We start from the raw sequence: 55,094 nt of genomic DNA, 5'->3' as shown, positions 1-55,094 counted from the left end.
TGGCGGGGGCTCCTGAGGCAGACTGGGCCCATGGCCATCCACGAGAACCTCCTGGGGGGACCGGCCCCCACCCACCTGCCCGACGACCCGGGGCCGCGCGAGCTGCTCGCGAACGGCACGGCGCCGGCGGACGTCGCCGCGAAGTACCCGACCTCCTCGCTCGCCTGGGCCCGGCTCGCCGACGACGCCTACGAGCGCGGCTCGGTCGTCGAGTCGTACGCCTACGCCCGCACCGGCTACCACCGCGGCCTCGACGCGCTGCGCCGCAACGGCTGGAAGGGCCACGGCCCGGTGCCGTGGGAGCACGAGCCGAACCGCGGCTTCCTGCGCGCCCTGCACGCCCTGGCCCGGGCGGCCGGCGACATCGGCGAGAAGGACGAGTACGAGCGCTGCACGACCTTCCTGCGGGACTCCTCGGAGACCGCGGCGGAGACGCTCGGCTGACGTCCTCGGAGCACGACCGGACGCCCTTCCCTCCCGCCGCGGAGGGAAGGGCGTCCCTGTTGATCGAACTCCGATTCGTGTCATGATGCGCTTGGGACGCGCGCGCCGAAGCGGGCCTCCCGAGGGGACCGGAGCTCCCGTGGCGCACCGTGCGCACGGTGGAGCGGACCGCTACCCGGTAGCACGTATCGAGGAGACAGAAATGTCAGCCTTCCCCTCTCCCGATGCCTCCGGAGCCGGATCGGTCGTCGACGCACCGAACCTCGACTTCGCGGGCACGACGCCGTACGAGGACTACGTCCAGGCGGACGTCCTCACCCACCTCCAGCACCTCCGCTCGGACGACCCCGGCGAGATGGTCTTCCTGGTCACGACCCAGGTCATGGAGCTGTGGTTCACGGTGATCGTCCACGAGTGGGAGACCGCGAGCCGCGCCCTGCGCGAGGACCGCGTCCCCGTCGCGATGGACGCGCTCAAGCGCTCCGTGCGCGAGCTGGAGGCGCTCAACCACTCCTGGCGTCCGCTCGCCCAGCTCACCCCCGGCCAGTTCAACGCCTACCGGGCGGCGCTCGGCGAGGGCTCCGGCTTCCAGTCGGCGATGTACCGGCGGATGGAGTTCCTGCTCGGCGAGAAGTCCGCGTCCATGCTCGTCCCGCACCGGGGCGCGCCCCGCGTCCACGCCGAGCTGGAGAAGGCGCTCCACGAGCCGAGCCTGTACGACGAGGTCCTCGCGCTCCTCGCCCGCCGCGGCCTGCCCGTACCGGCTTCGGTGCTCGGCCGTGACCTGGCGCAGCGGTACGAGCCCTCGCCCGAGGTCGAGAAGGTCTGGGCCGGGATATACGCGGACGCCGACCAGAACGGCGAGCTCGTCCGGCTCGGCGAGGCCCTCAGCGACGTCGCCGAACTGGTCTGGCGCTGGCGCAACGACCACCTGGTCGCGACCCGCCGCGCGATGGGCTCGAAGACCGGCACCGGCGGCTCCGCCGGCGTGGCCTGGCTGGAGAAGCGGGCCCAGAAGAACGTCTTCCCCGAGCTCTGGACGGCCCGCAGCCATGTCTGAGTCGTACGAGGAGAAGGCCGCGCGTCTCGACGCGGCCGACCCACTGGCCGGGCACCGCGCGAAGTTCGCCCTGGACGAGGAGACCGTCTACCTCGACGGCAACTCGCTCGGCGCCCTGCCCGCGCACGTCCCCGCCCGCATGGCCGACGTCATCACCCGCGAGTGGGGCGAGCTGCGCATCCGCTCCTGGGACGAGTCCGGCTGGTGGACCGCGCCCGAGCGGATCGGCGACCGGATCGCCCCGATCGTGGGCGCCGCCCCGGGGCGGATCGTGGTCGGCGACTCGACGAGCGTGAACGTCTTCAAGGCGGTCGTCGCCGCCGCCCGGCTGAGCGGTGAGGACCGGAACGAGATCCTCGTCGACGCGACGACCTTTCCCACGGACGGGTACATCGCGCGGTCCGCGGCGCGGATGACGGGCCACGAGATCGTGCCCTGCGACCCGGCCGACATGGCGGCCGCCGCGAGCGGGCGCACGGCCCTCGCGCTCGTCAACCACGTCGACTACCGCACGGGCCGGCTCCAGGACCTGCCGGGCATCACCGCCGCGCTCCACGCGGCGGGCGCGCTCGCCGTCTGGGACCTGTGCCACAGCGCGGGCGCGCTGCCCGTCGGCCTGGACGCGCACGGGGTCGACCTGGCCGTCGGCTGCACCTACAAGTACCTGAACGGCGGCCCCGGTTCGCCCGCGTACCTGTACGTCGCCGAGCGCCACCAGGCCGCCTTCGACTCGCCGCTGCCCGGCTGGAACTCGCACGCCGACCCCTTCGGCATGACCCCCGGCTACGAGGCGGCGGCCGGCGCGCTCCGGGGCCGGGTCGGCACGCCCGACATCCTCTCCATGCTGGCCCTCGAAGCGGCGCTCGACGTCTGGGACGGGGTCGCGATCGAGGACGTGCGGTCCAAGTCCCTCGCCCTGACGGACTTCTTCCTGGAGTGCGTCGAGGCGTACGCCCCCGAGGGCCGCGTCACCTCCGTGACCCCCGGGACGCATGCCGAGCGCGGCAGCCAGGTGGCGCTGCGCTGCGCGGAGGCGCCCGCCGTCATGACCGAGCTGATCAAGCGCGGGATCGTCGGGGACCTGCGCCGGCCCGACATCCTGCGGTTCGGCTTCACCCCGCTGTACGTCGGCTTCGCGGACGCGGAGCGGGCGGCCCGGGTCCTCGCGGAGGTCCTGAGGGACGTCCCCGGGGCGTAGGTCCGATCATCGGCCGATCTGCGGGGGTTCCGGTGCTGGTACCGTCCCCGCAGGTCAGGCCAATTCGGCCCCGCACCCGAGAGGTTGGAACACATGCCGGACCCCGCCGCGCGCGATGCCGCCGAAGAGGCGTCGGCCTTCTCGCACCCGGCCGTCGCACCGGACGCCACCGCCGCGTACGGCGACCACCCGGACCAGGTGGTCGACTTCTACGCCCCGCGTGACGGGCGCACCCTGGCCCCGCTCGTCGTCGCCCTGCACGGCGGCGCCTGGCGGGCACCCTACGACCGGTGGCACCTGACTCCCTTCGTGGACTTCCTGGCCCGCCGGGGCTTCGCCGTGGCGAGCGTCGAGTACCGGCGCGGACCCGGCCTTCCCCACCAGGGCGCCACGGCCCCGGTCGCCGGGCGCTGGCCGGAGACCTTCGACGACGTGGCGGCGGCGCTGGACGCCCTGCCGGAGCTGGCCGCCGCGCACCTTCCGCAGGCCGACCCGCGGCGGACCGTCCTCACCGGCCACTCGGCGGGCGGCCACCTCGCGCTGTGGGCGGCCGCCCGGCACGTCCTGCCCGCCGGCTCCCCGTGGCGCCTGCCCGCCCCGCCGGAGCTGCGCGGGGTCGTCGCCCTCGCCCCGATCGCCCACTTCGGGCGGGCGGTGGAGCTGGGCGTGTGCGGCGGCGCGGTCACCGAACTCCTGGGCGGCGAGGCGGAGTACGCGGCGCGCGCGGCGGCCGCGGACCCCTCCGTCCTCCTCCCGACGGGCATCGCGACGACCCTCGTCCAGGGCCGCGAGGACATCGTCGTCCCGTACGCGGTGGCCGAGGCGTACGCGGAGGCGGCGGCGAAGGCGGGCGAGGAGGTCGGCCTGACGCTCCTGGAGGGCATCGGCCACTTCCCGCTGATCGACCCGGCGGCGGACGCGTGCGCGGTGGTGGCGGAGGAGATCGCCCAACTCGCCTGGTGAACCGGAATTCCCCTGTCCACTCGTACAACCATGCGAGCAGGTCGCGGGTCTCATCGGGCACGGCACTCCCGTGTCCGATCTTCTCGTGGGGGTTCACCTTGCAGTTCCGCACCACCGGCATCCGTCTCGCCTCCGCCGTCACGGCCGTCCTCGCCGTCACGGCCGTGGGCGCCGGCACGCTCGCCACCGCGCCGACCGCCTTCGCGGCGACCTCGGCGTCGGCCGAACAGGCTGACGCCCTCGCCGTCTTCCCCGAGGGCTCCCAGCTCGGAGGTGTCGGCACCTCCGGCTTCCTCAGCTACTCCTTCGCCGCCGACACCACCCGGAACCTGCTGTGGACGCCGTACGACGGCGGCGCCGCGGTCTCTCTCCAGTCGCCCAAGGGCTGGGCCCTGGGCGCCGGCGACGTGGTCGTCCTCGGTGACGCCAGCTGGGGCGCCGAGTTCCGTTCGATCACCCTGCGGAACATGGCCACCCCCTCCGCCCCGGGCGTCGACATCGACCTCGGCGCGCTGAACGGCAACTTCGTGGTCGTGCTGAGCCCGACGAGCGTGCTCGCGCAGATCACGAACGCGGATGGCACGAAGGAACTGCACGTCGTCACCAAGGACGGCGCCACGACGACCCACCGCAAGGTCTCCGGGCTGCCCGCGGACGCCACCGACTTCTTCGGCTCGCCGGCCAAGGGCGGCTCCGTCCTCGTCGGCTACGAGACGGGACCGGCGGACAAGCGCACCGGCGGCCGGGCCCTGGTCGACGTGGCCGCCGGGACGGTGACCGCGACCTACGCCGCCCCCGAGTCGGGATACGGCTACGGCGGCCTGAACGTCTCCGCCTCCCACGTGACCTGGTTCGGCTACAAGTCCGGCACCGGTGACTACATCACCTCCGTCGACCGCAAGACGGGCGAGCGGAAGGAGACCGTCCTCGGCTCCCACCTCGACGAGTGGTACAGCACGCTCGTGGGCGAGTGGCTGGTCTACGGCAACCCCGAGACGCCCGCCAAGGCCGTCTCCCTGACCACCGGCGAGATCCGCGAGCTCGGCGTCTCGGCCTCGGGCGTGGCCTCCTCGACCGACGGCAGCGCGGTGCTGCGCGGCAGCAGTGCCGCCGGGGGCGACGGGCTGTTCCGCGTCACGGCCGCGGAGGACGGCTCCCCGACGGTCGCCAAGGTGGCGGCCACGGGCAAGCCGCCGGTCATCCCCCTCACGTTCCAGCAGGTCGACATCCCCCGCGCGGTGGACTTCGACAAGTCGGGCGGCCAGACGACCCTGAGCTGGACGCTGTCGCGCCCCGACGCGGACATCCTGGTCACCGTCAAGCACATCGCCACGGGCGGAGCGTTCGTCGCCGAACTGAAGACCCCGGTCGCCGGCAACCGCTTCTCCGTCACCTGGGACGGCATGTGGCACGACCTCTTCGACGACACGAAGGCGGAGGACCTGCCCAACGGCGAGTACACGGTGGAGGCCGTGGCGGTCCTCGACGATCACACGGGCGATGCGGTGGCCTCCGTGGGCCAGCAGATCTCCGTGTCCCGCACGGCCAACCCGCACGACTACAACGACAACGGTTCCACCGACCTCCTCGCCCGGGACGCCGCCGGCGTGCTGTGGCGCGACGACCTGCGGGACCGTCCGGTGAACGGCCAGGTGAACCCGGCGAAGCGGACGAAGATCGGCCCGGGGTGGCAGATCTACAAGCAGGTCGAGTCCGTCGGCAACGTGGGTGGCGCCGCCACCGGCGACCTGATAGCGGTCGACGGCTCCGGTGTGCAGTGGCTGTACCTCGGCAAGGGCGACGGCACGTTCGCCACCCGGGTGAAGGTCGGCACGGGCTGGCAGATCTACAACAAGCTCGCCGGAGGCTCGGACCTCGACGGCGACGGCAAGGCCGACCTGGTGGCCACGGACGGCGCCGGCGTCCTGTGGTTCTACAAGGGCACGGGCAGCTACGCGAAGCCGTACGCGGCCCGGGTGAAGGTCGGCGGCGGCTGGCAGGTCTACAACCAGCTGACCGCCGTCGGGAACATCGCCGGCACCGCCGCCGGGGACCTGGTCGCCCGCGACACCGCAGGTGTCCTCTGGCTGTACCAGGGCAACGGCCGCGGCGGCTTTGCCACCCGCGTGAGGATCGGCGCCGGCTGGAACGCGTTCTCCCAGCTCGTCGGCGCCGGTGACCTCGACAACGACGGCCGCCCGGACCTGATCGCGTACGGGGCGGGCGGCACGTCCGTCTACCGTTCGACGGGCTCCGTCACCGCGCCCTTCAGCCGTCAGGGGACGCTGGTGTACGAGGGCGACGGCTCCAGGTTCAACCAGGTCCTGTAAGCGGCCCTAGTCCTCAAGGGGGACCCGGAAGGATCCGCATCCAGCGGGACGACCGGGTCCCCCGCCGCCCGTACGGTGGTTCGCGTGACCCAGACGCAGACCACCGAGACGAGCCGCAGCCCCGAGCTCCGCCTGGCGCAGGACGCGCTCGGCGGGCTGCGCGCGGACCTCTTCCACGACGCCTTCGCCTACCGGCCCCTGCCGCGCATGGACGTGGAACGGGGGCCGACCCGCTTCCTGCCGGAGCGGATACGGATCTACGCGGGCCTCCTCCCGCACGCCTTCGTCGCGTTCTGCGCGGTGATCGTCTTCGGCATGGGGTACGAGCGGATCTACTACGCCTTCGGCCTGCTGGCGTTCGTGACCACCGCCGCACCGGCCGCGATCGTGCTGCTCACCCTGGTCCGGCCGGTCTTCGCCTTCTGGGCCTCGCTCGCGTCGGCCCCCTTCGTGGGATACATCGCCGGATACGAGGCCGGCTGGCCCTGGGCGGTGAACTCGCTCGCCGCGCACCTGGTGGTCCTCGCCGTCGTCGCCGCCCGCACCCGGCCCCGTACGGCCGCGTGGATGTGGGTGGTGACGGCCGCCTACTGCCTGTTCGCCGGGGTGTTCCTCGGGGTCGGGCGCGGCTCCGACTCGGTGCCGATGCTGTTCGTCGCGGCCCTCGTCCTCCTCACCGTCACGGTCTTCCAGGTGCGTCGTCAGGCCGACCGCGAGGTCACCGCCCAGCAGACCGTCACCCTCCAGGAGATCTCCAAGCGGACGGTCCTGGAGGAGCGGACGACCATCGCCCGGGAGCTGCACGACGTCGTCGCCCATCACATGTCGGTGGTCGCCATCCAGGCGGAGGCCGCGCCCTACCGGGTGGAGAACCCGCCGCCGGAGCTGGAGCAGGCCTTCCTCACCATCCGGGAGAACGCCGTCGCCGCGCTGACCGAACTGCGCCGCATCCTCGGGGTCGTCCGGGCCGAGGACTACGAGGCCCCCGACGCCCCGCAGCCGACCCTCGCCGACCTCGACGCGCTCGTCGCCAACGTCCGCGAGGCCGGGCTCGACGTCGAGAAGACGGTGACCGGCGCCGTGCGCGAGCTGCCGCAGGGCGTGGAGCTCTCCGCGTACCGGATCGTCCAGGAGGCCCTGTCGAACGTCCTGCGGCACGCCCCGGGCGCCGCCGCGAAGGTCGAGGTCAGTTATGTCCTCGGCGGCCTCGGGCTGCGCATCGCCAACGGTGCGGCGCGCGGCCTCGTGAAGCCCTCCCCGGGCGCCGGGCACGGCATCACCGGCATGCGGGAGCGTGTGACGATGCTGGGCGGGGAGATGACGGCCGAGGCGACCGAGGACGGTGGCTACGAGGTGGCGGCCTTCGTGCCCGTGAGCCGTGAGGAGCAGCAGACGTGATCCGTGTCCTGATCGTCGACGACCAGATGATGGTCCGCGAGGGCTTCTCGGTGCTGCTGGGCGCCATGCCGGACATCGAGGTCGTCGGCGAGGCGGTCAACGGGCGGGAGGCGATCGCACAGGTCGCCGCCCTCCGCCCCGACGTGGTCCTCATGGACATCCGGATGCCCGAGCTGAACGGCATCGAGGCCACCCGGGAGATCGTCGCCGCCGACGCGGAGGCGAAGGTGCTCGTCCTGACGACCTTCGACCTCGACGAGTACGTGTACCAGGCGCTGCGCGCCGGGGCCTCCGGCTTCCTCCTCAAGGACGCCTCGGCCCGGCAGCTCGCGGAGGGCGTGCGGGTGGTCGCCTCCGGCGAGGCGCTGCTCGCGCCGACCGTCACGAAGCGGCTGATCACCGAGTTCGCGAAGGCCCCGGGGACGTCTCCGCGGCCGCCGGCGATGGCGCAGATCGGGGAGCTGACCGAGCGGGAGACGGAGGTCCTCGTCCTCATCGCCCAGGGCCTGTCGAACGCCGAGATCGCCGACCACCTCGTCGTCGCCGAGTCGACCATCAAGACGCACGTCAGCCGCATCCTGGTGAAGCTGGGCCTGCGCGACCGCACCCAGGCGGCGGTCTTCGCGTACGAGGCGGGCCTGGTCCGCGTCGGCGGCTGAGGCGGCCCAAGCGGCTGAGGGGCCTTTGCGGCGCGCCGTGGGGGTAACGTCCGGTCATGGACGCTGTTGACGCTGTGTACGACCCCTGGTCGGCGGAGTTCGTCGCCGATCCCTATCCCGCCTACGCCCGGTTGCGCGCCAGCGGGCGCGCCCACTGGCACGGTCCCACCCGCCAGTGGCTGATCCCGCACCACGAGGACGTGTCCGCGCTCCTTCGGGACCGGCGCCTCGGCCGGACGTACACCCATCGGTTCACGCACGAGGAGTTCGGGCGGACGCCTCCGGACGCCGCGTACGAGCCCTTCCACACGCTCAACGACCACGGGCTGCTGGATCTGGAGGCGGCCGACCACACCCGGATCCGGCGGCTGGTCTCGAAGGCGTTCACGCCGAGGACCGTGGAGAACCTGGCGCCGACCGTACGGCGCCTGGCCGCCGGGCTCGTCGGCGACCTGGTGGCGGCGGGCGGCGGCGATCTGCTGTCCGCCGTCGCCGAGCCGCTGCCGGTGGCGGTGATCGCCGAGATGCTCGGCGTCCCGGCGGAGGACGAGGAGCGGGGGATGCTGCGGCCCTGGTCGGCGGCGATCTGCGGGATGTTCGAGCTGAATCCGTCGGAGGAGACGGCCCGGCGTGCGGTCCGCGCCTCGATCGAGTTCTCGGAGTACCTGCGGGAGCTGATCGCGCGGCGGCGGAAGAGCCCGGGGGACGACCTGATCTCGTCCCTGATCGCGGTGGAGGAGCTGACGGAACAGGAGATGGTCTCCACCTGCGTCCTGCTCCTCAACGCGGGCCACGAGGCCACCGTCAACACCACGGTCAACGGCTGGTGGACCCTGCTCAGACACGACGTCCGGCCGGATCCGGAGAACTTGTCCACAGCTGTGGAGGAGCTGCTGCGCTACGACACCCCGCTCCAGATGTTCGAGCGCTGGGTCCTCGACGACATCGAGCTCGGCGACGTCACCCTCCCGCGCGGCTCCGAGGTCGCCCTCCTCTTTGGCTCCGCCAACCGCGACCCCGCCCGCTTCGGCCCCACCGCCGACGTCCTCGACCTCGAACGGGCCGACAACCCGCACATCACCTTCGGCGCCGGCATCCACTACTGCCTCGGCGCCCCGCTCGCCCGCCTCGAACTGACCGCCGTCTTCGGCGAGCTGCTCCGGCAGGCGCCGGGTCTGAAGCTCGCCGCCGACCCGGTGTGGAAGCCGGGGTACGTCATCCGGGGCTTCGAGGAGCTGCTCGTGGAGGTGTGAGGTCATGAGGCCTCCGCCAGGACCTGGCGGAGGCGGCTCGCGTACGCCTCCGGGTGGCTGGTGTTCCCGTTGTGCCCGCCGGGGAACTCCACCGGCTCCTCGCCGACGAGCTCCGCCAGGGAGACCGCGCACCGGTGGTCGAAGACGGTGTGCGGGGTGGTCCGGCCGACGGCGGGGACGATGCGCGTGGCGGTGTGCGCCAGCGCGGCGGGGTCCAGCGTGTCGTGGACGACCGCGGTGAAGTCGTGGCGGATGAAGTGGTCGAAGTTGGCGACGCGCAGGGCGTTCATCGGCTGGGGCGTCAGGCCCGGCTCGGCGTCGGCGTGGCTCGGGTCTATGCCCAGGGTCCGGGCGATCTCCGGCAGTGCGACGGAGAGGCCTTCCCGGTCGTACAGCTCCTGGAGGGCGGTGAGCTCCCGCTCGTGGTGGGCGCGCTCCCGGTCCGGCAGCAGACGCGGGGCGACGGGCTCGTGGGCGACGAGCGTCCGGATCAGGCCGGGGTGGCGCACGGCCGCGTGCAGCCCGATGACGGCCCCCAGGCTGCAGCCGAGCATCAGGACGGGCGCGTCGGTGAGGGCGGCGAGGAGGCGCTGGACGTCGTCGGCGTGCTCGACCAGCGTCGCCCCCCGCTCCGGGGCGTCGAGCCTGCTGCGGGAGAGGCCGCGGCGGTCGTAGGTGATCACGCGGTACGAGTCGGTGAGCCGGGCCACGAGGTCAGTGCTGCGGTCGGCGTCGCCCTCCCCGCTCTGCGAGATCAGCAGCGTCGGCCCGGTGCCCCGCACCTGGTAGTGCAGGACCGCCCCCGGAACGTCGAGCGTGCCGGTGGTCGCGGTCGTCGTGGCCGGCGTCGTGGTCATGGTTCTCCCCCTTCGTGTGCGGCGGGCTTCGCGCCCTCCGTCCTCCTCGCCAACGTTATTCCATCCAACTCGATACATCAATCTCGATGCATCAGGATGGATGAATCGAGTTGGATGTATGTTGACGGGGTGAATGGAGCCGAACTGTTCCTCCTGGGCCGCGTCCTGATGAAGCTCGGCGAGGAGTCGCTGCCCGAGCCGCCCGGCGGCGAGGCCCGGTACGCCGGCAGTGCCCGGCTGGTGCTGATCGTCGCCGGGGACATCGCCGCCCACCCCGACAGCGCCGTCGGCGAGATCGCCGCGCGGACCGGGCTGCCGCAGAGTCAGGTGTCCACGGCCGTGGCCCGCTTGAAGGAGGCCGGTTCGGTGCTGGCCGTGCCGGACCCCGCCGACCGGCGCCGGGTGCTCGTGCGCCCGGCCGCGGAGGCGTCCGCGCGCGTGGCGGAGGTGCGGGCCACCAGGATCGAAGGCGCGCTCGCCGCCGCGCTGGGGTCCGACGACCCGCAGCGCCTCCGCGAGGTCACGGAGGCGCTGGAGGTACTGGCCCGCACCCTCATGCCCGCGTCGCGACCCTGAGGCGCCCGCCCGGGCCTCGGCACCGCCGGGCCTCGGTACGTCCGGGCCTCGGCACGTCCGGGCCTCGGTACCGCCGGGCCTCGGCACGGCCAGGCCTCGACACTGCCGCGCCTCGGTACGTTCGCGCCTCGGCACCGCCGCGCCTCAGTACGCCCGGGCCCCAGTACGGGGCCGACCCTCAGTACCGCCGCTCCTCAGTACGGGACCGCTCCTCAGTACGGGACCGCTCCTCAGTACGGGACCGCTCCTCAGCACGGGACCGACCCTCAGTACGGCACCGACCCTCAGTACGAGGCCGTCCCTCAGTACCGCAGACCTCAGCCCGCCACGTCCCTCCGCCGCAGCCCCGCCAGCCCCGCCCCCGTCAGGGCCGCCGCCAGGGCGGTGAGGGTCAGGACCGGGGCCCAGGCCATCTCCGGGCCCGGCAGCTTCGGCAGGTGGCCGAAGGGTGAGAGGTTCAGGACGGTCTGGGGGAGGCCGAGGGCCGGGCCGATCCAGCCGAGGGCCAGGGAGAGCCCGGCCGCGGCCCATGCGGCGGTCGCGGCCTTCGGGGTGGCGCCCCAGAGCAGGACGGCGAGCCCGGCGAGCGTCCAGACGGCGGGGAGCTGGACGAGCGCGGCGCCCAGGATCGGGCCGGGGTCGTGTCCGTACGAGAGGGACAGGCCGAGTCCGGCGAGGAGCAGGATCAGGGCCGCGCCGCCGAAGGCGATCACCAGGTGCCCGGCGGCCCAGCGGAGCCGGCCGAGGGCGCTCGCGAGGAGCGGTTCGGCGCGGCCCGAGGTCTCCTCGCCGTGGGGCCGCAGCACGGACCCGACCGCGTACAGCGCCGCGAGCATCCCGAAGAGGGAGACCATCGTGGCGAGGAACGCGTCCGTCAGCGCGCTCTGGCCGCCCATCCGCTCGAAGATCTCGCGGGCCCGTTCGTTGTCGCCGACGATGTCGGCCGCGCCCTCGACCATCCCGCCGAAGACCAGCCCGCCGAGCAGGAAGCCGAGCGACCAGCCGAGGAGCGTGCCGCGCTGGAGCCGCCACGCGAGCGCCCCGGCCGAAGCGAGGCGGCCCTCCGCCGGGCCGGGCCGGGTCGCGAGGAAGCTCGCTCCGACGTCCCGGCGGGCGGTCAGCGCGTACGCCGCCGCCGTCTGCACCAGGACGGCCGCGAGGATCAGGAGCAGCACCCACCAGCGCTCGCCCGCGTACGCGCGGACGTGTTCGGCCCAGCCGATCGGCGAGAGCCAGGTCAGGAGGGACGAGCCGTCGGACGTGCCCGCGTCACCGGCCGCCCGCAGGGCGAACGCCAGGCCCAGGACGCCCGCCGTCAGGCCCTTGGCGAGCCGCGCGCTCTCCGTGACCTGGGCGGCGAGCGCGGCCGTCGTCGCGAAGACCATGCCGGTGCCGCCGATCGCCAGGCCCAGCGCGAGCGCCCCGGCCGCGCCCTGCCCGGCGAGACCGGCGGTGACGAGGAGGGCGACGGCCGCGTTGAGGACGAGCGCGGCGAGGAGAGCCGCCGTCAGCGGGGCCCTGCGGCCCACCGCCCCGGCGGACAGCATCTCCTGACGTCCCGTCTCCTCCTCCTCGCGGGTGTGCCGGACCACCACGATCAGGCTCGCGACGGCGGCGAGGACCGCGCCGAAGGTGCCGAAGCGCCAGGCGACGAGCCCGCCGAGGGAGTCGCCGAAGACCGGTCCGTACATCGCGCGCATCGAGCTGTTGGCGGTCATCGAGGCGGCGAGCCGCACCCGCTCTGCAGCCGTGCCGTACAGCCCCCCCAGGGAGCCCGCGCCGCTCGCGACCAGGCCGCCGGTGACGAGCGCCCAGACGGGGAGCGTCAGCCGGTCGCGGCGCAGCGCGAGCCGGGTGAGGACGCCGGTGCCGGTCGTCATCGGGAGGCCGCCTCGTCCGTGTAGTGCCGGAGGAAGAGCTCCTCCAGGGTGGGCGGGGTGGAGGTCAGGCTCCGTACGCCGGACTCGGTGAGGGAGCGGAGGACGGCGTCGAGCTTGTCGGTGTCGACCTGGAACCTCACCCGGCTGCCCTGGGCGTCGAAGCCGTGCACGCCGGGCAGGTGGGCCAGGCCGTCGGGCGGTCCGGCGAGTTCGGCGGTGACGCTGGTGCGGGTCAGGTGCCGCAGCTCCGCGAGCGAACCCGACTCCACCGTCCGGCCCTTGCGGACGATGCTGACCCGGTCGCAGAGCGCCTCGACCTCGCTGAGGATGTGCGAGGACAGCAGCACCGTCCGCCCCTGCCGACGGGCCTCCTCCACGCAGTCCTGGAAGACCTCCTCCATCAGCGGGTCGAGGCCGCTGGTCGGCTCGTCGAGGACGAGCAGGTCGACGTCGGCGGCGAAGGCGGCGACCAGGGCGACCTTCTGCCGGTTGCCCTTGGAGTAGGTGCGGCCCTTCTTGGTGGGGTCGAGCTCGAAGCGCTCGATCAGCTCCGCCCGCCGGGCCCGGTCGAGCCCGCCGCCGCGCAGCCGTCCGTACAGGTCGATGACCTCGCCGCCGGAGAGGTTGCGCCAGAGGGTCACGTCGCCGGGGACGTACGCGATGCGGCGGTGCAGCTCGACGGCGTCCTTCCAGGGGTCGCGGCCGAGGAGCTGCGTGGCGCCGGAGTCGGCGCGGAGGAGGCCCAGGAGGACTCGGATGGTGGTGGACTTCCCGGCGCCGTTGGGGCCGAGGAAGCCGTGGACCTCGCCGGTCTCGACGGTGAGGTCGAGGCCGTCGAGGGCGTGGGTGCGCCCGAAGGACTTGTGGAGTCCGACGACGCTGATGGCCTTCGTCATGCTTCAGAACGTACGCTCATTTCACAAACTTGTGAAGTTAAGGAAGTGCGTGAATTCGCGCTTAGAGTGGGGACATGACGACGACGCCCAAGGAAACGACCGGGGACGAGGCGGTCTCCCGCTTCGTCGAGCGCTTCGCCGCCGAGATGACCACCGCCGGCATGCAGCGCATGGCGAGCCGCGTCTTCGCCGCGCTCCTCGCCTCCGAGACGGCCTCCATGACCTCGGCCGAGCTCGCCGAGCAGCTGCGGATCAGCCCGGCCGCCGTCTCCGGCGCGATCCGCTACCTCTCCCAGGTCAGCATGGTCAGCCGCGAGCGCGACCCCGGCACCCGCCGCGAGCGGTACGTCCTCCACAACGAGCTCTGGTACGAGACCTTCACCCGCCGCGACCAGACCCTCACCCGGTGGGAGAAGGTCCTCGACGAGGGCGCCGCGACCCTCGGGACGGACAGCGCGGCGGGCCGCCGCATCGCGGAGACGGCCGAGTTCTTCGCCTTCCTGCACGGCGAGATGGCCGGGATCATGGACCGCTGGCGCGCCCACAAGGACGCGGCGGCGACCGGGGCTCAGGAGTCCTGAGTCCCCGCCCGGGTCTCCAGCGGCGGGGCGAGCTGCTCCAGGAGCGCGGTGAACTCCGGCCGCCCGTCGTCCTCCCAGTACAGTCCGGCCGGCCACAGGGGGCGCCCCCCGATCCAGGGCACGACGAACGCCTTGCGGCCGTCCGGGGTGAAGTCCGGCCAGTGCCAGCCGTGCAGGCGGATCGTGCCGACGGGCAGGGCCGGAAGCCCGCGACGCGGATCCTTCCGGGGGCCGGGCGGAATCAGCGGGATCACCCCGTCGGGCCGGGCGTGCAGGCCGCCGGCCGCCGGGAACGTCACCAGGACGGGCGCGCCGCCCTGGGGGTCGTACAGCAGGACGTACCGGCGGAGGCGGGGCGGGTAGGCGGTCGCGGCCCGGGCCATCGTCCGTACGGTGGGGCGGCCGACGGTCAGCAGCTGGTGGCAGGAGTACACGAGGGCGCCCAGGGCCAGCACGCCCGCGACGCCCAGCTTCAGCAGGTCCTCCTTCGGCGGCCCGGTCAGCGCGGCCGCGCCCAGCGCCGCGCAGAACGCGAGCGAGACCAGGACCCGGGGCACCCCGGCGATCCGCCGCAGACTCCGCACCCGCCACCACGGCACCTCGCTCACGTCCGCCTCCGGGCGGAGCGCCTTGCCCTGGGGGCCGGCCTGCCGCCCGGCGTGCGCGGCGAGCACGGCGTAGGTCGGCACGGAGGCGGGGGGCGGCGAGTCGAGGGGCACGGGAGGGCGGTCCATGAGGACGCCGTCCACGATGACGGGAGGCCGGTCCATGGCGGCGTAGGGGGTGTCGTCGGGGGCGGCGTCGGGGTTGTCGTGGTCGGGGAGGTCGTAGGGGGCGGCGTAGATGCGGTCGTAGGGGTCGTGGAGGTCGGGGATGTCAGGGATGCCGTAGGGGGTGTCCACCGTGACGGGCGCGGACAGCGGCCCCTGCGGCTGCCGGGGCGCCGCCCGGCGCATCAGCCCCTCGGCCTCCGCGCGCGCGACGATCCGGCGTCGCACGCGCCCGCCGCGCATCGGCTTCGCCCGGACCAGGGCTCCGCCGCCGCCGGGCGGCGCGAGGACTCCGCCCACGCGCGGGTCGCCGCACCACCACAGCGTGCCGTCCGGGCCCGGCCGCAGCAGTTCGTACCGCTGCCGGGTCGCGATCACGGTCAGCGGCCAGGCCTCGGCGCCGTCGGGGGAGCGCAGGACGACGCTCGTCGCGTACGGGCTGCTGCCGATCGCCACGGCGGGGTGCGCCGACCACGTGCCCGCGCCGAGGGTCCGCCGCATCCGCCGCGCGTTGCCCCGTGAGCCGATCCCGAAGCACAGCGCCAGGAACCCGGGCGCGAAGAACCAGTAGGTCGCGTCGGAGGCCCACGTGTCCGCGACCAGCAGCTCGACGACGACGGCCAGTACGAGGGCCACGGCTCCCGCGACGACCAGCAGGGCGCCTCTCCGCCGGTACCGCTCCAGCGTCCACGCCGTCTGCTCGACGTCCAGCGCGGACGTCACCGCACGCGTCATCGCACGTTCCCCCACCCCTGAGCGATCATCCCCGCCCGTGACGTTATGCGACCTCCACGGGAAGTGTCAGCCCCCAGGCCCCCGCCCGCACCGTCCACGTCCGCCGCCGCACCGGCCCCGTCAGCCGCCCGTCCGCGCGGTAGCGGAAGTCGGGGCCCGAGACCGTCACCGTGCGGGCGGTGGCGTGCCGGGCGGGGGAGGCGAGCGGGTGGACGGTGATCTCGGCGGCGCCGCCGGCGGGCCGGACCGTGAGGCCCTCCACCGGGGCGTCGACGTCGGCGAGCAGCACCCCGTCCGCCTCCACCCGCAGCCGGGCCGTGGCCGTGGCCACGGGGGTCGGGCGGACCAGCGTGCGGACGAGGGAGCGGCAGGTGCCCCAGACGGAGGGCGCGGCGGGGACGGCCAGGGGCGCGCCCGGGACCAGGAGGTCGCCGAGGACGACGCCGTCGCTGTCGTCGACGAGCAGGTCCAGGCGGCGTACGGTCCCGTGCAGGACGGCCCGGGCCGCCGCCGGCGTGGAGCGGGGCACGCCGAGCGCGCGGGCCACTTCCAGGGCGTCCGGCGCGCCGATGGGGACGAGCGAGAGGGCCCCGCCGGCGAGCTCCCGCTCGCGGTGCAGCAGGGCCACCGCGCGCAGCAGCGCGCGGTCGTCGCCGAGCACGACGGGACGCCGGGAGCCGCGCCGGGCCAGGGCCCGGGAGAATTCCTCGGGGCCGTCCGGCAGGCAGATCTTCGCCTCCGCGCCGGCGGACAGCACATCCTTCGCGATCCGTACGGACTCGCCGTCCATTCGGCGGGCGACCGGGTCGACGATGACCAGCAGCTGGTCGTGATCCGACACCTCGGTCCTTCCTCGGGTAGCATCTTTGTGCAAGAGCCCCTTGCGCTATTGCGCCAGGGGCTTCGTCTATTCCGGGGCACACCGGTGAGGCGGCGTACGCCCCCTGACCTTGGACATGCCCCACCCGGAAGGGGTGTACGCCTGTGCCCGCACTTGTGCTGCTCGGTGCTCAGTGGGGTGACGAGGGCAAGGGAAAGGCCACCGACCTGCTCGGTGGATCCGTGGACTACGTGGTGCGTTACCAGGGCGGCAACAACGCCGGCCACACGGTCGTCGTAGGCGACCAGAAGTACGCGCTGCACCTCCTCCCTTCCGGAATCCTCTCCCCGGGGTGCACCCCGGTGATCGGAAACGGTGTCGTCGTCGACCCGGCGGTCCTGCTCTCCGAGCTGAGCGGACTGAACGAGCGCGGCGTCGACACGTCGAAGCTCCTGATCAGCGGTAACGCCCACCTGATCACCCCGTACAACGTCACCCTCGACAAGGTGACGGAACGGTTCCTCGGCAAGCGCAAGATCGGCACCACGGGCCGCGGCATCGGCCCGACCTATGCCGACAAGATCAACCGCGTCGGCATCCGGGTCCAGGACCTGTACGACGAGTCGATCCTCACCCAGAAGGTCGAGGCGGCGCTGGAGGGCAAGAACCAGCTGCTCGCCAAGCTGTACAACCGCCGCGCCATCGACGCCGCGCAGATCGTCGAGGAGATGCTCCAGTACGCGGAGCAGATCAAGCCGTACGTCGCGGACACCACCCTGATCCTCAACAACGCGCTCGACGAGGACAAGGTCGTGCTCTTCGAGGGCGGCCAGGGCACCCTGCTCGACGTCGACCACGGCACGTACCCCTTCGTCACCTCCTCGAACCCGACCGCCGGCGGTGCCTGCACGGGTGCGGGCGTCGGCCCGACGAAGATCTCCCGCGTCATCGGCATCCTCAAGGCGTACACGACCCGCGTCGGCGCCGGCCCGTTCCCGACGGAGCTCTTCGACGCGGACGGCGAGGCCCTGCGCCGCATCGGCGGCGAGCGCGGCGTCACCACCGGCCGTGACCGCCGCTGCGGCTGGTTCGACGCGGTCATCGCCCGCTACGCGACCCGCGTCAACGGCCTGACGGACTTCTTCCTCACCAAGCTCGACGTGCTGACGGGCTGGGAGCAGATCCCGGTCTGCGTCGCGTACGAGATCGACGGCAAGCGCGTCGAGGAGCTGCCCTACTCGCAGACCGACTTCCACCACGCGAAGCCGATCTACGAGATGCTCCCGGGCTGGTCCGAGGACATCACCAAGGCCAAGACCTTCTCCGACCTGCCGAAGAACGCGCAGGCGTATGTGAAGGCCCTGGAGGAGATGTCGGGCGCCCCGATCTCCGCGATCGGCGTCGGCCCCGGCCGCACCGAGACGATCGAGATCAACTCCTTCCTGTAGGGGCGTGCAGAAGGGCCCGCACCCCGGTTCGCCGGGGTGCGGGCCCTTCGCCGTGCCCGGTTACGCGTCGAACTTCGTGTCCCGCCCGACCTTGTCCCACGCGTTCAGGTCCGCCCGGACCTGGTCGAGGTGGGCGTGGATCGTGTCGATGGAGTCGTCGCCGAGGGCCAGCCGCAGCGGCGTCTCGTCGGCGTTCAGGGCGGCGAGGACGGCCGCCGCGGCCTTGGCGGGGTCGCCGGCTTGGCCGCCGTCGCCGCCCTCGACGAAGGCGCGGGTGGCGCCGACCGTGTCGGCGTAGTCGGCGATGGTGTCGCCGCTGAGGCTGCCGTTGCCGAAGAGGCTGGTGCGGAAGGCGCCGGGTTCGACGACGAGGACCTTGATGCCGAGGGGGCCGACCTCGGCGGCGAGGGCCTCGGACATGCCCTCCAGGGCGAACTTCGTCGCGCTGTACGCGCCGAAGCCGGCCATCGACATCTGCCCGCCGACGCTGCTGAGCTGCACGATCGCGCCGGAGCGGCGGGCCCGCATGTGCGGCAGGACGGCGCGGGTGAGGGCGGCGGGTCCGAAGACGTGGACGTCGAAGAGGGAGCGCAGCTCGGCGTCGGAGGTCTCCTCGACCGAACCGACGTGGGTGCGGCCCGCGTTGTTGACGAGGACGTCGATGCGGCCGTGCCGCTCGGCGACCTCGGCCACCACGCGGTCGACGGCGGCCGGGTCGGTGACGTCCAGGGTGACGGCGTGGACCTGGTCGGGGTGGGCGGCGACCAGGTCGTCCAGGGTGCCCGCGCGGCGCGCGGCGGCGACCACGACGTCCCCGGCGGCGACCGCCGCCTCGGTGAAGGCGCGCCCGAAGCCGCTGTTGGCGCCGGTGATCAGCCAGACCTTGCTCATGTTCCTGATTCCCCTCGTTCGTTGTGCAACCAGCCTGCACCCGAAGGGAGTTGTCCGTCCAAGATCCGCCGTGATAGCCAGAAGGCATGGATGTGCACGGGCGGGAACTGCGGTACTTCCTCGCGGTCGCCGAGGAGCTCCACTTCACGCGGGCCGCCGAGCGGCTGTACGTCTCGCAGCCCGCGCTCAGCAAGCAGATCCGGTCCCTGGAGCGGCAGCTCGGCGCCCCGCTCTTCGACCGCGACCGGCAGGGCGTCCGCCTCACCGAGGTCGGTACGGCGCTGCTGCCGCACGCGCGCGCGGTGCTGGCCGCGTGGGCGGAGGGGGAGGACGCGGTGCGCGCCGCGCGGGCCGCGCGGGAGTCCACCCTCGTCATCGGCATGTCGACCAGCCCCGGCCGGAGCGGCCTGCTGCCCGCGATCCGCTCCCGCTTCACCGGGAAGCACCCGGCGGCCCGGCTCCGGCTGCGCCAGATCGGCTGGGACGACCCGACCGCCGGGCTCGCCGACCGCACCAGCGACCTTGCGTTCGTCTGGCTCCCGCTGGTCGGCGCCGAGCGCTACCGCTGGATCGTCGCCGCCACCGAACCCCGCCTGATCGCCCTGTCCGAGCGGCACCCGCTGGCCGGCCGCGAGCGGATCGACTTCGCCGAGCTCCTCGACGAGCCCTTCCTCGCCCTGCCCGGCGACGTCGCCCCCGGACTCCGCGACCACTGGCTGGCCCTGGACGCGCGGGACGGCCGCCCGGCCCGGATCGGCGCCGAGATCGGCTCCACCGACGAGACGTACGAGGCCCTCGTCGACGGCCTCGGCATCTGCCTGGTCGCCGAGGGCAACGCCCCGCTGCTCACCCGCGGCGGCGTCGTCGTCCGCCCCGTCGACGGCGTCTCCCCGACCCGCTTCGCCCTCGCCTGGCGCGCCGACGACACCCGCCCCCTGGTCCACGACTACGCGCGCGCGGCGGCCGAAGTCGTACAGCGGGCCCCGGACAGCTAGTCCCGGACAGCTAGTCCCGGACGGCTAGTCCCGGACAGCTAGTCCCGGACGAACTCGGCCGGTTCCCCGTCCGCGCTCATCCCGTAGACCTGGAGCCGTTCCTGGCCCTTGTACCGGACGATGCGGAGGTTGCCGGAGCCGTTCTCGGCGCAGTCCGGGTCCCAGGTGTCCGGGTCGCGGGTCTCCGGGCCGATGACGAGGAGGGTGCCCGCGCCGCCGACGACGGCGGTGGAGGCACAGTCGACGTCGTCGGAGAGGTAGTTGCCCTCGGCGTCCGCGCGCGGGTACGACTGCTCGTAGCGGACGAGCGGGGCGCCGACCGGGCCCTGGGTGATGGTGACCCGGTAGGACCAGCGGTCGGGTTCGGGCTGGGTGATCGTGTCCGGCGCCTGCTTCCAGGTGCCGACGTACGCGGCGGGGACGACGTTCGCCCCCGCCTTGACCCGCTGGAAGGTGGCCCTGGCGACGCCGGAGCCCCATTCGACGACGTCGGTCGAGCGCAGCGTGAGCGTCTGCCGGGCGGCCGGGGTGCAGCGCCGGGCGGGGACGCTCGCGGTGATCTCGGCCTCGCCGAGGACGAGTTCGCCGTCGGTGGCGGAGATCAGCGAGGCCCGGCCGATGCAGAGCTCTTCCCCGGTGACGTGGGTGTAGACGGCGGCCTTGGCGCCTGCCGGGCCCTGGGTGATCTCGATCCGGCTGGTCTCGTACGGGGCGTTCGCCGAGCCCTTGAGGACGCCTTCCCAGGCCCCGAGGAAGGCGGCCGGCACGATCCCGGCGGTGCGGGCGCCCCCGCCCTTGCCACCGCCCGCGGTGTCGCCGCCCCGGGGCCAGTACGTGTACGCGACGCCGGCCGCCGCCGCGACGACGAGGGCCGTGACGGCGGCGAGCAGCGCGGTACGGCCCCGGCGGCGGGGTGCGGGCGCGGCGGAAGCGGGAACCGTGCTCCCCGGCCCCGAGGGCGGCGGGGGCGTCTCGGACACCCTCGTGCCACTGCCGCTCCCACTCCCGCTGCCCTCCGCCTCCAGGAGCTGCGCCGCGTGCCGTCCGAGTCGCGCCAGGACGTCCGCCGGGAGCCAGGGGTCGGCCACCGGGAGGGTCTCGACGATCTCGGTGGCCGTGGGCCGGGCCGCCGGGTCCTTGGCGAGGCAGGCCCGGATGAGTCCGGAGAGCTCGGGCGGGAGGCCGGTCAGGTCGGGCTCGTCGTGGGCGATGCGGAACATCGTGGCGTGGACGCCGCTGTCCGCCGTGCCGAAGGGGGCGCGGCCGGTCGCCGCGTACGCGAGGACGGAGCCGAGGCAGAAGACGTCCGAGGCGGGCGAGACCTGGTCGCCGCGGACCTGCTCGGGCGACATGTAGCCGGGGGAGCCGACGACGGCTCCGGTGGTGGTCAGGTCGCCGCCGTCGGCGACGTGGTCGACGGCGCGGGCGATGCCGAAGTCGATGATCCGCGGCCCGTCGACGGTCAGCAGCACGTTCGACGGCTTGAGGTCGCGGTGGACGAGTCCGGCGGCGTGGATGTGGTCGAGGGCGCGGGCGAGACCGGAGGCCAGGGCCCGTACGGTCGCGGGCGGCAGCGGCCCGAACTCGTCGCCGACGACGGTCCGCAGCGAGGGGCCCGGTACGTATCCGATGGCGACCCACGGGGAGTCGGCGGTGGTGTCCGAGCCGAGGACGGGCGCGGTGCCGGCGCCGCCGACCCGCTCCAGGGCGGCGACCTCGCGGGCGAACCGGCGCCGGAACTCCTCCTGGGCGGCCAGCTCCGCGTGCACGACCTTGACCGCGACGGTCCGGCCGCCGGCCGAACGCGCCAGGAAGACCCGGCCCATCCCGCCGACTCCGAGCCGCCCGATCAGGCGGAACGGGCCGACGCTGACCGGATCTTCCGCGTTCAATGACTCCACGTCGCCAGAGCATGCCAGACCCGCGATTCCCCCCGTCAGCCCTCCCCGCAGGCCTTCAGCCCCTTCGGGGTGGCGCAGGGCAGGTGGCCGTGGGCGCTGATGACGTCCTGGCCGCGCCCCGACCGGAGGTAGGTGAGGAAGCTGGAGGTCAGGGAGTCGGTCCGGGGCAGGCCCCGGGTGTAGGCGTACTCGATCTCCCGGTACGGATAGCCGGACTCGCCCAGTTCCTCCACGACGGGCCGCCGCCCGTCCACGGCCACCCGGTGCAGCCCCTTCCGCCTGTCGGTGGCGCGGAGTTCGGAGTAGCCGACGGCGCCGGGGAGTTTGGCGACGGTGTCCAGGACCTGGTCGGTGGAGTCGAGTTCGCAGCGGATCACCCTGGAGGCGGGGTCGTCGAGCGTCAGGCAGTCCTGGGAGGAGTTGGCGGGCTCGTTGAAGTCGAGGACCCGGCGCTGGAAGACCTGCCGGGTGCCGGAGTTGGCGTCCCGGCTGACCAGGAGCACCGGCCGGTCGAGGCTCGGGACGATCTGCTTCCAGTCGGTGATCTCGCCCCGGTAGATCCGGCGGACCTGGTCCAGGGTGAGGTCGTCGACGGGGACGCCGTCGTTGAGGACGAGGGTGAAGAGGGAGACGGCGACCCTGTTCTCCCGCAGCTCGGGGAAGCCGTTCGGCTTGCGCCCGTCGGAGAAGGCGATGATCGAGCCCCTCTCCTTCCCGGCCTGGGCCAGCTCCCGGATCCCGGCGGTCGAGCCGTGCACGTCGACGGTCACGGTGGAGCCCTCGCAGTCCTCCTCGTACTGCTTCGCGACCTCCCGCAGCGCGGGCGCGAAGGCCGTGGAGCCGGTGAGGGTCAGGGCGCCCCGGGCGCAGCCGATGGGCGGCGGGGTCTGCTCGCGGACGATGATCGCGGCGAGGGTCATGACGCAGACGGTGAGGATGATGACGACGTTCCGGGCGGTCGGGCTGAACCTGGCCGGCTTCTCGTCGGGGGTGGTGCTCCTGTTGCGCCGGATGGAGCCGCCCTGGAGGCTTCCGGCGATCTTGACGTCGCGGTCGGCGACGCCGCCGGAGAGCTGGACGAGCAGTTTGAAGTACTGGCCGCGCTCCAGGGCCACCTTGGGGACGAGGACCGCGTTGCCGTCGCGGCCGAGGGCGGGGGCGCGCTCCAGGTCGTCCCGGACCGAGACCCAGCCGGCGGGGACGGTGGCGACGACGCCCTGGACGGTCCGCTCGCCGAAGGTGATCCTCAGCCCGTGGGGCTCGGCGGAGGCGCCGTAGTCCTCGGAGCCGATGTCGAGCTCGCGGTCGTTCTCGATGCGGAGGAGGACGAGCGTGGAGCCGTCGGCGGGCGCGGCCATCCCCACGACCTGGCCCTCCCGCACGGTCATGACCTCGCTGTCCTGGTTGTCCTCGCGGTGGAGCGGGGTGTTGAGCTGCACGCGGTAGCCGAGCCGCTTGCGCTGCGGCGAGAACCGGTCGATCCAGACGACGGCGAACGTGACCAGGACACCGATGAGGGCCGTCCCCACGGCGATGAGGTTCTCCGGTGTTATCCACTCCATGGCCGGGACGGTACGGACGTCTGTACGAGGCCGGGAGGGGTGTAGCGGGCGGCCACCTGGACTTCGCCGTTCGTTCAGGGACGACGTTCGGAGACGGCGCTCGGGGACGGCCACTCGGGTGGGTGGGCAGAGGTTGCTGGCGGCTCCGGAGCGTGGGTGTAATGGCCACGAGGGGGCCTTCCGTGTGAGGAGTACCCCATGCGCTCCATGCGTGTCGTCGAAGTGACCGCCTACGGAGGACCCGAGGTCCTCAGGATGGCCCGCCGGCCCGAGCCGGAGGCCGGGGCCGTGCCGGGCAAGGTCCGGGTGCGGCTGAAGGCGGCAGGCGTGAACCAGGCGGACCTGCGGATCCGCGCGGGCCGGTACGCCGACGCGGTCGGCGACCTCAGGCCCCCGTTCGTCCTGGGGACGGACTTCGCGGGCAAGCTGCTCGATCCCGTGCCCGGGGACCCGGTGCTGACGACCGGCGCCCGTGTGGCCGGTTTCGTGCCCTGGTTCGAGATGCTGACGGGCGACGGCACGTACGCCGAGATCATCTGGGCCGACCCCGCGTGGCTGGCCCCGATCCCGGACGACGTCGACTTCACGGTGGCCGCCTCCCTGCCGCTGGCCTCGGCCACCGCCCAGCAGGGCCTGGAACGGCTCGACCTCCCGGCGGGATCGGCACTCCTCGTGACCGGCGCGAGCGCCGTGGTGGGCCGCCTGGCGGTCCAGTACGCCCATGCCGCCGGGCTGCGCGTGGTGGCCGTCGCCCACGAGGGCGACGAACCCGAACTGCGCGTCCTCGGCGCGGACCACGTCGTCACGCGCGGCCTCCCGGAGGACGTCGTCGCGAAGGTCCTCGCGGGCGACCCGGACGGGGTCGACGCGGTCTTCGACGGGGCGCTCGTCGGCCAGGCGCTCCTCCCGGTCGTCAAGGCCGGCGGCGCGTTCGCCGCGCTGGCCCCCGACCGGGTCCCGGTCGCCGAGCGGGACATCCGCGTCGAGACCGTACGGGCCGTGCCGGACGCCCCCCGGCTCGCGGAGAGCCTGCGGAAGGTGGCGGACCGGCAGCTCATCACCCGGGTGGCGGACGTGATGCCCCTGGAGGAGGTCGCGGAGGCGCACCGCAGGGCGGAGGCGGGGCACCGGCCGGGCCGCATGATCCTGATGATCTGAACGACCCTGGGGTGATCCGGGTCACAGGGGCTGGACCTCAAGTTTGGTTGAGGAAGAAAGATCCTTCTCACCAGCCCCTGTGAGACCCAGGAGACGATCCCCATGGCCACGCTGCTCCACATCGACACGTCCTTCGCCGGCGAGAACTCCCACTCCCGCGCCGTCACCGCCGCCTTCCGCGCGTCCTGGGAGGCGGAGAACCCCGGAGGGAGGGTGATCTACCGGGACCTCGCGACGGACCCGGTCCCCCACCTGGAGGCCGCCGCCTACTACGCGGGCAACACCGACCCCGCCGACCACTCCCCGGAGCAGCGGGCCGCGTTCGCCCTCCGGGGGAGGCTGATCGAGGAGGCCGAGCGGGCGGACGTGATCCTCCTCGGCGCCCCGATGTACAACTACGCGATCCCCTCCACCCTGAAGGCCTGGATCGACCACGTCATCGCCGGCGGCCGCACGTCGAGGACCGCGCACCGCTCCCTCGCGGGCAAGCGCACCGTCGTCGTGACCAGCCGGGGCGGCTCCTACCGCGAGGGCACCCCGATGCACGGCCACGACTACGTGGAGGGCTACCTGCGGTACGTCCTCGGCAGCGACCTCGGCCTGGACGTCACCTTCATCACCCCCGAGCTGACCCTCGCCCCGGTCGTCCCCGCGATGGCCGACCTCGTCCCGCTCTTCGAGGCCTCCCGCGCGGAGTCCCTCGCGACGGCCGAGTCCCTGGCGAAGGAACTGACGGTGCAACTGGCCGCGTAAGACCGTAGGACCCGTAGGACCCGTAGGACCCGTAGGACCCGTAGGACCGGAGAGCGACCCCACCGACCCCACGACGCGTGGGGTCGTTTTCTGGTCTAGACCTTGACGGGTACAGACCAATCGCGCTTCGCTGTGGCTTCCCACCCGGACCCCACCCGGAAGGAAGTACGCACCATGCTGCGTAAGTTGGTCACCCTGCTGGCCGCGCTCTGTACGGCCCTCGGCCTCGCCGTCCTCCTCCCCACAGCCCCGGCGGGCGCCGCCCCCGCCTGCGTCGCCGCCTGGAACTCGGGCAGCGTCTACACAGGCGGCATGACCGCCTCGTACAACGGCCACAACTGGTACGCCAAGTGGTGGACCCAGAACGAGCGCCCCGGCTCCTCCGACGTCTGGCGCGACGAGGGCGTCTGCGGCACCAGCGGGGGCGGCACGGACCCGAACCCCTCCGGATTCGTCGTCTCCGAGGCCCAGTTCAACCAGATGTTCCCGAACAGGAACCCCTTCTACACGTACGCGGGCCTCGTGGCCGCCCTGAAGGCCTACCCCGGCTTCGCCACCACCGGCACCGACACCGTGAAGAAGCAGGAGGCCGCCGCCTTCCTCGCCAACGTCTCCCACGAGACCGGCGGGCTCTACTACATCGTCGAGCAGAACACCGCCAACTACCCCCACTACTGCGACACGACCCAGCCCTACGGCTGCCCCGCCGGCCAGTCCGCGTACTACGGCCGCGGCCCCATCCAGCTCTCCTGGAACTTCAACTACAAGGCCGCCGGTGACGCCCTCGGCATCGACCTCCTGAACAACCCCTGGCGCGTCGAGCAGGACCCGTCCGTCGCCATGCAGACCGGCCTCTGGTACTGGAACACCCAGAAGGGCCCCGGCACCATGACCGCCCACAACGCCATGGTCAACGGCGCCGGCTTCGGCCAGACCATCTGGGCCATCAACGGCAGCCTGGAGTGCAACGGCGGCAACCCGGCCCAGGTCCAGAGCCGGGTCACCAAGTACCAGCAGTTCACCCAGATCCTGGGCGTCCCCGCAGGGGCGAACCTGTACTGCTAGCGGTCAGCCCATCCCAGGAACGCGGTCCACGCGGCGGGCTCCACGGCGAACGTGGGCCCGTCGTTGACCTTGGAGTCACGGAGATGGACGGCATGGGGGCAGGTGGCGACTTCTACGCAGTTGCCACCGCTGTCGCTGCTGTACGAGGACTTGCGCCACGCGAAGGCGACCTCGACGCAGTCCCCGCCACCGCTGTCGCTGTAGCTGGACTTGAACCAGTGCAGGGTGTCGTTCATCTCCGTGCTCCCGCCAACTCCTCGATGAGGCCCAGCGACCTGCGCGGATCCAGGGCCTGTGCCCGGATCTTCGCATACCGCTGCCGGTGGATACTGACCTTCGTCCGGTCGGTGATCAGCAGGCTCTCCCCCTGGATCTCCAGGAAGGTCACGTGGTCGTGCTCCGGGGTCTCGACGAGGTTCATCATGCCTCGGTCGCCCGCGTACTCCCCTCCCAGCCCCGCGTCCAGCGGGAGTACCTGAAGGTTCACGTTCTTCCTCCGGGCGCACTCGGCCAAGTACAGCAACTGCTCCCGCAGGACCTCCTCACCGCCGATCGGCCGCCGCAGCACGGACTCGTCGAGGATCAGCTCGATCTGGCACACCGGCTTCCGGTCGAACAGCTTCTTCCGGTCCATGCGGGCGACGACCAGCTCATCGGTCCGCTCCGGCGTCGGCTCCGGATGCCCGCCCGCGATCAACGCGTGCGCGTACCCCTCCGTCTGGAACAGCCCATGCACGACGTGATTGGCGTACAGCCACAACGCCACCGCCTTCTGCTCGATCGACGCGTACTCCCGGAACTGCTCCGGCAGCTTCTCCAGTCGTACGAGCTCCCGCATCTCGTCGAAGATGCCCGTGCCGCCGCCGAGGACGCGTTCGAGCTGGACGAGCATGTCGTCGCTCACCGGGTGGATGAGGCGCTCCATGGCGCTGATGGCCGCGCCGGTGAAGCCCATTTGCGCTCCCAGATACTCCTGGGTCCACCCCCTCTTAAGGCGCAATCGCTTGGCCACGGAGGCCGCCATACGGGCCGCAGGGCCGACCGTTTCCTTGTTTTCGGCTCGTGCCATTCATGCTCCCCATTCGAACTCAACCGGTCTCAACCGGTCTCAACTGCTCCCCGCCGAATTCGACTGCACAGGTGGCGTGTTGACGCAGGTCAAGGGGGTGTCGACGCGCCCGCCGCAGTCGTGGAAAACGCTAGCGCCGACGCGGGAACATAGTGTCGTGATTGAAGAGAATCGGGAAGTGAAGGTGGATTGGATTCCAGTTTCCGGATTCCAACTCCGTAAGGCGGGCGTACAATTCGACGCCGTTCGCGTGGACGGTGACGAAGGGCGTCGGCTGGCCGACTGGATGGAGGCGCTGACGGGGGGAGACCCGGGGCCCGTCGTCATGGAGGCGAACGGTCGGCGCGGGGTGTATTTCCTCGTGCCGCCGGGTTCGACGGCGCGCCGGGCGTGGCCGCGCGGGGTGACGCGCTTCAACGCGGGACCGGCGCACGTGAGCTACGTACCGGTGCCGGCGCTCACCGGGAGGACCTGGCCGCTGTCGTGGCGCTTCCCGCCGACGTGCGCGGACCGGTTCGTGCACCCGCTGCTGCTGCGGAGCGTCATGTCGGAGCTCCTGGCCGGGGCGTGTCGGGCGGACGCCGTGAGCGCGGATTCCGGCCGGTTCAGCCCCGCTTGACCAGCCACGTGAAGGCCAGGGCCGGGGTCGGGACGGCGAGGAGGGCGGGGAGGTGGGCGTGGCCCGCCGCCTCGAACTCCAGGGCCACCGGCAGCAGCAGAGCCAGGCCGGTGAGGAGGATGCCGAGGGCGGGGAGGTGGACTGCCGGTTCGAAGCGGCGCAGCCCGTGCACCTCGTCGTCGTCCATGCAGCCGGAGAGGATCCCGCCCGCGACCAGGGTCCAGGGGGCGCCCCAGAAGGCGAACACGAGGAGGTGGGTCCAGGTCGTCTCGCGTCGGCCGTCCTCGACGACGGGCCCCTCGGGGTCGCGGGGCGCGAAGTACACGTCCACCTTCGTGCGGCCGGCCACGGGCGGCTCGAAGCGGGTGTACATGCCGGGGACGGTGACCTCGCGCGGACCCGACTCGTACGGGATCCGCAGGACGAGGTCGGTGGTGTAGTACGGGTCCTGGTCCTGGTCGCCCTCGTGGAAGACGGGATCGCCCGCGAGCCGGACCACGGGGACCCGGTACTCGTCGTACCCGGCGGCCTCCAGGCGCTCGGTCTCGCGGCCGTAGGCGCTGTCGATGGTGAAGACCGTCATGAGCGCGGCGGCGGTGGCGAGGGCGACGCCGAAGCCGAACACGTACCGCAGGGCGGGGTTCGGCCGGCGGGTCTCCCGGTACGGCTTGGACAGCGGGTCCCGGGTGCGGGTGGAGGACCGGTACGAGGCGACCACCCAGGCGGTGGCGAAGAGGGCCGAGAGGCCGGCGAGGGCCGGCGCGGGTATGAGCGGCGCGTGCGGGGAGACCCCCGCGAGGGAGACGAGCACGGCCGCCCCGGCGCTGAGGACCATGCCCCAGCCGGTGAGCGTCGTGGCGGCACTCCTGCCGGGCGTGTACATGCCGTGCAGCATAGGTAAGCCGGAGGCGTACGGGACGGCCCAGCAAGGTGTCGGGTCCGCCCCGGTCTCGATGGACAAGATGGTCATGGCCCGTCCCACCTGCGGTTCCTTACCCTCGGACCCATGACCCCTCATGTCGAACCCGATCCTCAGGCGGGCGCGGCCGTCAAGGCCGCCGACCGCGCGCACGTCTTCCACTCCTGGTCCGCACAGGGACTGATCGACCCGCTCGCCGTCGCCGGCGCGGAGGGTTCGTACTTCTGGGACTACGACGGCAACCGCTACCTGGACTTCACCAGCGGTCTCGTCTACACGAACATCGGCTACCAGCACCCCAAGGTCGTCGCCGCGATCCAGGAACAGGCCGGGAAGCTCGCGACCTTCGCGCCCGCCTTCGCCGTGGACGTCCGCTCCGAGGCCGCACGCCTCATCGCCGAGCGGACCCCGGGCGACCTGGACAAGATCTTCTTCACCAACGGCGGCGCCGAGGCCGTCGAGAACGCCGTCCGCATGGCCCGCCTGCACACGGGCCGCCACAAGGTGCTCTCCGCCTTCCGCTCGTACCACGGCGCCACCTCCACCGCGATCAACCTGACCGGTGACCCGCGCCGCTGGGCCTCCGACACGGGCTCCGCGGGCGTCGTGCGCTTCTGGGCGCCGTTCCTGTACCGCTCGCCCTTCTACGCCACCACCGAGGCGGAGGAGAGCGCGCGGGCCCTCCAGCACCTGGAGGACACGATCGCCTTCGAGGGTCCGGCGACGATCGCCGCGATCATCCTGGAGACCGTGCCCGGCACCGCCGGCATCATGACCCCGCCGCCCGGCTACCTCGCCGGCGTCCGCGAGATCTGCGACAAGTACGGCATCGTCTTCATCCTCGACGAGGTCATGGCGGGCTTCGGCCGTACGGGCAAGTGGTTCGCCTCGGAGCACTTCGACGTCGTGCCCGACCTGATGACCTTCGCCAAGGGCGTGAACTCCGGCTACGTGCCGCTCGGCGGCGTCGCCATCAACGCCGAGATCGCCGCCACCTTCGACAAGCGGCCCTACCCCGGCGGCCTGACCTACTCCGGTCACCCGCTGGCCTGCGCCGCCGCCGTCGCCACCATCAACGTGATGGCCGACGAGAAGGTCGTCGAGCACGCCGCCCACCTCGGCGAGAACGTCCTCGGCCCCGGCCTGCGCGAGCTCGCCGAGCGCCACCCGTCCGTCGGCGAGGTCCGCGGCATGGGCGTCTTCTGGGCCCTCGACCTGGTCAAGAACAGGGAGACGCGCGAGCCGCTCGTCCCGTACAACGCGGCCGGCGAGGCCAACGCGCCGATGGCCGCCTTCGGCGCCGCGGCGAAGAAGAACGGCCTGTGGCCCTTCATCAACATGAACCGCACCCACGCGGTTCCCGCCTGCAACGCCTCCGAGGCGGAGGTCAAGGAGGGTCTCGCGGCCCTCGACGCGGCCCTCTCGGTGGCCGACGAGCACACCGTCTGACCGCGAAACGAGGAGGTCCCCTCCGCCTGGACTAGGGTGTCCGAAACCGGACGGAGGGGGCCGACCCATGCCCGCGAGCGGAGCTGTCACGCGCAACACCTTGCGACAGCAGATTGCGGACGCGCTGCGTGACGAAGTGCTCGCAGGCCGTCTCCAGCCGGGCGAGGAGTTCACCGTCAAGCAGATCGCCGAGCAGTACGGCGTCTCCGCGACGCCCGTCCGCGAAGCCCTCGTCGACCTCTGCGCGCAGGGCCTCCTCGACTCCGACCAGCACCGCGGCTTCCGCGTCCACCAGTACTCGATCGCCGACTACCGGGACATGGTCGAGGCCCGGATGCTCGTCGTCGACGGCATCTTCCGCCGCCACGCGCCGCGGACCGTGCCCCCGGAGCCCGACCACGGCATCGGGCTCGCGCTCGTCTCCATACGACGCCGGGGCGAGGCCGCCGCCCGCGCCGCCCGCGCCGGGGACCTCGACGTCCTCATCGGCTACGACATCCGCTACTGGCGCGAGCTGGGCCGGCTCGTCTCCGCCAACGACCACCTCGCCGACTTCCTGCATCGCCTCCGCGTCCAGGCCTGGGTCTTCTCCGTGCCCTACCTGCGCTCCGAGCGGGACGTCCTCGGCTGGCTGTGGAGCGGCCACGTGGAGCTGGTCGACGCGATCACCCGGGGCGACTCGGAAGCGGCCGTCGACGTCGTACGGGCCTACAACGCGCACTCCCTGGAGTGGGCGGACCGCCTGGAGGCGCGGACCCGCTGACGTGCCGTCCGGTTGAGGACGGGCCCGCGGGGGCAGGTGGTCAGCGGGTGGGCGTCGTCGGCCCGGCCGACTACCCTGGCCGTCCCTGCAACTGACGGAGAGCGAGCCTCCCTTGGCCTGTGACCTGTGGCTGGTCCCCCTCGTCGACGTGCTGTGCCACAGCCCCGACAATCCCTTCGCCGAAGAGATAGCCGCCTACGACGCCGTGCTGAGCGCCTCGGGCCTGCCGACCGTGCCCGTCTACGCGTACATGCCGGGGCTCTCCGGGGACGTCGCGCCCGTCGCCGGCTTCGACTACGAGGCCCTGCACTTCCTGCGCCGCGCCTACCTGCTCCAGATGTGCGGGCTGCCGGTCGAGCCGGTCGGCGCGCTCGGCGGGGACTACGAACAGCTCCTGGAGATGTTCGAGGCGACCGCCCAGCAGTCCCACCTGGTCTGGCACTACGACCACGCGGGCGCGTACGTGCCGGTGGACTTCCCGGTGCCGCTCGCCAGCGACGAGCTCCTCGAAGGCGGCGGGCCGCTCGGCTCCTCGTACGGCCTCCTGCGCGAGCTGGAGTTCGTGGCGCCCTCGATCGGCATCGACCCGGCGAACCCGCCGGCGGCCCCGCGGCCGCCGGACCGGCCCACCACCCTGGAGGAGCCGGCCGCGGCCGTCCCGTACGAGGACCATCCCTTCGCCCGGGAGCGGCACGTGTGGCTGGGCCTGCACGCGGCGGCGACCCGGAGCCTCGCCCAGGGCTCGATGATCATCCTGAGCTGAGCCCTCCGGCCCCCGGGACCTAGCGGGTCTCCGGGGGCCGCTGGCGCGGCATGTTCGGGCGGGTGCCCGGCGGCAGCGGGAAGCGGCCCGAGGGGTGGGGGATCTCCGGCCGGGCCGGGACGACCCCCGCCGACTGGAGCGCCAGCGGCGCCGGGCCCGAGCGGAACTCGACCATCCAGTCGGCGGTCTCCGCCCGTACCAGCTCCGTCACGTCCTCCGAGAAGCGGCGCAGCACGCCGAGACATCGCTCGGCCGCCTCGCTCGCCGTGCCCTCCGTGGGGCCCAGGACCTCCCGGACGCTCTCCGAGGCCCAGTCGAACTGGAGCGCCTGGAGGCGGCGCTGCACGGCCTGCGCCGTGGCCACGTCCCTCATCCATCCGGACGTCAGGCCGAAGAACCGGTCGCAGGCCAGGCAGGCGGCCCCGAGCAGCAGCGACAGGTACCCCCAGCCCGCGAGGCCCCCGGCGACCCGGGTCACGTCGAGCAGGGGCAGCGCGGCCCCCGCGACCACCCCGGCGGCCGTGCCGATCCGCAGGACCCGGGCGGCCCGGCGCTTCCAGACGCGGTCGGAGAGGTACCACTCGATGGTGCGCAGGGCGTTCGACTCGACCCAGCGGTACAGCTCGTCGAGCCGTTCGGCCGGCTCGCCCCAGTCGCCCAGGGGGAACGGCGTACCGGTCAGATCGTGGGTGGCGTCTCCCCCGGGGGGCCCCGGCGGCTGCATCTCCGGCTGCTGGCTCACCGGGGGACTCCTCTGTTCAGCTCAGCGCTCGTGTCCTTCTGTGACGTGCGGTGCACGTGGTGCCTGCCCTTCCTACCGCCGAATGGTGGGCGACGGGCCCGGATTCCCGGGATTTCCGCCCTCAAGAGGGTCTTGATCAGGTAGAGGAGCCCGCAGTTTCTCACTCGAAAGAGTTGCGTCGGCACCCCGCTCGGGGAGCACGTAGGCTCGGGATACCGACGTTCCGATGACCGGTCGGGGCGTTCCGATGACCAGTAGGAGTGAGTGACCGTGATCCCCGGTGGTGGCCAGCCCAACATGCAGCAGCTCCTCCAGCAGGCCCAGAAGATGCAGCAGGACCTCGCCCGCGCGCAGGCGGAGCTCGCCGCGACCGAGGTCGACGGGCAGGCGGGCGGCGGCCTGGTGAAGGCGACCGTCACCGGCTCCGGCGAGCTCCGCGGCCTGGTCATCGACCCCAAGGCCGTCGACCCGGAGGACACCGAGACGCTGGCCGACCTGATCGTCGCCGCCGTCCAGGCGGCCAACGAGAACGCGCAGCAGCTCCAGCAGGCCAAGCTCGGCCCGCTGGCGCAGGGCATGGGCGGCATGTCGGGCCTGGGCTTCTGAGCCCCTTCTAAGGCTCGCTTCCAGCCACTACCGTAAGAATCAAGCACTTCCGAGAAGGGCGCTGAAGGTGTACGAAGGCGTGGTTCAGGACCTCATCGACGAACTGGGCAGGCTGCCCGGCGTCGGTCCCAAGAGCGCGCAGCGGATCGCCTTCCACGTGCTCCAGGCGGAGCCCACGGACGTGCGCCGCCTCGCGCACGCGCTCCTGGAGGTCAAGGAGAAGGTCAGGTTCTGCGCGGTCTGCGGGAACGTGGCGCAGCAGGAGCAGTGCAACATCTGCCGCGACCCGCGCCGCGACCTCACCGTCATCTGCGTGGTCGAGGAGCCCAAGGACGTCGTGGCGATCGAGCGGACCCGCGAGTTCCGCGGCCGGTACCACGTCCTCGGCGGCGCGATCAGCCCGATCGAGGGCGTCGGCCCGGACGACCTGCGCATCCGCGAGCTGCTCGCGCGGCTCGCGGACGGCACCGTCACCGAGCTGATCCTCGCGACCGACCCGAACCTGGAGGGCGAGGCCACCGCGACGTACCTGGCGCGGATGATCAAGCCCATGGGACTGAAGGTCACCCGGCTCGCCAGCGGACTCCCGGTCGGCGGCGACCTGGAGTACGCCGACGAGGTGACCCTCGGCCGTGCCTTCGAGGGGCGGAGGCTGCTAGATGTATGACGACAGGGCCGGCGTGCTCGCCCGCGCGCTCTCAGGGAGGCTGCTCGATGTCTGACGCCACACTCCACTCCGTCACGCAGGACCCGGACGACTTCGCGGTCCAGATCGCCGACTCGATCGAGAGCTTCATCGTCGCGACGACCGAGGTCGCCAAGGGCGACGAGCCGGACAGCGCCGTGCCCTTCCTGCTCCTGGAGATCAGCCAGCTGCTCCTCGCGGGCGGCCGGCTGGGCGCGCACGAGGACATCGTCCCGGACGAGCGGTACGAGACGGACACGGGCCCGGAGCCGGACGTCGACGAGCTGCGCGAGCGGTTCGCGGTGATGCTGGACCCGGTCGACGTCTTCTCCGAGGTCTTCGACCCGTACGAGCCGCGCAAGGCGCCCGTCCCGGCCCGGATCTCCGACAACCTCGCCGACATCGTCACCGACCTGCGCCACGGCCTCGCCCACTACCGCGCGGGCCGCACGAGCGAGGCGCTGTGGTGGTGGCAGTTCTCGTACTTCTCCAACTGGGGCCCGACCGCCTCGGCCACCCTCCGCGCCCTCCAGTCCCTCGTCGCCCACGTCCGCCTCGACCAGCCCCTCGCGGCCCTCGACGGCCTCGACACCGACGAGGACCTCACCGAGGACGACCTCGCCGAGGAGGCGGGCCGCGTGATGCTGGAGGAGATCGGGACGCCGCTGGGGCTGCGGTCCCTCAAGAAGTAGCCCGCTCCATGAGCCGTACGAGGTGGCTGACGTCCTTCTCGTACGTGAACTCGCGCAGCAGCGTCCCCCAGCCGCCCCGGGGGTCGCGCCGCCAGACGAAGGTGTAGAGGACGGGCAGTCCGTCCTTCACGCGGCGCATCACGATCGAGCCGTACGCGTCGTACGCGCTGGTCGTGAGGAAGCTCGCGTCGTCGACGGACTCCCCGACGGTCACGCCCTGCTCCCTCAGGGCGCGGAACCGGGCCATGAACATGTCCTTCGTGAGGGTCACGGTCCGGCCCTCCTCGTCGCAGCGGACGTTCTCGAAGGCGGGGTCGTACAGCCCGTCCAGCGCCTCGACGTCCATGGCGAGGCCCGCGTCCAGGTAGGTGCGCATCCGGTCCACCAGGGTCTGGTCCATGATCGGCTCCTCTGCTCTCCGTGGGTGGTGTCCCACCGCGTCTCCGTGGGCGGGGTCCCCACCCTGTCTCCGTGGGTGGTGTCCCCACCGTGGCGGGGCCCACCGACAGATCGCCGACCGATCACCGACAGGAGCGGCGTGATCATTCCCTGAGCGGCACGTCTCACCATCCGATATCACACGGGCGTTTCCGGGGCCCTCGATAAACTGAGTCGATCGCAGCGCCTGCTGCGGCACAGACTGAGCGAGGAGCGCACGTGGGCCTTGTCGTGCAGAAGTACGGAGGCTCCTCCGTTGCCGATGCCGAAGGCATCAAGCGCGTCGCCAAGCGGATCGTGGACGCCAAGAAGAACGGCCACCAGGTGGTCGTCGTGGTTTCCGCGATGGGCGACACGACGGACGAGTTGATCGATCTCGCCGAGCAGGTATCCCCGATCCCTGCCGGACGTGAGTTCGACATGCTGCTGACCGCCGGAGAGCGGATCTCCATGGCCCTGCTGGCCATGGCGATCAAAAACCTGGGCCACGAGGCCCAGTCGTTCACGGGCAGCCAGGCGGGTGTCATCACCGACTCGGTCCACAACAAAGCGCGCATCATCGATGTCACGCCGGGCCGGATCCGCACCGCCCTCGACGAGGGCAACATCGCCATCGTCGCGGGCTTCCAGGGCGTCAGCCAGGACAAGAAGGACATCACCACGCTGGGCCGTGGCGGTTCCGACACGACCGCCGTGGCGCTCGCCGCGGCGCTCGACGCCGAGGTCTGCGAGATCTACACCGACGTCGACGGCGTGTTCACGGCCGACCCGCGCGTCGTGAAGAAGGCGAAGAAGATCGACTGGATCTCCTTCGAGGACATGCTGGAGCTCGCCGCCTCCGGCTCCAAGGTGCTGCTGCACCGCTGCGTCGAGTACGCGCGCCGCTACAACATCCCGATCCACGTCCGCTCGTCCTTCTCGGGACTCCAGGGCACCTGGGTCAGCAACGAACCGCTCTCCGACGCAAAGGACCAGAAGGTGGAGCAGGCCATCATCTCGGGTGTCGCCCACGACACCTCCGAGGCGAAGATCACCGTCGTCGGCGTGCCGGACAAGCCGGGCGAGGCCGCGGCCATCTTCCGCGCCGTCGCGGACGCCGAGATCAACATCGACATGATCGTGCAGAACGTGTCCGCCGCCTCCACCGGCCTCACGGACATCTCCTTCACCCTCCCCAAGGCCGAGGGCCGCAAGGCCATCGACGCCCTGGAGAAGGCGAAGGGCGCGATCGGCTTCGACTCGCTGCGCTACGACGACCAGATCGGCAAGATCTCCCTGGTCGGCGCCGGGATGAAGACCAACCCGGGCGTCACCGCCGACTTCTTCAAGGCGCTCTCCGACGCCGGTGTGAACATCGAGCTCATCTCGACCTCCGAGATCCGCATCTCGGTCGTCACCCGCGCCGACGACGTCAACGAGGCCGTGCGCGCCGTCCACAGCGCCTTCGGCCTGGACAGCGACTCGGACGAGGCCGTCGTCTACGGAGGCACCGGACGATGACCCCGAAGCCGACGCTCGCGGTCGTGGGAGCGACCGGGGCGGTCGGCTCGGTGATGCTCCAGATGCTCACGCACCACGCGGACGTCTGGGGCGAGATACGCCTCGTCTCCTCCCCGCGCTCGGCCGGCCACAAGGCCGCCGTGCGCGGGGAGGAGTGCGAGATCCTCGCGCTGGACGAAGAGGTCTTCGACGGCGTCGACCTGGCGCTGTTCCTGGTCCCCGAGGACGTCGCCGCCCGCTGGGCGCCCGTCGCCGTCTCCAAGGGCGCCGTCGTCGTGGACACCTCCGCCGCCTTCCGGGCGGACCCCGACGTCCCCCTCGTCGTCCCCGAGATCAACGCCCACGCCGCCCGGGTGCGCCCCCGGGGCATCGTCGCCGGACCCGGCTGCACCACCCTCGCGCTGATCGTCGCCGTGGGCGCCCTGCACGCCGAGTTCGGGCTCGCCGAACTGGTCGTCACCGCCCAGCAGGCCGCCTCCGGCGCCGGACAGGCCGGCGTCGACGCGCTCCGCGCCCAGCTCGGCCTGGTGGCCGGCGGCGGCGACCTCGGCACCCACCCCGGAGACGTGCGGCGGGCCGTCGGCGACACCACCGGCCCCTTCCCCGGCCCCCTCGCGCTCAACGTCCTGCCCTGGTCGGGCACCCCCGGCGCCGACGGGGCCTCCACCGAGGAGGAGCGCGTACGGGACGAGACCCGGCGCGTCCTCGGCCTGGACCGCCTCCGGATCGCCGCCACCTGCGTGCGCGTCCCCGTCGTCACCGGGCACTCCGTCTCCGTCCACGCCCGCTTCGAGCACCCCGTCCCCGTCGGCCGCGCCCACGAGGTCCTCGCGACCTCGCCCGGGGTCGTGCTCTACGACGACCCGGCCGCGGGCGACTTCCCCACCCCCGCCGACGTCGTCGGCACCGACCCCGCCTGGGTCGGCCGGGTCCGGCGCTCCCTCGACGACGAGCGCGCCCTCGACTTCTTCGTCTGCGCCGACAACCTCCGCAAGGGCGCCGCCCTGAACGCGCTTCAGATCGCGGAATCCCTTGTCACGGATTTGTGGGATCTGTGAAAGAGCTGTGAGCAAAAAGGCGTCAGATACCCCTTGAACTGCGGCGATGCCGTGTTCGACGATGCACTTCCCCCGTACTGCAACCAGAGTTGGGCGGGGCGCGTCTCTGCGTGCACCCACGACCGTGTGGCGCGGGACACGCCGGAGGCGGGGCATCGGGGGAGAACGGTTACGCATGGGGACGAACGACTCGCCGTCGAAAAAGGTGGTGCACGCGTACAACCCTTCCGGGGGGAAGCGTGTCCAACAGGCGTGGCAGAGGTACTCGACATCGCGACCATCGCCCCGCTGCGCGGCGGAGGCACGGCGGTGCTCCCCGTGCGGAGCGGCGCCGTCGTCCCCGTACGCGGCACGGCGGTCCGTCCGCTCCGGCGCCCGCGCGCACTCGGCGGCATGCCGGTGATCGCCCCCGTGCCCACCGGAGCCCGCACCGGCGGAGTCGACGGCATCCCGTCGCCCCGCAAGAGCGCCGAGAGCGCCCCGGCCGCCGGGACCACCGTCGACCACCTGACCGAGACCTACCGCGCCCACTACCGGTCGCTGCTCGGACTCGCCGCGCTGCTCCTCGACGACACCGCCTCCTGCGAGGACGTCGTCCAGGAGGCCTTCATCCGCGTCCACTCGGCCCGCAAGCGGGTCCGTGAGCCCGAGAAGACGCTCGCCTACCTGCGCCAGACCGTGGTCAACCTCTCCCGGTCCGCGCTGCGCCGCCGCATCCTCGGCCTGAAGCTGCTGTCCAAGCCGATGCCGGACATGGCCAGCGCGGAGGAGGGGGCGTACGAGCAGCTGGAGCGCGAGGACCTGATCAAGGCGATGCGCGGCCTCCAGCGGCGCCAGCGCGAGGTCCTCGCCCTGCGGTACTTCTCCGACATGACCGAGGTCCAGGTCGCCGAGACGCTCGGCATCTCCCTGGGCTCGGTGAAGGCGTACGGTTCGCGGGGCATCGCGGCGCTGCGCGTCGCGATGGGAGCGACGACATGAGCGAGGCACGTGGCGGGGACGGCGTGGCCCACGAGAACCGTGACGGCGACGACGCCCCCGAGAGGCATGTCGTCGAGACGGACGGCGGTGCCTCCGAGACGGACGGCGGCGCCTCCGAGACCCCTGACGCCCTGGATGAACGTGACGAGCCGAGTGGACAGCGCATGGTGAAGATCGAGCCCGGCACCGGTGAGGGCGACGACGAACTCGCGCTGCGGCGGCTGTTCCAGGACGCCGTGAGCGGCCTGGAGCCCTCCCACGGCTCGCTGGAGCACCTGCGCCGCGCCGTGCCCGCGCGGCGCGCCCGCAAGCGGCAGGCCCTCGTCGGCGCCGCGGCCGCCGCCGTCCTCATCGGCACCGCCGTCCCCGCCTTCGTGCACGTCGCCGCCTCGGGCGGCCTCTCCGCCGCCAACCCCGTGAACGCGGGCCACGGCGAGCAGGCCCAGGGCGGCACCGGCACCGAGACCGGCGTCGTCGGCGGCAAGAGCTCCACGGCCCCCGCGGGCGGCGTCTCGCCCAGCCCGGGCGGGGCCGACGCCTCCGGCAAGCCGCAGCGCCCGGGAGCCGGCGCCTCCGGCGCGAGCCCGCGGGGGACGCTGGGCGTCGACCCCGGCTCCGTCCCGCAGTGCGCCGCCGACCAGCTCGGCGTCACCGGGGCGGGCGCCGACGGGACCGACGCCGAGGGCAAGGTCCACGGCACCTTCCGCATCGCCAACATCTCCGGCGCGGCCTGCGTCGTGGACGGCTCGGGCACCGTCGGCGTCGAGGCCCGCGGGGCGGCCGACCCGGCGCGGATCTCGGTGGTCCGGCACACCCCGGGCGACGGCAGCGGACTGCCCGACTCCTCGCAGGAGTCCTCCGCGCTCGTCCTGAAGCCGCAGGACAGCTACGAGGTGAAGTTCGTCTGGGTGCCGAGCGAGACCTGCCCGACGACCCCGACCGAGCCGCCCGTCACGCCCACCCCGACCGAGCCGCCCGTCACCCCGACCCCGACGCCGACCCCGACCCCGACGCAGCCCCGTCCGACGGACGACCCGACGAGCGGGGCGGGCGGCACCGAGAGCGGCGGCGGCACGGGCACGGGCGCCGGCACGGAAGCGGGCTCGGGCGTGGCACCCCAGCTGCTCTTCGAGGACGGCGCCCCGGCGGACGGCAGCGTCGTGGTCAGCCACACCGCCTCCTCGGGCGGCCCCACGGCCTCGGCCGTCATCCCGAACGCCTGCGCCGGCACCATCTACCGCACCGGCGCCCTCCCCACCGCCTGACCCCGACCCCGCACCGGACCCCTGGGACCGAGAGGCCCTGGGGGGTCCGGCGGCCTGGGGGCCCGGGGGCCTGCGAGCCCGGGGGCTTGCGGGCCTGGGGGCTCGGCGGTCTGGGGGTCTGGGGGACTGGGGCCCGGTGGCCTGGGGGACTGAGGGCCTGGGGCCCGGTGGCCTGGGGGCGGGGGCCCGGCGGCCTGCGGTCTGGGGGACTGCGGTCTGGGGGACTGAGGGCCCGGCGGCCTGCGACCTGGGGGGCCTGCAGTCTGGGGCCCGGCGACCTGGGGGACTGGGAAGTCCAGTCCTACAGGCCCAGCGCCGCGTCGCGGGAGGCTTCCGCCTCGCGGCGGACGAGGCGGAACCACATGAAGACGACGAAGCCCGCGAAGACGAACCACTCCGCCGTGTAGCCGAGGTTCTGGAAGGCCTTCGCGTCCAGGCTCGTGCCCTCCGCGGCCGCCGCCGGGACCGGCGTGAGACCGGCGGGGGAGTCCGCGAGGGTGATCCAGGCGTCGTAGACGTCGTCCGTGACCACGTTCACCAGAGACGCCGCGCTGATCATGCCGAGCTGCCCCTCCGGCAGCCCGCCCGCCGTGACGACGCCCTTCGTGCCCGGGTTCTCCGAGGCCTGGAGCGCACCCACCACCGTGACCTCGCCGGACGGCGGGGCGGGGGCCTTCGCGCCCGGGGGGAGCCAGCCCCGCACCACCGGCAGCGACCGTCCGCCGTCGGTCTTCAGCAGCGTCAGGACGTACGAGCCGGTCCGGCCGTCCAGCTCGCGGTCCGGCACGAGGAACTGCTCCCCGAACCGGCCGCGCGCCTCGGCCGAGCGTCCCGAGGTCTCCTTGTCGACCGGCAGGAGCGAGTCCAGCGCCTCGGCCTTCAGCGAGCTCGCGGGGGGCCGCTGCTCGGCCTCCTGGTGGGACTTCACGCGGTCCTCGAACTTGCCGAGCTGCCACGTCCCCATGAACACGCAGAACGGGATCGCGAGGAGGACGAAGACGTTGATCCCCCACCAGCGGGGCGTCATCAGGAACCGGTACACACCCCCCACCGTACGCAAGCCGGCTCAGCCCTCCGACGCCCGGGTCCCCAGGTGTCTCGCCGTGAAGTCCAGGTCCAGGGCGACCTGCTTGATCCGCTCCTCCACCACCAGCGAGCCGTGGCCCGCGTCGTACCGGTAGACCTCGTGGACCGCGCCCCGGGCCGCGAGCCGGTCGACGTAGTTGTCGATCTGCCGGATCGGGCAGCGCGGGTCGTTGACGCCGGCCGACACGTGCACCGGGGCCTTCACCGCGTCCACGTACGTCAGCGGCGACGAGGCCGCGTACCGCTCGGGCACCTCCTCCGGCGAGCCTCCGAGCAGCGTCCGGTCCAGCGCCTTGAGGGCCTCCATCTCGTCCTCGTACGCCGTGACGTAGTCCGCGACCGGGACCGCCGCCAGACCGACCGCCCAGTCGTCCGGCTGGGTGCCCAGACCGAGGAGGGTGAGGTACCCGCCCCAGGAGCCGCCGGACAGGACCAGGCGCGACGGGTCCGCGAGACCGCTCGCCACCGCCCAGGCACGGACCGCCGCGATGTCCTCCAGCTCGATCAGACCCACCCGGTGCTTGAGCGCGTCCGTCCACTCCCGGCCGTACCCCGTGGAGCCCCGGTAGTTGACCCGCACCACCGCGTACCCGTGGTCCACCCAGGCCGCCGGGCCCGAGGCGAAGGCGTCGCTGTCGTGCCAGGCGGGGCCGCCGTGCACCTCGAAGACCGTCGGGAAGGGGCCCTCGCCCTCCGCCGGGCGCTGCACCAGCGCGTGGACCCGGCCGCCGGGCCCCTCCACCCACACGTCCTCCACCGGCACCGACGGCGGCGCCTTCGGACCGGGCGGATCGAGGACGACACCGCCGGCCGTGGAGCGCACCACCGGCGGCTCGGCCGCCGAGGACCACAGGTACTCCACGGAACCGTCCGGCCGGGCCGTCGCGCTCGACACCGAACCGGCCGGGGTCTCCACCCGCACCAGGGCGCCGGTCGCGATCTCGTACCGCCACAGCTCGCTGCGGGCCTCGAAGCCGTGCACGATCAGCAGGCCCGAGCCGTCCGGATACCACTCGGCCGACACGTCGCCCGGCAGGTCGAGCCGCAGATCGGTCTCGGTGCCCGTCGCCACGTCCCACAGCATCGGCTCCCAGCGGCCGCGCCGCTGGTGGCCGACGAGCAGCCGGGTGTCCCCGGCCAGCGGGGCGAAGCCGAGGACCGTCAGCCCCAGCTCCTCCGTACCGCCCTTGGTGTCGTCGAGCTCGGCCACCACACCCGCGTCCGAGGCGCGCAGCACCCGCAGCGCCGAGTGCATCGCGTCCCCGTGCTCCGTGTGCTCGATCGCGATCAGCGAGCCGTCGTACGACAGGTCGCCGACGCCGGCCGACTCCCGGTGCCGGTAGATCTCGACCGGGGCGTCGGCCCCGGGCCGTACGAGATGGACCGTCGAACCTTCCTCGTCCGTGGAGCGGCCCACCACGAGCGTGCCCTCCCGGCCGATGGCGAGGCCCGCCGGGTAGGAGGCTTCGAGGCCGGGCACGGCCGGCTCGTCCGCGCCGCCCTCGAACGGCTGGCGCATCCACACCCCGAACTCGTCCCCGTCGGTGTCCGCGAACCACCAGATCGAGGCGCCGTCCGGCGACAGCGTGCCGTCCGTCGTCCCGTTCGGCCGGTCCGTCACCTGCCGCTGCTCGCCGCTCGCCCGGTCCCAGGCGTACAGCTCGTACGTCCCGGTCGCGTTGGACACGAACAGTGAGCGGTCCGGGGCCTCCTCGGCCCACTCGGGCAGGGAGACACGGGGTGCCCGGAAGCGCTGCTCCCAGACCGGGGTGTCGATGTGCTTGCTCTCGGTAGTCATGGCATCCATCATGCTCCGCGCCGCCGACAATCGGGTCGCGTCCTCCGCAGCCTGTGGATAACCTCGCCGACATGTACTCTCCGACGCCCGAGGACTGGCTAGAGGCCAACCGCGCCAAGTGGGACGAGCGCGTCCCGATCCACGCCGCCAGCGAGTTCTACGACCTCGACGCCTTCCGCGCGGGCAAGGACGCCCTGCGGGACTTCGAGCTCGCGGAGGTCGGTGACGTCACCGGACGCTCCCTCCTCCACCTCCAGTGCCACATCGGCCTGGACACCCTCTCCTGGGCCCGGCACGGCGCCTCCCAGGTCGTCGGCCTGGACTTCTCCGAGCCGGCCGTCGAGGCCGCCCGTTCGCTCGCCGCCGACCTGGGCCTCCCGCAGGAGCGGGCCGCGTTCGTCGCCGCCGACGTGTACGACGCCGCCGAGGCCGTCCCCGACCGGTCGTACGACATCGTCTACACCGGCACCGGGGCGCTGAACTGGCTGCCCGACCTCGACCGCTGGGCGGACACCGCCGCCTCGCTCGTCGCCCCGGGCGGCTTCCTCTACGTCGCCGAGTTCCATCCGCTGACCGACTCGCTCGACGACGAGACCGGCAGCCGGGTCGTGCACGACTACTTCGTCCGCGATCCGTGGGTGGACACCACCCCGGGGACGTACGCCGACCTCGACGCCGTCACCGTCCACAACCGCAGCGTGGAGTGGGTGCACCCGGTCGGCGAGGTCGTCACGGCGCTGGCGAGGGCGGGCCTGCGCATCGAGTTCCTGCACGAGCACGACGCCTCGCTCTTCCCCCGCTACGGAGCCCTCCAGCGGCACGAGGACGGCTACTACCGCTTCCCCGCGGACCGCCCCCGCATCCCCCTGATGTACTCGATCAAGGCGTCCAGGCCCGCCTGACCGTCCAGGGCCGCCTGATCCCGGTCACCACCTGACCGTCCGGCCCCGCCCGATCCCGGTCACCGCCTGATCCTGATGACGGCGCGCCCGCCGCCGAGGTCCACCGTCGAGTGGCGCGGCGGGGCGCCGTCCTCCTCGTCGTCGCGCAGCACGAGCGCGCTCTGCCGCTCCTTGAGCTCGTTCTGCTTGCCCTGCGAGAAGGTGGCGTGCAGCTGCTCGAAGCCCGTCGAGGAGACCGTCCCGGTGCGCTTGCCGCGTCCGGTCATGCGGAGGAGCTGGTCGGCGAAGGCGATCACGGTCAGCAGGATGACCAGGCCGGGCAGCGTCACGAACACGGCGAACTCCATGGGGCCATCAGAACACGCCCCGGGCGCCCTGTCAGGGGGTGGTGTCGGGCCGTACGTGATGGGTGCGGCGCCCGTCCGGGCCGAGGACCTGCGCGCCGATCTTGTGGGTGCGCAGCGCGACCGAGGTGCCGGTGATCCGCAGCGCCGGCGCGGCCCGCACGAGGGCCGCCGTCACGTCGTGGAGCTCCTCGACGGTCCGGAGCCACATGGCGAGGGCCAGGTTGTGCGGCCCGGTGACCGAGGTGACCACGCGGGTCTGGCGCAGCCGGCCCAGGGAGGCCACCGACTCGGCCACGTCCAGGGGCGGCACGTCCGCCGTGACCAGCGCCCACACGGGCCGGCCGGAGAAGCGCGGGGCAGGCAGGCAGTGGTGGTGGAGGGCGCCGACCGCGCCGAGGGCGTCCAGCCTGCGGCGTACGGTCGACTCGCTCGTGCCGCACTGCCGGGCCAGTTCGGCGGCGCTGCGCCGGGCGTCCCCCGCCAGTTCCGCGACGATCCGCCGGTCGAGCTCCGTGACGAGCGGGTACGCGCGCGCGGGGGTCCGGGTCCGCCGGTCGCCGCCGGTGATCTCGGCGAGCTGCTGCGCCTGCCCCGGGGTGAGCTGCTCGATCCGCGAGCGGTACGGGCGGTTGTGCAGCTGGGTGACGACCTGGGTGCGGGCCCTGAGCACCCCGGGGAGCCGTCGCACCCGTCCGGCGAGGTATCCGTCGAGGGAGTGCAGGTCCGGGCAGTTGACGAGCAGCACCAGGTCGGCGTCGCCGGTCACCTGGTGGACGCCGAGGGTGTACGGGTCGTCCGAGACCTCGCTCGCGGTGCTGTCGGTGGCACCGGCGGCGCATTCCAGCTCCACCCACGCGTACAGGGTGGCCGCGGTGCCGCGGCGGGCGGCGAGCATCGAACTCCAGGCGTACCCCCCGGAGGTGAGGGTCTCCCAGCGCCGGGCGAGGGTGTCCGGGCTCACGGCGAGGACGCCGGAGAGCTGGGTCCAGCTGGCGCGGGGCGCTATCTGCAGTGCGTGGATCAGCGCCAGATCCACCTCCCCCAGGACGGATTCCCTGGTATGCATGTGCCTCCTTGGTCGATCCCGGGGAAACCCTGGGTTCGGGCACGGGAAGGCCCCAGGATGTGGACCACAGGGCACATGCATTCAAGCCGCGAGGCAGGCTGATTTCCATGGGATCCGTCCTATGTCACAGGAGAAGGGCGGAGGAGTGACACGGGGGCTGGGACACATGTGGGCAGGAGAACCATCCGAGACCGAGCGCCTGTGGGGCGAGGACGTCGGCCTCGAACAGATCGCCGCCGCCGAGCGCGGCTACGAGAGCTGCGGCCCCGCCGAACAGCTCCTGTGGGAGCGGCTCTCCGTCTTCGAGGGCGCCTTCGGCCGGGAGGCCGTCCGCGAGGTCTGCGCCTCCGGCACGCTGCCCGCCGGGGAGGTCCAGGCGGTCCTGGACCGGCTCGCGCCCCTCGCCCTCCTGCCCGTCGACGACCTGTTCGACGGCGAGGACGGCCTGCCCCGCTACTGGATGCCGCACCCGATGCGGGCCGTCGGCGCCCGCCGGCTCACCGCGCGCGGCGACCGCTGGGCCGTCCTCCTGCACCACCGCCGGTGGTGCGTGAAGGTGGCCCGGCGGGCCGCCGAATGGTGGCAGCGGGGCCGTCAGATCGACGCCCGGGACCTGGCGCTGCGTGAACTCCCGGACCTGGCCGCCGCCATGGATCCGACGACCGCGCCGCTCTCGCCGAGCGCCGAGGCCGACACGGCCGTCGAGATCGCGGTGTCCCTGTGGTTCCTGTGGGTGGTCTGCGGGCGGATCGCCGAGGGCCGCGTCCGGCTGCGGCACGCCCTCAGCCTGCACTCGGGGCCGCCGTCCGCCCGTGCCCTGTGGCTCGCCGCCTTCCTGGAGCTGGAGTCGGGCCGCCCCGAGGACGCCGACCCGCTCCTCGCCCAGGCCTGGGCGGCGGCCGTACGGGACGGCGACGAACGCTGTCTGGCGCTCCTCGCCCATCTGCGCGGCTCGACCGCCCTCTACCAGGGGCGTACCCGCGCGGCGGCGGCCGAGTTCCGGGAGGCCCTCGCGCTGATGGAGGAGCACCCGGAGTTCGGGCCGTCCCGGCGGGCCTGCTGGGTCGGGCTCGCGCTCTCCCTGTGCCGCTCCGATCCGGAGGCCGCGCAGGAGGCGCTGGACCAGGGGGACCTGGACCGGGAGAGCCGGCGGGCCTGGGTGGGCCGTGACATGTTCGCCGAGGCCTGGGCGAACCACGTACGGGCCGAACTCGGCGCCTGGGACGGGGACCGGCAGCGCGCTTCGGAGTACGCGAGGCGGGCCCTGCGCGAGCACCTGCGGCTCGGTTCCGCGGTGGGCGCGGCCTGCGCGGCGGAACTCCTGGCCCAGTTGCGGGCGATGCAGGGCCGGCGCCGATCGGCGGCCCATCTCCTGGGCGCGGTAGACCTGTTGCGGACCTCGGTCTTCGACTCCTCGTACCGGCCCGCGGAGTACTGCGTGGTGACGCGGGCCCGCGGCGAGGAGGCCCTCGGGGCGCTGCTCGTCGACCCGGAGCTGCGGAGCGCCTACGAAGAGGGGGCGAGGCGCGGCCTGTTCACACTGGCGGGTGAGGGCTAGAGCCGGGCCGCCCGGGTTGTCCACAGGCGCCCCGCCGGTTTTCGGCCCGATGCCTACGATGTCCGCATGTTCGCCTTCGTCGTGGCTGCCTTGTTCCTGCTGCTCTTCGGGGTCGGTGTGCTGCGCGACCGGCGCCGCTTCGGCAATGCCGTGTACCTCGGCCTCGCCGTCACCTTCCTCGGTCTGGGTCTCCTCGCGGGGATCGACGACGCCCCGCCCGGTGTCGCCGAGACCGTGATGATCCTCCTGCTGCTCGTGCTGGGCCTCGGCCCGGTCGTCCTCGCCGGGCTGCTCTGCGCGAACGGCGTGAAGATGGTCCGCAAGGAGGGCAGACGCCCGGCCAACCTGCTGGCGCTGCTCGCCGGACTCGGCATGTTCGGGGTGATGGCCCTGACGGCGACGGCGGCCGCCACCCGCTCGTGGACCCTGGGCGTGATCGCCGGCACCACCCTGCTGGTGCTCGGCTACGTCTCGTTCCTCTTCCTCTGCTTCGTCGGCTACGCGTTCCTGTACGGCCGGATGCGGATCCGCCGCGACGCCGACTACGTCGTGGTCCTCGGCTCGGGTCTGATCGGCGGCCGCCGCGTGCCGCCGCTCCTCGCGAGCCGCCTGGACCGGGGCCGGCAGGTGTACGAGACGCTGGCCGCCCGGGGCGGGGACGCGCCCGTCCTCATCACCTCCGGCGGCCAGGGGCCCGACGAGGAGCTGCCCGAGTCGCATGCGATGGCCGACTACCTGATCGACGGCGGCTTCCCGGCCGGGGCGGTCGTGCGCGAGGACCGCTCGCGCACGACCGAGGAGAACATGCTCCTCAGCAAGGAGCTGATGGAGCGGGACAGACCCGGCTCCTCCTGCGTGATCGTCACCAACAACTTCCACGCCTTCCGGGCCGCTCTCATGGCCCGCCGGGCGGGGATCGACGGCCAGGTGGTGGGCTCGCCGACCGCCGCCTACTTCTGGCCCTCGGCGACGATCCGGGAGTTCGTCGCGGTCTTCCTCCAGTACAAGGTGGTCAACCTGGGGATCTGCCTGATGCTGATCCTGCTGGGCTTCCTGGCGTGGCTCATGCGGTGACTCCTCCGCCGGTCAGGGACGACGATCTCTCAGGGAGTGACGATCACTCGGGGAGTGACGATCGCTCAGGGAGTGACGATCGGGAACTGGGCGTCGGGCTTCGTCACGTACGAGAAGAGCCGGGCGAGCAGGGCCGGGTCGCCCTCCACCCCGATCCCCAGCTCCTGGAGGCTCTTCCCGGCGAGGAGGCCGAGCAGCTGGGCCTTCCCGAGGCTGAGGGTCAGTCCGGCGGGCGTCCGGGGTTCGGCGACCACCCGGTGGGTGAGGGCGCCGTTGTGCAGGGTGAGCCGGTGCCGCTCGCCCGCGTCCGTGGGGCCGTCGAGGAGCACCAGGTCGATCGTCAGGTCCTCGTCCCAGGCGCGCGGCCCGTCGATCGCGATGGCGATCGAGTCGATCAGCATGGGGACGGTGAGGGCCATCGCCATCTCGGGGTTGCCCATGTCGACCATGTCGCCCGTGACGCCCTGCCGGAGCTCCTGGGCGCCGCGCAGGTAGAAGTTCCGCCAGGTCGCGTTCTCGGCGCCGTACCCGAGCTCCTCGTACACCGTGGCGAGGGCCTGCTTCGCCTCCTCGTTCCCGGGGTCGGCGAAGACTACGTGGTTGAGGAGGGTCGCGGCGAAGCGCGGATCGCCGATCGCGAGGTACCGGCGGGCCTTGGAGATCGCCTCGGCGGGGCCGCCGGCCACGGCCACGTACCGCTGCGCGAGCTCCACCGGCGGGTGCTCCCAGAGGTGGGCCGGGTTGCCGTCGTACCAGCCGAGGTACCGCTGGTAGACCGCCTTGCTGTTGTGGTTCAGGGAGCCGTAGTAGCCGCGGGCGTGCCAGGCCTTCTGCAGGGCGGGCGGCAGCTCGATCCGCTCGGCGATCTCGGTGCCGGTCCACCCCTCGTTGAGCAGCCGGAGGGTCTGGTCGTGCAGGTACGCGTAGAGGTCGCGCTGCTCGGCCAGGAACCGCACCACGTTGTCGTGGCCCCAGGTCGGCCAGTGGTGGGAGGCGAAGCCGACGTCGTACTGCCCGTGGAAGTACTCGATCGCCTCGTCCAGGTAGTGGGCCCAGATCCGGGAGTCTCGGACGACCGCGCCGCGCAGGGTGAGCACGTTGTGCATGTTGTGCGTGGCGTTCTCCGCCAGGCACAGGGCGCGCTGGTCGGGGAAGAGGAAGTTCATCTCGGCCGGGGCCTCGGTGCCCGGCGTCAGCTGGAAGACGATCCGCACCCCGTCGACCGTCTCCTGCTGCCCGGTCTCCGTGATGTCCACGGTCGGCGGGATCAGGCTGATCGTGCCGGTGGAGGTGGCCTGGCCGAGGCCCACGCCGATCTGCCCGTCGGGGGCCTTCGGGAGGCCGACGCCGTACATGAAGCTGGCCCGGCGGGTCATCGCGGTGCCCGCGTACACGTTCTCGCTGACCGCGTGCTCCAGGAACCCGGCGGGCGCGAGGACCGGGACGCCCGCCTCGGTTCCGTGCGGGAGGACGCCGCGAACCCCGCCGAAGTGGTCGCCGTGCGAATGGGTGTAGATCACGCCGGTGACCGGCCGGTCGCCCCGGTGCTCCCGGTAGAGCGCGAGGGCGGCGGCCGCCGTCTCCACGGAGATCAGCGGGTCGATGACGATCACCCCGCGCTCGCCCTCGACGAGCGTCATGTTGGAGATGTCCAGGCCGCGGACCTGGTAGATCCCCGCGGTGACCTCGTACAGGCCCTGCCGTGCGGAGAGCTGCCCCTGCCGCCACAGACTGGGGTGCGCGGTGTCCGGGCAGTCGCCCTTGAGGAAGGCGTAGGCGTCGTTGTCCCAGATCACGCGGCCGTCCTCGGCCTGCACCACACCGGGGACGAGGGAGCCCAGGAAGCCCCGGTCGGCGTTCTCGAAGTCGGCGGTGTCCCCGAAGGAGGGCAGGGTGTCGCTCATGTGCCAGGTGCTCCGTTCCGCACGGGCGGTGGTCGGCGTACCGGTCCATCTGAACACCGGGGTACTACGGCCGCACTTCGGAGAAGCAGGAGCGGCGGGAGCGGCGGACCGTGCCTACGCTGGAGGTACGCGCCCCACCCCGGCGGTACGGAGGCGGCCCATGAGAGCGCGGCACCACTTCCACATCGACTACCTCGGGCACTCGGTCTCCGCCACCGTCCAGACCGGGCACACCCCCGTCGTCGAGGTCCTCGTCGACGGCAAGGAGACCGGCCACGCCACGTCCCGCGACGACCGGCCGGTCACCCTCGTGATCGAGCTGCCGACCGACCCGCCGACGCCGGTGACCGTACGGGCGACCCCGGGGCCCGGCGTACCGCGCTGCATGTTGCTCGCGGAGGGGGACGAGGAGCCGCACGTGATGGCGCCGAGGCTGTACTGAGGAGGGGCTCTGTACTGAGAAGGCTTTACTGAGCCGGGTGCGGCGCCCTACGACAGCCAGGCCATCCCGATGATCAGGAAGACCACGAAGGCGATCGCCCCGGCCACCGCCGCCGTCTTGCGCGGGCGGCGCCGGGAGAGCTCCGCGAGCGCGCCGCCGGTGCTCGCCGCCGGGCTCTGGCGCCGCCGGGACGCGGGCGCGGGGGAGCCGGGCCGGGTCGCCGGCGGCCGGTTCACGGGCAGCGGGGTCGGCGCGGGCGTGTGCACCGGCGCCGGCATCGGCAGGGGGGCGGCCCCGGCGGGCTGATGCGGTGCGTGGGCCTGGCCCGGGACGTGTCCGACGGGCTGGTGCGGTGCCGGGGGCCGGACGGGGGCCGCCCCGGGGTAGGAACGCCAGGCGCCGGAGGAGAACCAGTCCGCGATCGCCTGCGCCGAGGGCCGCTGCTCCGGCTGCTTGGCGAGCAGGCTCAGCAGGTACGCCTCGAACTCCGGCGGCAGCACCGCGCCGAGGCGGCTCGGCGGCACCGGCGGGGTGTCGATGTGCTGGTACAGCAGGGCCGTCGCCGTGTCCGCGCGGAACGGCGGGCGCCCGGTGGTCAGTTGGTAGAGCACGCAGCCCAGCGAGTACACGTCGGAGGCGGGCGAGGCGGGCTGCCCGAGGGCCCGCTCGGGCGCGAGGTAGAGCCCGGTGCCGACGATCTGACCGGTCGTCGTCAGCGCGGCCGAGGGGTCGTCGACGAACCGCGCGATGCCGAAGTCGGCCAGCTTCACCGTGCCCTCGGCGTCGACGAGCAGGTTCCCCGGCTTGATGTCCCGGTGCACCACGCCCTGCCGGTGCGCGGCCGCGAGCCCGGCGGCGGCGTGCGCGGCGACCACCGCGACCCGCTCGGCGGGCAGGACCATCGGCTCGGAGGGGCTCCCCTGGAGGCTGTCGCCCTCCACCAACTCCATGACCAGGAACAGCTTTCCGTCCCACGTGCCGAAGTCGAAGACGCCCACCACGTGCGGATGGCTCAGCCGCGCGGCGGTCTGCGCCTCAAGGCGGAAGCGGTCGCCGGCGGAGGGATCGGTCGACTGGGCCAGCATCAGCTTCACGGCCACGGGCCGCCCCAGCACCTCGTCGGTGGCCTGCCACACCTCGCCCATGCCGCCCCGGCCGATACACACATGAAGCCGATATCGGTCCGCGACCAGCACCTGGAGACCACCCTTTCGACGATCGATCAACCTGACGGAAGGGAACCAGCGTAGAGCCGCCCGCCCCCGCCGTTCGCCGCGCTCCCCCCTCCGGGCCCCGGAGCGGTGCACGACACCCGTGGTCCTGGTGAACGGAAGGTGTCCCCAGGCGGTTAGCATCGCGGCCCGGAGCGGTTTCCGGCAGACGGCTGCGGACAACGGCAGACAGCAGCGGGCAGCGGCGGACAGCTGCGGACAGCGGACATGGGACGGAGTGGGTCGTGGCGCGACCTCGTGTGGGTGTGGCGGTACTGACGATGGGCACGCGCCCGGCCGAGCTGCGGGCCCTGCTCGACGCCGTGGCGGGGCAGGACGAGCCCGCCGCCCGGATCGTCGTCGTCGGCAACGGCACCGGGTCGCTCCCGGCCCTGCCCGAGGGCGTCACCGGGGTCGAACTGCCCGAGAACCGGGGCGTCTCCGGCGGCCGCAACGTCGCGATCGAGACGCTGCGGTCCTTCGGCGACGTCGACATCGTCGTGGACCTCGACGACGACGGCCTCCTCGTCGACAAGGACGTCTTCCGCCGCCTGGCGGACCTGTACGACGGGGACCCGACCCTCGGCGTCGTCTCGTTCCGCATCGCCGACGAGACGGGCGAGACGCAGCGCCGTCACATCCCGCGCCTCGGCGCGAAGGACCCGCTGCGCGGCGGCGAGGTGACCACCTTCCTCGGCGGCGGCCACGGCCTGTCGATGCGCATGCTGGACGAGATCGGCGGCTGGCCGGAGGACTTCTTCTTCACCCACGAGGAGACCGACCTCGCCTGGCGCGCCCTGGACGCGGGCTGGAAGGTCATCTACGAGCCGAAGCTGCTGCTCCAGCACCCGAAGACCAGCCCGGCCCGGCACGCCGTCTACTACCGCATGACCGCCCGCAACCGCGTCTGGCTGGCCAAGCGCAACCTCCCGGCCCTCCTCGTCCCCGTCTACCTCGGCGTCTGGACCCTCCTCACCCTCGCCCGCACCCGCTCCCTGCCGGGCCTGAAGGCCTGGTTCGGCGGCTTCGCGGAGGGCGTCCGCCGCTCCTGCGGCCCCCGCACCCCGATGCGCTGGACGACGGTCCTCCACATGACCCGCCTGGGCCGCCCGCCGGTGATCTAGGGCCCCTGCCGGGCGGCCACCGCGGAACGGCGGCCGCCCGGTGGACCGTGCGTCAGATGCGGTGCACGGTGTGGAGCTTCGTGGCGTACGTGCCCGTGCCGTCCAGGGTGGAGGAGCCCGCCAGGTCCGCCATGGTCGGGCCGTTTCCGGTCTTGCGGCTGGAGAGGAAGCGGCGCTTGCCGTTCGTGTCCTTGCCCAGGTAGATGCCGACGTGGTCGACCGTGACGGTCACGTTGTCGTCGCCGGAGTCGGCGTTGAAGAGGACCAGGTCACCCGGCTGCAGCAGGGTCGCGGCGGGCGGGGTGCTGCCGGTCGTCTGGTCGATGCGGGCCCCCGGGGCGTAGTCCACCATGTCGCGGGACTTGCGCGGCAGCCGCGTCCTGGAGGTGTCGGCCCCGGCCGCCATCGGGACCTGGTGGTGGTAGCCGAACACCATGCGGGTGTAGCCGGAGCAGTCCAGGTTGCCGACCTGCTTGCTGGACGGGCCGGTGTAGGTGCCGTCCGGGAAGGTCCAGCCGAGGTTCATGTACTCGTGGAAGTCGGCGCCCTCGTAGCGGTTGCCCTGCGGGTCGAGGTAGCCGTAGCCGGCCTGGCCGAGGACCTGCTTGCCCGCCGCGGCACCCGCACCCGCGGTCACGGCGGGGGCGTCCGGGAGGAACATCGCCGCGTAGGCGAGGACGTCGGGCGCGGTCGAGCCGGCCCAGGCGCGGATCCGCGCCTCCAGCGCCGGAGTCCAGGTGCCGTCGAACGGCTGGTCCAGGACGCGCACCCAGTCGGTGTGGGTGACGGTCGGCAGGGTCTCCCAGGTGGCGGCGGTGACCTCGAAGCGGCTGACGGTGAGCTTGATCGGCAGGTTGGTGCAGCCGGAGTTGGCGAGGGCCCGGAGGCCCACCCGGCCCTTGCCGAAGGTGGCGTCGTCGACCTCGGCGGTCCAGGCGGCCGGCTCGGTGGTGTCCGTCCGCCAGGCCTTGGCCTGGATCCTGGTGCCTTCACGGCGGACCCGTATGGTCCAGTTGGTGCCGGCGGCGACGCCGGTGGCCAGGGAGACGACCGGTACCAGCTGCGTGACGGCGTCGGCGACCTCCTTCTCGACACGGAGCTCGACGGCGCCCGTGGTCGTGAAGGACAGCCGGGCCCGGTAGTTGTTGTGCGAGTCCTGGTAACCGAAGGACAGGGCGTACGAACACGCCTGACCGGTGGGCACCTTGTCGAACTTGGCCACCGACCGCACGTCGACGTCGGTGATCTCCCCGTCGCGGACACTCGCGTGGCGGCTCGCGTAGTCCGTGGTCAGGTTGATGACGCCGGCACCCGGGGTCACCGAGTAGTCGGAGGCGGCGCCGCCGAGGGTGGTCCACCCGCCGCCGCCGGGAGCGGTGCCCCAGTACACGCGGTCGGCCTCGGGAAGAGCCGGGTCCGGCAGGGTCCGCTGGAAGTCGTCCACGAAGGGCCGCTTGTTCTCGGTGAACGTCCGCTCGGGCCCGGGAAGCAGCACCGTGCGCGCGCCGTGCGTCAGCAACGCGACCCGCTTGCCACCGGACGTGACCTCGGTACGGGCGGGAGTACCGGCCAGCACGTTGGCGCTGAGCGTGCCGAGAGCGACGGAAGTGAACCAGTCGGCACCGAGGTCCGTGATGGTCACCGCGGAGCGGGGCGCGCCGAGTCCGGACGCGGGTCCGGCGAGCGGGGACAGAGCGGGCGCCGCCGCCGGCGCGCCCGCCTGCGCGGCATGAGCCGGACCGGCGATCAGGGACGACAGGGGGACCGCGGCGGCGGTGGCGGTCAGCGCGGCGAGCAGACTACGGCGAGAAGTGTCAGTCATGACCACATCATCCAGACGCCCGCCAACCCCCCTCGCCCGGGGCTGACCCCGGATCCCGAGGCGCCCCGGAAACCACTCAGGGGCCTGATCCGATGTCTCGGATCAGGCCCCTGATCAGGTCTTGCGGCTGTCGGGGTGGCGGGATTTGAACCCACGACCTCTTCGTCCCGAACGAAGCGCGCTGCCAAGCTGCGCTACACCCCGATGTCGCTGTTTCGGTCTTCCCGTCCCGGCGACATCGCTTACTTTAGCCCACGCGCGCGCTGAGGCGAAATCCGGTATTCGGGGGACCTCGGGGCAGGTCGGATGCGGTCCAGGCCGACGATCGCCAGACCGAGGGCGTAGAAGGCCGCGCCGAGGACGACGGCGTTGGTGAGGACGCCGGCGTAGCCGTGGACGGTCACGTCGAGGAAGGGGTACGTGTAGCGGGTCGGCGCGTCGGGGGAGATCAGCTCGCCGCGGACCAGGGCGAAGGCGAAGTAGAGGAGCGGGGCCGCGAGCCACTGGGCGGCGTGGCGCCACCGGAGGGCGCCGGGTGCCGTGAGCAGGAGGAAGTCGAGGGCCGTGCCGAGGGGGGTCACGGTGTGGAGGAGCTGGTTGGCGACGGCCTTCGCGCCGGTCAGGCGGGCGATCTCGGCGGCCTGGTTGAACTCGCTCGCCTCGTTGTCGAGGACCAGGTGGAAGACGAGGCCGACGACCGCGATGCAGAGCAGCACCCCGCCGGTCCACAGCGCGGGCAGCGGCGGGCGGCGGGTCCAGGCCCGGACGGCGCCGAGGCCGAGGACGGCGGCGACCAGGATGTTGGACCAGATCGTGAAGAAGCTCAGGACGACGAGCACGTCCCCGTACACGCACTCGATGACGATGCCCGTCGCCGCGGACAGGGCGATCAGACCACGGAAGGGCGCCCCCCCCGGGGGGCGGGCCGCCGGGGGGGGGTGGGGGGGGGCCGGCCCCGCCCCCCGGGCGCGCGGGGTGAAGTAGCCCACCCAAAACCACAGGGAGGGGCCGGCCCGCG

Annotated in this window: 52 protein-coding genes and 1 tRNA gene; 31 read left to right on the top strand and 22 right to left on the bottom strand. The window is 72.8% G+C overall.

Translation table 11 applies throughout. From position 1 onward, the window contains the following. Positions 1-30 precede the first annotated feature (30 nt). The 8 genes from ACH4TP_RS17970 (at position 31) to ACH4TP_RS17935 (ending at position 9,305) form a co-directional block, all read left to right on the top strand. On the top strand, positions 31-444 hold the full coding sequence (locus ACH4TP_RS17970) for a DUF3151 domain-containing protein (protein ID WP_388850690.1): 414 nt from the start codon (positions 31-33) through the stop codon (positions 442-444). A 202-nt stretch (positions 445-646) separates the two neighbouring features. Next, complete coding sequence (locus ACH4TP_RS17965) at positions 647-1,504, top strand: tryptophan 2,3-dioxygenase family protein (RefSeq protein ID WP_389222932.1); 858 nt, start codon at positions 647-649, stop codon at positions 1,502-1,504. Continuing rightward, the gene (gene kynU, locus ACH4TP_RS17960; protein ID WP_398438496.1) at positions 1,497-2,702 is read left to right on the top strand and encodes a kynureninase; all 1,206 of its coding nucleotides are present in this window, start codon (positions 1,497-1,499) and stop codon (positions 2,700-2,702) included. Before ACH4TP_RS17965 ends, kynU begins: the two co-directional genes overlap by 8 nt. Positions 2,703-2,795: 93 nt before the next feature. Next, on the top strand, positions 2,796-3,665 hold the full coding sequence (locus ACH4TP_RS17955) for an alpha/beta hydrolase (protein ID WP_389222936.1): 870 nt from the start codon (positions 2,796-2,798) through the stop codon (positions 3,663-3,665). A gap of 98 nt (positions 3,666-3,763) precedes the next feature. Beyond that, a complete protein-coding gene (locus ACH4TP_RS17950) occupies positions 3,764-5,995 on the top strand; it encodes an FG-GAP repeat domain-containing protein (RefSeq protein WP_398438495.1) in 2,232 nt (743 codons plus the stop codon). A 75-nt stretch (positions 5,996-6,070) separates the two neighbouring features. Continuing rightward, positions 6,071-7,393 (top strand): sensor histidine kinase, encoded by a 1,323-nt coding sequence (locus ACH4TP_RS17945; RefSeq protein WP_398438494.1) that lies wholly within the window; start codon positions 6,071-6,073, stop codon positions 7,391-7,393. After that, complete coding sequence (locus tag ACH4TP_RS17940; RefSeq protein WP_389222942.1) at positions 7,390-8,052, top strand: response regulator; 663 nt, start codon at positions 7,390-7,392, stop codon at positions 8,050-8,052. The genes ACH4TP_RS17945 and ACH4TP_RS17940 overlap by 4 nt, the downstream gene beginning before the upstream one ends. Positions 8,053-8,108: 56 nt before the next feature. Then, a complete protein-coding gene (locus tag ACH4TP_RS17935) occupies positions 8,109-9,305 on the top strand; it encodes a cytochrome P450 (RefSeq protein WP_398438493.1) in 1,197 nt (398 codons plus the stop codon). Positions 9,306-9,307: 2 nt separating this feature from the next. On the opposite strand, the gene ACH4TP_RS17930 is transcribed toward ACH4TP_RS17935, so the two are convergent. After that, complete coding sequence (locus ACH4TP_RS17930; RefSeq protein WP_398438492.1) at positions 9,308-10,162, bottom strand: alpha/beta fold hydrolase; 855 nt, start codon at positions 10,160-10,162, stop codon at positions 9,308-9,310. Between the two features lie 114 nt (positions 10,163-10,276). On the opposite strand from ACH4TP_RS17930, the gene ACH4TP_RS17925 reads away from it, so the two are divergent. Continuing rightward, positions 10,277-10,738 (top strand): MarR family winged helix-turn-helix transcriptional regulator, encoded by a 462-nt coding sequence (locus ACH4TP_RS17925; RefSeq protein ID WP_389222950.1) that lies wholly within the window; start codon positions 10,277-10,279, stop codon positions 10,736-10,738. 317 nt (positions 10,739-11,055) lie between these two features. Here the strand turns inward: ACH4TP_RS17925 and ACH4TP_RS17920 are convergent, their stop codons facing one another. Next, the gene (locus ACH4TP_RS17920) at positions 11,056-12,618 is read right to left on the bottom strand and encodes an ABC transporter permease (protein ID WP_398438491.1); all 1,563 of its coding nucleotides are present in this window, start codon (positions 12,616-12,618) and stop codon (positions 11,056-11,058) included. After that, entirely contained in the window at positions 12,615-13,514 is a 900-nt protein-coding gene (locus ACH4TP_RS17915; RefSeq protein ID WP_389222955.1) for an ATP-binding cassette domain-containing protein, read from the bottom strand. The genes ACH4TP_RS17920 and ACH4TP_RS17915 overlap by 4 nt, the downstream gene beginning before the upstream one ends. A 74-nt stretch (positions 13,515-13,588) precedes the next feature. Between ACH4TP_RS17915 and ACH4TP_RS17910 the strand changes: the two genes are divergently transcribed. Continuing rightward, positions 13,589-14,095 (top strand): GbsR/MarR family transcriptional regulator, encoded by a 507-nt coding sequence (locus ACH4TP_RS17910; RefSeq protein WP_389222958.1) that lies wholly within the window; start codon positions 13,589-13,591, stop codon positions 14,093-14,095. Here ACH4TP_RS17910 and ACH4TP_RS17905 read toward each other — a convergent pair. Both ACH4TP_RS17905 and ACH4TP_RS17900 read right to left on the bottom strand, forming a co-directional pair. Continuing rightward, on the bottom strand, positions 14,083-15,600 hold the full coding sequence (locus ACH4TP_RS17905) for a hypothetical protein (protein ID WP_398438490.1): 1,518 nt from the start codon (positions 15,598-15,600) through the stop codon (positions 14,083-14,085). The two genes, ACH4TP_RS17910 and ACH4TP_RS17905, sit on opposite strands and share 13 nt — an antisense overlap. 43 nt (positions 15,601-15,643) lie before the next feature. Next, the gene (locus ACH4TP_RS17900; protein ID WP_398438716.1) at positions 15,644-16,390 is read right to left on the bottom strand and encodes a diacylglycerol kinase; all 747 of its coding nucleotides are present in this window, start codon (positions 16,388-16,390) and stop codon (positions 15,644-15,646) included. Between the two features lie 194 nt (positions 16,391-16,584). Between ACH4TP_RS17900 and ACH4TP_RS17895 the strand changes: the two genes are divergently transcribed. Beyond that, positions 16,585-17,868, top strand: a complete 1,284-nt coding sequence (locus ACH4TP_RS17895) for an adenylosuccinate synthase (protein ID WP_389222964.1) — start codon at positions 16,585-16,587, stop codon at positions 17,866-17,868. A 60-nt stretch (positions 17,869-17,928) separates the two neighbouring features. Here ACH4TP_RS17895 and ACH4TP_RS17890 read toward each other — a convergent pair whose 3' ends face one another. After that, positions 17,929-18,759, bottom strand: coding sequence for an oxidoreductase (locus tag ACH4TP_RS17890; RefSeq protein WP_389222967.1), 831 nt, complete (start codon positions 18,757-18,759; stop codon positions 17,929-17,931). An 86-nt stretch (positions 18,760-18,845) separates the two neighbouring features. On the opposite strand from ACH4TP_RS17890, the gene ACH4TP_RS17885 reads away from it, so the two are divergent. Further along, positions 18,846-19,754 carry a LysR family transcriptional regulator gene (locus tag ACH4TP_RS17885; RefSeq protein WP_389222970.1) on the top strand — a complete coding sequence of 303 codons (909 nt, stop codon included), beginning with the start codon at positions 18,846-18,848 and terminating at the stop codon, positions 19,752-19,754. 38 nt (positions 19,755-19,792) lie between these two features. Here the strand turns inward: ACH4TP_RS17885 and ACH4TP_RS17880 are convergent, their stop codons facing one another. Together ACH4TP_RS17880 and ACH4TP_RS17875 are read right to left on the bottom strand one after the other, a co-directional pair. Continuing rightward, positions 19,793-21,655, bottom strand: a complete 1,863-nt coding sequence (locus tag ACH4TP_RS17880) for a serine/threonine-protein kinase (RefSeq protein ID WP_398438489.1) — start codon at positions 21,653-21,655, stop codon at positions 19,793-19,795. 35 nt (positions 21,656-21,690) lie between these two features. Then, complete coding sequence (locus tag ACH4TP_RS17875) at positions 21,691-23,217, bottom strand: substrate-binding domain-containing protein (RefSeq protein WP_398438488.1); 1,527 nt, start codon at positions 23,215-23,217, stop codon at positions 21,691-21,693. Positions 23,218-23,415: 198 nt separating this feature from the next. Between ACH4TP_RS17875 and ACH4TP_RS17870 the strand changes: the two genes are divergently transcribed. From ACH4TP_RS17870 to ACH4TP_RS17860, 3 genes are all read left to right on the top strand, one after another. Continuing rightward, complete coding sequence (locus ACH4TP_RS17870; protein ID WP_398438487.1) at positions 23,416-24,375, top strand: NADP-dependent oxidoreductase; 960 nt, start codon at positions 23,416-23,418, stop codon at positions 24,373-24,375. A 102-nt stretch (positions 24,376-24,477) separates the two neighbouring features. Beyond that, positions 24,478-25,128, top strand: a complete 651-nt coding sequence (locus ACH4TP_RS17865) for an FMN-dependent NADH-azoreductase (RefSeq protein WP_398438486.1) — start codon at positions 24,478-24,480, stop codon at positions 25,126-25,128. A gap of 174 nt (positions 25,129-25,302) precedes the next feature. After that, the gene (locus ACH4TP_RS17860; protein ID WP_398438485.1) at positions 25,303-26,193 is read left to right on the top strand and encodes a glycoside hydrolase family 19 protein; all 891 of its coding nucleotides are present in this window, start codon (positions 25,303-25,305) and stop codon (positions 26,191-26,193) included. Here ACH4TP_RS17860 and ACH4TP_RS17855 read toward each other — a convergent pair. Next, a complete protein-coding gene (locus ACH4TP_RS17855) occupies positions 26,190-26,429 on the bottom strand; it encodes a DUF397 domain-containing protein (RefSeq protein ID WP_398438484.1) in 240 nt (79 codons plus the stop codon). The two genes, ACH4TP_RS17860 and ACH4TP_RS17855, sit on opposite strands and share 4 nt — an antisense overlap. Then, positions 26,426-27,262 (bottom strand): helix-turn-helix transcriptional regulator, encoded by an 837-nt coding sequence (locus tag ACH4TP_RS17850; protein ID WP_398438483.1) that lies wholly within the window; start codon positions 27,260-27,262, stop codon positions 26,426-26,428. Before ACH4TP_RS17850 ends, ACH4TP_RS17855 begins: the two co-directional genes overlap by 4 nt. 178 nt (positions 27,263-27,440) lie before the next feature. Between ACH4TP_RS17850 and ACH4TP_RS17845 the strand changes: the two genes are divergently transcribed. Continuing rightward, entirely contained in the window at positions 27,441-27,881 is a 441-nt protein-coding gene (locus tag ACH4TP_RS17845; protein WP_398181703.1) for a hypothetical protein, read from the top strand. Here ACH4TP_RS17845 and ACH4TP_RS17840 read toward each other — a convergent pair. Continuing rightward, the gene (locus ACH4TP_RS17840; RefSeq protein ID WP_398438482.1) at positions 27,868-28,764 is read right to left on the bottom strand and encodes a hypothetical protein; all 897 of its coding nucleotides are present in this window, start codon (positions 28,762-28,764) and stop codon (positions 27,868-27,870) included. The two genes, ACH4TP_RS17845 and ACH4TP_RS17840, sit on opposite strands and share 14 nt — an antisense overlap. A gap of 123 nt (positions 28,765-28,887) precedes the next feature. On the opposite strand from ACH4TP_RS17840, the gene ACH4TP_RS17835 reads away from it, so the two are divergent. The 3 genes from ACH4TP_RS17835 (at position 28,888) to ACH4TP_RS17825 (ending at position 31,775) form a co-directional block, all read left to right on the top strand. After that, a complete protein-coding gene (locus ACH4TP_RS17835) occupies positions 28,888-30,249 on the top strand; it encodes an aspartate aminotransferase family protein (RefSeq protein ID WP_389222999.1) in 1,362 nt (453 codons plus the stop codon). Between the two features lie 67 nt (positions 30,250-30,316). Beyond that, on the top strand, positions 30,317-31,012 hold the full coding sequence (locus ACH4TP_RS17830; RefSeq protein ID WP_389223002.1) for a GntR family transcriptional regulator: 696 nt from the start codon (positions 30,317-30,319) through the stop codon (positions 31,010-31,012). Between the two features lie 112 nt (positions 31,013-31,124). Then, positions 31,125-31,775: a hypothetical protein gene (locus ACH4TP_RS17825; protein ID WP_389223005.1), complete on the top strand. Its 651-nt coding sequence runs from the start codon at positions 31,125-31,127 to the stop codon at positions 31,773-31,775. A gap of 19 nt (positions 31,776-31,794) precedes the next feature. Here ACH4TP_RS17825 and ACH4TP_RS17820 read toward each other — a convergent pair whose 3' ends face one another. After that, positions 31,795-32,499: an SLATT domain-containing protein gene (locus ACH4TP_RS17820; RefSeq protein ID WP_398181706.1), complete on the bottom strand. Its 705-nt coding sequence runs from the start codon at positions 32,497-32,499 to the stop codon at positions 31,795-31,797. Between the two features lie 288 nt (positions 32,500-32,787). Between ACH4TP_RS17820 and ACH4TP_RS17815 the strand changes: the two genes are divergently transcribed. The 3 genes from ACH4TP_RS17815 (at position 32,788) to ACH4TP_RS17805 (ending at position 34,500) form a co-directional block, all read left to right on the top strand. Then, positions 32,788-33,123, top strand: coding sequence for a YbaB/EbfC family nucleoid-associated protein (locus ACH4TP_RS17815; RefSeq protein ID WP_389223251.1), 336 nt, complete (start codon positions 32,788-32,790; stop codon positions 33,121-33,123). A 67-nt stretch (positions 33,124-33,190) separates the two neighbouring features. Then, positions 33,191-33,790 carry a recombination mediator RecR gene (gene recR, locus ACH4TP_RS17810; RefSeq protein ID WP_030747474.1) on the top strand — a complete coding sequence of 200 codons (600 nt, stop codon included), beginning with the start codon at positions 33,191-33,193 and terminating at the stop codon, positions 33,788-33,790. A gap of 47 nt (positions 33,791-33,837) precedes the next feature. Next, entirely contained in the window at positions 33,838-34,500 is a 663-nt protein-coding gene (locus tag ACH4TP_RS17805) for a DUF5063 domain-containing protein (RefSeq protein ID WP_389223008.1), read from the top strand. On the opposite strand, the gene ACH4TP_RS17800 is transcribed toward ACH4TP_RS17805, so the two are convergent. Further along, positions 34,490-34,900: a hypothetical protein gene (locus ACH4TP_RS17800; protein ID WP_398438481.1), complete on the bottom strand. Its 411-nt coding sequence runs from the start codon at positions 34,898-34,900 to the stop codon at positions 34,490-34,492. The two genes, ACH4TP_RS17805 and ACH4TP_RS17800, sit on opposite strands and share 11 nt — an antisense overlap. Before the next feature lie 257 nt (positions 34,901-35,157). On the opposite strand from ACH4TP_RS17800, the gene ACH4TP_RS17795 reads away from it, so the two are divergent. From ACH4TP_RS17795 to ACH4TP_RS17780, 4 genes are all read left to right on the top strand, one after another. Further along, positions 35,158-36,438 (top strand): aspartate kinase, encoded by a 1,281-nt coding sequence (locus ACH4TP_RS17795; protein ID WP_389223014.1) that lies wholly within the window; start codon positions 35,158-35,160, stop codon positions 36,436-36,438. Beyond that, positions 36,435-37,496: an aspartate-semialdehyde dehydrogenase gene (locus ACH4TP_RS17790; RefSeq protein ID WP_398438480.1), complete on the top strand. Its 1,062-nt coding sequence runs from the start codon at positions 36,435-36,437 to the stop codon at positions 37,494-37,496. The genes ACH4TP_RS17795 and ACH4TP_RS17790 overlap by 4 nt, the downstream gene beginning before the upstream one ends. Before the next feature lie 252 nt (positions 37,497-37,748). Continuing rightward, on the top strand, positions 37,749-38,477 hold the full coding sequence (locus ACH4TP_RS17785) for a SigE family RNA polymerase sigma factor (RefSeq protein ID WP_389223020.1): 729 nt from the start codon (positions 37,749-37,751) through the stop codon (positions 38,475-38,477). After that, entirely contained in the window at positions 38,474-39,742 is a 1,269-nt protein-coding gene (locus tag ACH4TP_RS17780; RefSeq protein ID WP_398438479.1) for a hypothetical protein, read from the top strand. Before ACH4TP_RS17785 ends, ACH4TP_RS17780 begins: the two co-directional genes overlap by 4 nt. 301 nt (positions 39,743-40,043) lie before the next feature. Here the strand turns inward: ACH4TP_RS17780 and ACH4TP_RS17775 are convergent, their stop codons facing one another. Continuing rightward, entirely contained in the window at positions 40,044-40,784 is a 741-nt protein-coding gene (locus ACH4TP_RS17775; protein ID WP_389223026.1) for an SURF1 family protein, read from the bottom strand. Between the two features lie 24 nt (positions 40,785-40,808). Continuing rightward, on the bottom strand, positions 40,809-42,635 hold the full coding sequence (locus ACH4TP_RS17770; protein WP_398438478.1) for a prolyl oligopeptidase family serine peptidase: 1,827 nt from the start codon (positions 42,633-42,635) through the stop codon (positions 40,809-40,811). A gap of 62 nt (positions 42,636-42,697) precedes the next feature. On the opposite strand from ACH4TP_RS17770, the gene ACH4TP_RS17765 reads away from it, so the two are divergent. Beyond that, complete coding sequence (locus ACH4TP_RS17765; RefSeq protein WP_389223031.1) at positions 42,698-43,528, top strand: class I SAM-dependent methyltransferase; 831 nt, start codon at positions 42,698-42,700, stop codon at positions 43,526-43,528. A 59-nt stretch (positions 43,529-43,587) separates the two neighbouring features. Here ACH4TP_RS17765 and ACH4TP_RS17760 read toward each other — a convergent pair whose 3' ends face one another. Together ACH4TP_RS17760 and ACH4TP_RS17755 are read right to left on the bottom strand one after the other, a co-directional pair. Continuing rightward, the gene (locus tag ACH4TP_RS17760; RefSeq protein WP_398438477.1) at positions 43,588-43,875 is read right to left on the bottom strand and encodes a DUF6191 domain-containing protein; all 288 of its coding nucleotides are present in this window, start codon (positions 43,873-43,875) and stop codon (positions 43,588-43,590) included. Positions 43,876-43,906: 31 nt separating this feature from the next. Next, a complete protein-coding gene (locus ACH4TP_RS17755; RefSeq protein WP_398181557.1) occupies positions 43,907-44,941 on the bottom strand; it encodes an Lrp/AsnC family transcriptional regulator in 1,035 nt (344 codons plus the stop codon). 145 nt (positions 44,942-45,086) lie between these two features. On the opposite strand from ACH4TP_RS17755, the gene ACH4TP_RS17750 reads away from it, so the two are divergent. Together ACH4TP_RS17750 and ACH4TP_RS17745 are read left to right on the top strand one after the other, a co-directional pair. Next, a complete protein-coding gene (locus ACH4TP_RS17750; protein ID WP_398181560.1) occupies positions 45,087-46,499 on the top strand; it encodes a tetratricopeptide repeat protein in 1,413 nt (470 codons plus the stop codon). Between the two features lie 66 nt (positions 46,500-46,565). Beyond that, a complete protein-coding gene (locus ACH4TP_RS17745; RefSeq protein ID WP_389223043.1) occupies positions 46,566-47,573 on the top strand; it encodes a YdcF family protein in 1,008 nt (335 codons plus the stop codon). A 65-nt stretch (positions 47,574-47,638) separates the two neighbouring features. On the opposite strand, the gene ACH4TP_RS17740 is transcribed toward ACH4TP_RS17745, so the two are convergent. After that, on the bottom strand, positions 47,639-49,477 hold the full coding sequence (locus tag ACH4TP_RS17740; protein ID WP_398438476.1) for an alkyl/aryl-sulfatase: 1,839 nt from the start codon (positions 49,475-49,477) through the stop codon (positions 47,639-47,641). A gap of 160 nt (positions 49,478-49,637) precedes the next feature. Between ACH4TP_RS17740 and ACH4TP_RS17735 the strand changes: the two genes are divergently transcribed. Further along, positions 49,638-49,919 carry a hypothetical protein gene (locus ACH4TP_RS17735; RefSeq protein ID WP_398181566.1) on the top strand — a complete coding sequence of 94 codons (282 nt, stop codon included), beginning with the start codon at positions 49,638-49,640 and terminating at the stop codon, positions 49,917-49,919. A 47-nt stretch (positions 49,920-49,966) separates the two neighbouring features. On the opposite strand, the gene ACH4TP_RS17730 is transcribed toward ACH4TP_RS17735, so the two are convergent. Beyond that, positions 49,967-51,115: a protein kinase gene (locus ACH4TP_RS17730; protein ID WP_398438475.1), complete on the bottom strand. Its 1,149-nt coding sequence runs from the start codon at positions 51,113-51,115 to the stop codon at positions 49,967-49,969. A gap of 260 nt (positions 51,116-51,375) precedes the next feature. Between ACH4TP_RS17730 and ACH4TP_RS17725 the strand changes: the two genes are divergently transcribed. Further along, a complete protein-coding gene (locus tag ACH4TP_RS17725; protein ID WP_389223054.1) occupies positions 51,376-52,254 on the top strand; it encodes a glycosyltransferase family 2 protein in 879 nt (292 codons plus the stop codon). Positions 52,255-52,306: 52 nt separating this feature from the next. Here ACH4TP_RS17725 and ACH4TP_RS17720 read toward each other — a convergent pair whose 3' ends face one another. From ACH4TP_RS17720 to ACH4TP_RS17710, 3 genes are all read right to left on the bottom strand, one after another. Further along, complete coding sequence (locus ACH4TP_RS17720) at positions 52,307-54,076, bottom strand: NlpC/P60 family protein (RefSeq protein WP_398438474.1); 1,770 nt, start codon at positions 54,074-54,076, stop codon at positions 52,307-52,309. Between the two features lie 130 nt (positions 54,077-54,206). Next, positions 54,207-54,280, bottom strand: a tRNA-Pro gene (locus ACH4TP_RS17715). A gap of 38 nt (positions 54,281-54,318) precedes the next feature. Further along, positions 54,319-55,094 (bottom strand): Pr6Pr family membrane protein (locus ACH4TP_RS17710; protein WP_398438473.1); only part of this gene is annotated, 776 nt, incomplete at its 5' end.

It is taken from the genome of Streptomyces sp. NPDC021012 (assembly GCF_044333355.1).
Taxonomy (GTDB): domain Bacteria; phylum Actinomycetota; class Actinomycetes; order Streptomycetales; family Streptomycetaceae; genus Streptomyces.
Note: the sequence above shows the minus strand (reverse complement) of the source record. Positions and strands in the feature narration are given on the sequence as shown.

Excerpts from the sequence above, each read along its gene's own strand:
- ACH4TP_RS17970 (WP_388850690.1), top strand. The coding sequence starts at position 31 with ATGGCCATCCACGAGAACCTCCTGGGGGGACCGGCCCCCACCCACCTG.
- ACH4TP_RS17965 (WP_389222932.1), top strand. The coding sequence starts at position 647 with ATGTCAGCCTTCCCCTCTCCCGATGCCTCCGGAGCCGGATCGGTCGTC.
- kynU (WP_398438496.1), top strand. The coding sequence starts at position 1,497 with ATGTCTGAGTCGTACGAGGAGAAGGCCGCGCGTCTCGACGCGGCCGAC.
- ACH4TP_RS17955 (WP_389222936.1), top strand. The coding sequence starts at position 2,796 with ATGCCGGACCCCGCCGCGCGCGATGCCGCCGAAGAGGCGTCGGCCTTC.
- ACH4TP_RS17935 (WP_398438493.1), top strand. The coding sequence starts at position 8,109 with ATGGACGCTGTTGACGCTGTGTACGACCCCTGGTCGGCGGAGTTCGTC.
- ACH4TP_RS17930 (WP_398438492.1), bottom strand. The coding sequence starts at position 10,162 with ATGACCACGACGCCGGCCACGACGACCGCGACCACCGGCACGCTCGAC.
- ACH4TP_RS17925 (WP_389222950.1), top strand. The coding sequence starts at position 10,277 with ATGTATGTTGACGGGGTGAATGGAGCCGAACTGTTCCTCCTGGGCCGC.
- ACH4TP_RS17920 (WP_398438491.1), bottom strand. The coding sequence starts at position 12,618 with ATGACGACCGGCACCGGCGTCCTCACCCGGCTCGCGCTGCGCCGCGAC.
- ACH4TP_RS17915 (WP_389222955.1), bottom strand. The coding sequence starts at position 13,514 with ATGACGAAGGCCATCAGCGTCGTCGGACTCCACAAGTCCTTCGGGCGC.
- ACH4TP_RS17910 (WP_389222958.1), top strand. The coding sequence starts at position 13,589 with ATGACGACGACGCCCAAGGAAACGACCGGGGACGAGGCGGTCTCCCGC.
- ACH4TP_RS17905 (WP_398438490.1), bottom strand. The coding sequence starts at position 15,600 with ATGACGCGTGCGGTGACGTCCGCGCTGGACGTCGAGCAGACGGCGTGG.
- ACH4TP_RS17900 (WP_398438716.1), bottom strand. The coding sequence starts at position 16,390 with ATGGACGGCGAGTCCGTACGGATCGCGAAGGATGTGCTGTCCGCCGGC.
- ACH4TP_RS17890 (WP_389222967.1), bottom strand. The coding sequence starts at position 18,759 with ATGAGCAAGGTCTGGCTGATCACCGGCGCCAACAGCGGCTTCGGGCGC.
- ACH4TP_RS17885 (WP_389222970.1), top strand. The coding sequence starts at position 18,846 with ATGGATGTGCACGGGCGGGAACTGCGGTACTTCCTCGCGGTCGCCGAG.
- ACH4TP_RS17875 (WP_398438488.1), bottom strand. The coding sequence starts at position 23,217 with ATGGAGTGGATAACACCGGAGAACCTCATCGCCGTGGGGACGGCCCTC.
- ACH4TP_RS17870 (WP_398438487.1), top strand. The coding sequence starts at position 23,416 with ATGCGCTCCATGCGTGTCGTCGAAGTGACCGCCTACGGAGGACCCGAG.
- ACH4TP_RS17865 (WP_398438486.1), top strand. The coding sequence starts at position 24,478 with ATGGCCACGCTGCTCCACATCGACACGTCCTTCGCCGGCGAGAACTCC.
- ACH4TP_RS17860 (WP_398438485.1), top strand. The coding sequence starts at position 25,303 with ATGCTGCGTAAGTTGGTCACCCTGCTGGCCGCGCTCTGTACGGCCCTC.
- ACH4TP_RS17855 (WP_398438484.1), bottom strand. The coding sequence starts at position 26,429 with ATGAACGACACCCTGCACTGGTTCAAGTCCAGCTACAGCGACAGCGGT.
- ACH4TP_RS17850 (WP_398438483.1), bottom strand. The coding sequence starts at position 27,262 with ATGGCACGAGCCGAAAACAAGGAAACGGTCGGCCCTGCGGCCCGTATG.
- ACH4TP_RS17840 (WP_398438482.1), bottom strand. The coding sequence starts at position 28,764 with ATGTACACGCCCGGCAGGAGTGCCGCCACGACGCTCACCGGCTGGGGC.
- ACH4TP_RS17835 (WP_389222999.1), top strand. The coding sequence starts at position 28,888 with ATGACCCCTCATGTCGAACCCGATCCTCAGGCGGGCGCGGCCGTCAAG.
- ACH4TP_RS17830 (WP_389223002.1), top strand. The coding sequence starts at position 30,317 with ATGCCCGCGAGCGGAGCTGTCACGCGCAACACCTTGCGACAGCAGATT.
- ACH4TP_RS17820 (WP_398181706.1), bottom strand. The coding sequence starts at position 32,499 with ATGCAGCCGCCGGGGCCCCCCGGGGGAGACGCCACCCACGATCTGACC.
- ACH4TP_RS17805 (WP_389223008.1), top strand. The coding sequence starts at position 33,838 with ATGTCTGACGCCACACTCCACTCCGTCACGCAGGACCCGGACGACTTC.
- ACH4TP_RS17800 (WP_398438481.1), bottom strand. The coding sequence starts at position 34,900 with ATGGACCAGACCCTGGTGGACCGGATGCGCACCTACCTGGACGCGGGC.
- ACH4TP_RS17790 (WP_398438480.1), top strand. The coding sequence starts at position 36,435 with ATGACCCCGAAGCCGACGCTCGCGGTCGTGGGAGCGACCGGGGCGGTC.
- ACH4TP_RS17780 (WP_398438479.1), top strand. The coding sequence starts at position 38,474 with ATGAGCGAGGCACGTGGCGGGGACGGCGTGGCCCACGAGAACCGTGAC.
- ACH4TP_RS17770 (WP_398438478.1), bottom strand. The coding sequence starts at position 42,635 with ATGGATGCCATGACTACCGAGAGCAAGCACATCGACACCCCGGTCTGG.
- ACH4TP_RS17765 (WP_389223031.1), top strand. The coding sequence starts at position 42,698 with ATGTACTCTCCGACGCCCGAGGACTGGCTAGAGGCCAACCGCGCCAAG.
- ACH4TP_RS17760 (WP_398438477.1), bottom strand. The coding sequence starts at position 43,875 with ATGGAGTTCGCCGTGTTCGTGACGCTGCCCGGCCTGGTCATCCTGCTG.
- ACH4TP_RS17755 (WP_398181557.1), bottom strand. The coding sequence starts at position 44,941 with ATGCATACCAGGGAATCCGTCCTGGGGGAGGTGGATCTGGCGCTGATC.
- ACH4TP_RS17745 (WP_389223043.1), top strand. The coding sequence starts at position 46,566 with ATGTTCGCCTTCGTCGTGGCTGCCTTGTTCCTGCTGCTCTTCGGGGTC.
- ACH4TP_RS17740 (WP_398438476.1), bottom strand. The coding sequence starts at position 49,477 with ATGAGCGACACCCTGCCCTCCTTCGGGGACACCGCCGACTTCGAGAAC.
- ACH4TP_RS17735 (WP_398181566.1), top strand. The coding sequence starts at position 49,638 with ATGAGAGCGCGGCACCACTTCCACATCGACTACCTCGGGCACTCGGTC.
- ACH4TP_RS17720 (WP_398438474.1), bottom strand. The coding sequence starts at position 54,076 with ATGACTGACACTTCTCGCCGTAGTCTGCTCGCCGCGCTGACCGCCACC.